Raw genomic sequence first — 56,793 nt, 5'->3', positions numbered from 1 at the left:
GACATCGGTTACACGGGTATCGAGGATCTGCGGGGACTGCGGGTCGGCGTCGTCGAAGGCTTCGAATACACGCCCGAGTTCGACAAGTCCCAGCTCTTCGAAAAGGTCCCCAGCAGCAGCAGCGTCGTCTCGTTCCGGCGCCTGCTTCTCGGCCGTGTCGATGCCATCGCCGGCGATTTGCAGGTGCTCAAATATCTGGCCGACAGCGAAGGCCGAACCGCGTCGGTCAAAATCCTGCCCAAGCCCCTGGCGATGGTGCCGCGCTACATCTCGGTGCCGAAGGCTCGGGCGGATAAGTCCGACCGGCTGCGCGCAGCCTATGAAAAACTCAAGAAGGACGGCACCATCGACGCCATCGTCCGCAACTGGGACCGGTAGTCGAAGACCCGGCGGCAAAGAGCCCACGCTCCTTTGCCGCGTCGGGACAAAGCCTTACTCCTGCGGATCCAGCATGAAGTGGCGAACCTTGTGCCGGTTCTCGATCAGTTCGTCGATGGTGGGTTCGTTGCGCATCGCCCGGCCGATGGCGATCTTGGTCGCCTCGTAGTTGGTGCGATAGAGATCGGCACGGTCGAGATTCGCATCGGTGGCGCAGCGGGGATCGATCCAGACCATCACCAGAATGCACAGGTCGTTGATCCCGTCGCGCGGCAGAAGGCCGTCGATGACACAGTCCAGCACCGCGTCGGCGGTGGCGGCCTGGACGACGCCGCCGAACAGGTCGACATAGGCGCTCGACTTCATCGTCACCTTGGACACCATCATGGTGGCCGGACGAACCATCTGGTTGCAATCCCGCACCGCGAACATGCGGGTATGGCCGGCGGTCTGCCCCATCATGGTGGCGAACGCATGGCCGGCCGGGCCGTCGACCGTGCCGATCACGATTTCCGGCATGGCGTCGGTGAACTGGCCTTCCTTGGCGAAGACGGTGGCCTCGCCGACACGGAACAGCGGATTGCTCATGGGATTTCTGCTCTCCTGAGAAAGGGTGGTGGGGCCGGTCATCCGGTGCGGATGCCGTCCAGCAACTGTTCGATGCTGCCGCGCAGCCGTACGGTCTGACCGGCGAGGTCGGCGGCGGCGGACAGGACGTGCCGTGTCGCGCTTTCGGTGTCGCGGGCGCCGCCGGTGACATCCCGGGCGTTGCGCGCGACCACGCCCGCCCCGGATGCCGCCTGGTCGATGCTGGCATGGATGGTGGCCGACGCGGCGGCCTGCGCCTCCATCGACTTGGCGATGGCAAGCGAGATCGTGCTGATCTCCTCGATCACCGCGGTGATACTCTGCAAGGCCTGGGCGGCATTGCCGGTCGCGTCCTGCATCGCCTGGATGCGGAGCGAGACATCCTGAGTCGCCTTGGCGGTCTGGCTGGCGAGCTGGCGCACCTCCTGCGCCACCACAGCGAAGCCCTTGCCGGCCTCGCCGGCGCGGGCGGCTTCGATGGTCGCATTCAGCGCCAGCAGATTGGTCTGTCCGGTGATCTCGTCGATGATGCGCACGACGTTGCCGATGCCCTCGGCCGACTGCCGCAGGCTGTGCACCGACTGGTCGGCCTTGCGGGCCTCCTCGACCGCCGACAGGGCGATGCGGGTGGAATCGTCGATGCGGAGGCGGATTTCCCCCAACGACCGAAAGGTCTCGTCGGCCAACGCCGCGACCGACTGGACGTTGCTTGCGATCTGTTCCGCCGCCACCACGGTCTCGCCGGCCTGCTCGTTGGTGCGGTCGATGATGCCGGTCAGCTGTCTTGCGGTGCCGTCGAGCGCTCCCGCCGACGAATCCACCGTGTCCAGCCCCTCCATCGCCGTCCGTTCGAAATGGGAAATCAGCGCCTCAAGCTGGACGGAGCGCTGGCGCTCGCGCCGTCGTGCCGCGATGTCCTGGAAGGCGGACCGGACATGGTCGTTCGCCGGAGACCCCAGGATTTCGTCCAGGGTGCCGACCTGCGCGAAGCGGCCGTTCTCCATGAAGGCGATACGGTCCGCGATTCGCATCGCCTCGTCCGGATCCTGCGTGGTGAACAGCACGGCCGCCCGACGCGCCCGCTGCCAGTCGAGGAATTCCGCCTCAAGCTCCAGCCGCAGGACAGGATCGACCCCGGCGAAGGGAGCATCCATCAACAGCAATGGCGGTTCGCCGATCAGGGACCGCGCAAGTCCGATCCGCAGCCGCGCCTCGGACGGTATTTCAGGCGGACGCCGGTCGGCCAGATGGGCCAGCCCCATGCGCGTCAGCACAGCCCGGGCGCGGTCCTGACGCTCACGCCGGCGCAAGCCGGCGACCTCCAGCCCGAACGCCAGATTCTCCAGGACAGTGCGGTTGGGCATCAGCGCCACGGCGCCGAAGGTCATCGCCATGCTATCGCGGCGGGCGGCCACCAGTTCGGCCGGCTTCATCGCCGCCATGTCGCGCCCGTTCAGGCAGACGATGCCCGAGGTCGGTTCGACCAGACGGTTCACCATGCGGATCAGGGTGGATTTGCCCGAATTGGACCGCCCGAGCAGGCCAAGGATTTCGCCGGCCGCAAGACCGAACGAAACATCGGCGACCGCCACCGCCGCACCGGTTTCCCGCTGGATGTCGGCCTGGTCCCTCCCGGCATGCAGCATGGTCAAGGCGCGGGCGGCATTGCCGCCATACAACTTGCACAATCCCGTAACCGACAACATCCCGATGCCGGCCGGCACCACGCCTTGCAGATGAGCTGGGCCTTGCAGGTGAGTTGGGCCTTGCAGGTGAGCTGGCGAGTTCATCGGCGCTCCCGATCGTGAAGGGACTGGAAACGGGAATGGCTGGAGACGGCCGTCCGTCACGCGATTGCGCGTTGAGAACGGACCGCCTCCATCGACAGTGCCGGGAATGGTACGGGAAAGGGTGCCCGGCTGCGGATCAGAGCTTGCCGGTGACCCAGTAATCGATCCGGGCCTTGTTGTTCTTGATATAGTTGTCGACCGCCTTCTCATAGCTGGTCTGGCGGGCTTCCTGCATCATCGCCTCCAGATCGCCGATGGGCAGGACCATCCGGTTCAGGAATTCGTAGATTTCCGGGTGATCCTGGTAGAAGCCCTTCCGGACGACGGCGTTCACGCTCTCCAGACCGCCCAGCGCGCCCTTCGGATCCTCCAGATAGCGCAGCTTCCAGTTGGCGAACATCCAGTGCGGGCTCCAGCTGGTCACGACGATCCACTCGTTGCGCTTCATGGCGCGCTCCAGAGCGGCGAGCATCGCGGCGTCGCTGGCCGACACCAGCTGCATTCCCTTCAGATCGTAGGTCTTCAGCGCCTTTTCCGACGCCTGCATCAACCCCGATCCCGGATCGATGCCCTGAATCTTGCCGCCGAGCTGCTTCTGCACCTCCGGCTTCTTCAAATCCTCGATGGTCTTGACCTGATCGACGGGGATGTAGTCCGGCACCACCCAGCCCAGGCGGGCACGGGTGTAGAGCGGGCCGAGATCGACGATGTCCTTGCCGACCTTGTCGAGATAGGGCTTGTGGGTCAGCGGCTGCCACGACATCAGCATGGCGTCCAGCTTGCCGCTGGCGATGCCCTGATACTGGATGCCGATGTCGGCCATGGTCAGTTCGACCTTGTAGCCGAACCGCTCCTCGATCACCGCTTTGGCGAGTTTCGTCACCGCCTCGGCGTCCGACCAGGCGGTCCAGCCGATGTTGATCGACTTTTCCGCGGCCTGCGCCGGGATGGCGGTCACAGCGGTCCCCAGACCGACCGTCATGGCCGCCGACAACAGCATGCCCAAGGCTTTACCGAAGATTTTCATCAAGAAGCCTCCTCGTGTCGTTTGTTTGTTTGGGTGTCGTTTATTTGTTTGGGTTCTTCCGCTTGGATTGACCGGTCCGCCATGCCGGAACTTGAACCGGATGCGTGCGCGGGGCCCGGCAGGTCATCTCCGACCTGCCGATGAGTGCGATCACGTGACGGGTTGGCATCCATGGGAACGGTTGGCCGACCGCCTTCCGGAATTGAACGGAAAGCTGTTTCCAACCGATGCGAACCTTTGCTGACATCAGTGCTGATTGAGGAAGAATGCCGGCCTTGAAAGCAAAAAACCTTCATCACAGCGGCAGTTCGTATCGCATTTGCGACAACGCCGTACGACACCCGCTCGTCCGGCGAATGCTGCCGGTTTCACCAGCGGATATTTTAAAATCTGCAATGGAAATAGGAAAACGCTGCGGCAGTCCTGTGACGATGAGATGTTGGGAATGATGGGCCGCTCTTATCATATTGCCGGCCGGTCACTCTCCCGGCCGGATCGAACGGCCATCCGTCCCGAATATTCGCATCCTGTCGCAAACCGACCATTGCCTCCGGCCCGGCCTGCGCAAAAAGACAGGATGTCCTGTCGGCCTTTTTAAAGTTGATGTCGCAATCCAGAACGCGACGCGCTGCGGCCGGCGGCAGGCTGTGTGTCGTGGAATCGAGAAAATCACAGCCCGGTCAAGGTTGAAGCGGCTCCACGAACGCATTGCCCAACTCCCGCTGGCCCACTCCCGCAGAAGGTCAACCGCCATGTCGTCCGAGATTTCCATAGAAGCCCTGCTGAAGCGCAGAAAAAAGGGGTACAGCCTGGAAGCCCCGTTCTACACCAGCGATGAAATCTTCAAGCTGGACATGGAAATCATCTTCGGCCGCCACTGGCTGCATGTGGGCGTGGAACCGGACGTGGCGGAGCCGGGCGACGTGATGGTGGTGGATATCGGCAAGACGTCCGTCATCGTCATGCGCGACGACGACATGGAACTGCGCGCCTATCACAATGTCTGCCGCCACCGCGGCGCACGCATCGTCCTGAAGGAGAAGACTTCCGTCGGCAATCTGGTGTGCAGCTATCACCAGTGGACCTACGGCCAGGACGGCGAGCTTCTGTTCGCCGAGCATATGGGCAACGATTTCGACCGCAAGTGCCGGAACCTGAAGAAGGTCCACATCCGCTCGGTCGGCGGCCTGATCTTCATCTGCCTGGCGGAAGAAGCCCCGGACGACATCGACCGCATGGCGGCGGCCATCGAGCCCTACATCCTTCCGCACGATCTGAAGAACTGTAAGATCGCCAAGACCGTCGACCTGATCGAGAAGGGCAACTGGAAGCTCACGATGGAAAACAATCGTGAATGCTACCACTGCGTCGGCAACCATCCCGAACTGACCATCCCGCTGTTCGAATATGGCTTCGGCTTCGCCCCCGACGGTACCAACCCGAAGCGGATGGAACATGCCGCCAAGTACGATGCGCTGGTGCAAAGCTGCCATACCGGCTGGGAGGCCTCGGGCTTCCCCAGCCGCGAGATCGAGCATCTGACCGACACCACCGGCTTCCGCGCCGAGCGGCTGCCGCTGGACGGTGCCGGCGAGGCCCACACCAAGGACACGCGCAGCGCCTCCAAGAAGCTTCTGGGGTCGATCGCCGAGCGCAAGCTGGGTGCCTTGTCCTTCTGGACCCAGCCGAACTCCTGGAACCACTTCATGAGCGACCACATCGTCACCTTCTCGGTGTTCCCGCTCGGTCCCGACCGCAATCTGCTGCGCACCCGCTGGCTGGTCCACAAGGACGCGGTGGAAGGCGTCGATTACGACCTGAACCGCCTGACGGAGGTGTGGGAGGCGACCAACCAGCAGGACGCCGATCTGGTCGAGATCTCGCACAACGGCGCGATCAGCCCCGCCTACGAGCCGGGCCCCTATTCGCCCTACACCGAGCCGCTCGTCGAGAAGTTCACGGAATGGTACGTCGGCCGCATGGCCGAGCATCTGCTGGGCAAGCAGGCCGCGGTGAGCGTCGCCGCCGAATGACGCGGCGCCAGGGCGTCCCGGCCGGCCGAGCGCCGGGACCGCCCACCGTTCGCGACCAAGGCTTCACGGCTCAGGAAGAGAGATGACGATGCAGCAGGATGCGGCTCTGCCTCCGGTCCGGAACTGGGATCCCGAAATCGACGACACGCTGGTGTGCCGGGCGGTGCGGGACGAAACGCACGATGTGAAGACCTTCGTCTTCGCACCGCGGCAACCCTGCCTGTTCCGGTTCAAGCCGGGCCAGTTCATCACGCTGGAACTGCCCATCGGCGGCGAGACCATTCACCGCAGCTACACCGTCTCCTCTTCCGCCGCCCGGCCGCACCGGCTTTCGATCACCGTCAAGCGCGTGCCCGGCGGCCCGGTGTCGAACTGGCTGCACGATACCCTGAAGCCGGGCGACACCATCCGCGCCGTCGGCCCGCTCGGCGAGTTCACGCCGGCCGAGTCCGAGACGCCGCGCAAGTTCCTGTTCCTGTCCGGCGGCAGCGGTGTCACGCCGCTGATGTCGATGACCCGGACCTTCGACGATCTCGGCGAAGACCACGACATCGTCTTCGTCCACGCCGCCCGCACCCCGGCCGACATCGTCTTCCGTCGTGAACTGGACGCGCTGACCGGCCCCGGCCGGCGCCTGCGCGTCGCCCATGTCTGCGAGGGCATCGGCACCGAGGCCCATTGGGCCGGCTTCACCGGCCGGCTGTCGCTGCCGATGCTGGGCCTGATCGCGCCCGACTTCATGGAACGCGAGGTCTATGTCTGCGGCCCCGGTCCCTTCATGAAGGCGGTGCGCGCCTTCCTGGAGGAAGGCGGTTTCGACATGACCCGCTACCATCAGGAGAGCTTCAATTTCGAAGAGCTGGTGGCCGACCTTGCCGCCGGGGACCAGCCACAAGAAGCCCCGTCCCAAGCCGCCCCGATTGAGGACGCGCTGCAAGCGGCCGGCTTCCGCATCGAATTCGCCAAGACTGGCAAGGTCTTCACCTGCCTGCCGGACATGGCCGTGGCGGATGCGGCATCGGCGGCCGACATCCGGGTTCCGACATCCTGCTCGCGCGGGCTGTGCGGGACCTGCAAGACAAAGCTGATTTCCGGCACGGTGGAAATGAACCACACCGGCGGCATCCGCAAACGGGAAATCGACCAGGGGTTGATCCTGCTCTGTTGCAGCCGTCCCACCAGCGATCTGGTGGTGGAGCGTTAGAAGCATCGCCAATGAATTGTCTTCCGGGGGCAGGCCGCTGACGCTAGCATTCCGAAGGATGGAAGATGGCCGTCAAATGGGGGCCGTCGGACTGGGAGGGTGTCCTGGTGGGGAAGACAGTGGAATATCGCCGGTTCGGCGGTAGCGGTCCCGCCCCCCGGCAGGAGGAACGCGCGCTTCTGTCGGTCGGGTTCATCCTGACCAACAATTTCACCCTGACGGCGCTGGCCCCCTTCATCGACGCCCTGCGGCTGGCGGCCGACGAGGGCGACCGGTCGCGGCAGATCCGCTGCCGCTGGACCATCATGGGGTCGCGGGCCGAACCGGTGATGTCCAGCTGCGGCATCGGCGTCGCCCGCTGGGAACCTCTGACCGACCCCCGCCGCTTCGACTATGTGGTCGTGGTGGGCGGGTTGCTGCATGCCGGCCCGCAGCTGGACGACGAAACGCTGGCCTATCTGCGCGCCGCAGCATCCTATGGCGTGACCCTGGTCGGCGTGTGCACCGGCAGTTTCGTGCTGAGCCGCATCGGCCTGATGAAGAACCGGCGCTGCTGTGTCAGCTGGTACCATCACCGCGATTTCGTCGAGGAATTTCCCGATCTGGTGCCGGTGGCCGACCAGCTCTATGTGGTGGACCGCGACCGCATCACCTGTTCGGGCGGCGCCGGCGTGGCCGATCTGGCCGCCTTCCTGATCGAACGCCATCTGGGACGCGCCACCGCCCAGAAGACCATGCACATCCTGCTGATCGACAAGGCCCGTCCCGCCAGCCAGTCGCAACCGCAGCCGCCGACGATGGTGGAGATCACCAACGACCGGGTCCGCCGCGCCCTGCTGCTGATGGAGCAGCACATCAGCGATCCGCTGTCGGTGGAGGAGATCGTCCACCGGCTGAGTGTCAGCACCCGGCAATTCGAACGGCTGTTCCGGCTGGCGGTGGGCACCAGCCCGGCCACCTACTACCGGGCCTTGCGCCTGCGCTATGGTCATTGGCTGCTGCGCAACACCAAGCGGTCGGTCACCGCCATCGCGAACGAGGCCGGCTTCGCCGACTGCGCCCACTTCTCCCGCCAGTTCCGGGAGCTGTTCGGCGTTTCGCCGTCGGACGTGCGCCGCAACGCCGTGCCGGATGCGGAGGCCGATCCGCATGTCTCGCCCCTCGCCGCCTTCCGGCGCACCAACGCCAACTCCCTGCTGCCCGACCGCCGCCTGTTCGAAGACCCGGAGCCGATGGTCCGGGACACCGCGCAGGTGGACTGACGGGACAGGTTACCGCCGATTTTCCAAAAAATTCATATGCTTGTTCGGCCGGCGCCCTCCTGTTTCTCTCCTGTCGCAAAAAGGTAATTCCCGGTCGCGGGGGGCAACGCGACAATCGCGCCGATGGTGAATTCTTGGCAGGCTCAATACTGGGGATCGTTCCTGCCATGTCCTCACCCGCCGAAGCCCTTCTGAAGCCTCTGCAGATCAAGCATTTGACGATCCGTAACCGCGTGATGAGCACGAGCCACGCGCCGGGCTACGGATCCGAAGGCAAGCCGAAGGAACGCTACCAGCTCTATCACGAGGAAAAGGCCAAGGGAGGCATCGGCCTGACGATGTTCGGCGGCTCCTCCTCCGTCGCGGTGGACAGCCCGGCGGCCCCGTGGAACCAGATTTCCGTCGCCGATGACAGCGTCATCCCCTTCTTCCGTGAATTCTCCGACCGGGTGCACCGCCACGGCGCGGCGCTGATGATCCAGCTGACCCACATGGGCCGGCGCACCCGCTGGGACACCGAGAACTGGCTGCCCACCGTCTCCGCCTCGGCCGCCCGCGAACCGGCGCACCGCAACACGCCGAAGGAGATGGAGGATTTCGACTTCACGCGGATCATCGCCGGCTATGCCGCCGCGGCCCGCCGCTGCAAGGAAGGCGGTCTGGACGGCTTCGAGCTGTCGGCCGCCCATGGCCACCTGATCGACCAGTTCTGGAGCCCCTCGGCCAACCGGCGCAGCGACAAGTATGGCGGCAGCCTGGAAAACCGCATGCGCTTCGGCATCGAGGTGTTCGAGGCGATCCGCGCCGAGGTCGGCGACGATTACGTCATCGGCATGCGCATGTCGGGCGACGAGCTGATCGACGACGGCCTCAGCCATGAAGACTGCATCGCTATCGCCCGGACCTATGCCGAGCGCGGGCTGATCGATTTCGTCAACGTGCTGGGCGGACAGGCGCGCGATCATCTGGCGCATGCCATCTCGCTGCCCAACATGTCCTTCCCGGTCGCTCCCTTCCTGCATCTGGCCAGCGGCATCAAGCGCGAGGCCGGCATCCCGGTCTTCCATGCCCAGCGCGTGACCGACCTCGCCACCGCCGCCCGCGCGGTCGAGGAGGGCCATGTCGACATGGTCGCCATGACCCGCGCCCACATCGCCGACCCGCATCTGGTGCGCAAGCTGATGGAAGGGCGGCTGGACGATGTGCGGCAGTGCGTCGGCGCCGGCTATTGCATCGACCGCATCTATGTCGGCGGCGACGCGCTGTGCATCCAGAACGCCGCGACGGGCCGCGAGCGGACCATGCCCCATGTCATCCCGAAGGCGGAGCGCAAGCGCCGCGTGGTGGTGGTGGGCGGCGGCCCCGGCGGGCTGGAAGCCGCCCGCGTCTGTGCCGAGCGCGGCCATTCCGTCGTCCTGCTCGAACGCAACGCCGCCCCCGGCGGCCAGATCAACGTCGCAGCCAAGGCGACCTGGCGCGAGGCGATGAGCGGCATCACCCGCTGGCTGTCCCAACAGGTCACCAAGCTGGGCGTCGATGTCCGGCTGGGGGTGGAGGCCGACCGTGCCGCCGTCGAGGCCGAGAACCCCGACGTGGTGATCCTCGCCACCGGCGGCCGGCCCAATCGCGGCGACTTCAAGGGCGCCGATCTGGCGGTGTCGACCTGGGACATCCTGACCGGGTCGGTCGAGCCAACCGGAACCGTCCTGATGTATGACGGCACCGGCCAGCATCACGGCGCGTCCTGCGCGGAGTTCATGGCCAAGCGCGGTGCACTGGTGGAGATCGCCACCCCCGACCGCATGGTCGCGGAGGAGGTCGGCACCACCAACCAGCCGATCCACCTGCGCGAGCTTTACAAGCTGAACGTGGTGATGACCACCAACCACCAGCTCGTGGAAATCTACCCGGAGGGCAACCGCCGCGTCGCCGTCCTGCGCAACGAATACACCCACGAGGAAGAGGAACGGCTGGTCGACCAGATCGTGGTGGAGCTGGGCACCCTGCCCAACGACGGCCTCTATTTCGATCTGAAGGACCATTCGCTGAACCGCGGCCAAACCGACCTGGACAGCCTGATCGCCGGCCGGCCGCAGCCGGTGCAGGTCAACGGCCATGGCGACTACACGCTGCATCGCATCGGCGATGCGGTGGCCGGCCGCAACATCCACGCCGCCATCTACGACGCGGCGCGTCTCTGCAAGGACATCTGACACCCCGCCCAGCGCCCCCAGCCAAGCGACAGGAGCCGTCCGACGTGATCGCCACCGCTCTCACCACCGTCGTCCTTGCCGTCCTCGCCATCGGCGCGGCATTGGCCGCCTGGCAGTCGCGGCGTTGGCTGGCCGGCCGGCCGGCGACGGTCGGCGTGGTCGCCGGGCTGCGCGCCCTGCCCGGCCGCTATCTGGTCGATGTCCACCATGTCGTGGGGCGGACGCCGTTCAACGCCCGCTTCCATGCGCTGGTCGCCGGCGGTTTCCTCGCGGCTCTGGCGCTACTGGTGGCGATGGGCGTCGCCTTCGGTGGGTCACGCGTTCTCTGGCTGCTGCTGGCGGTGGTGCTGGCGGTCATGCTGGCCGGTGCCCTGATGGTCCGGCATCGCCGCCGGGTTTTGCGCCCGCGCGAGCTGTCGCAGGGGCGCTTCGCTCGCCTTCCCCTGTCGCTTCTGGGGTTTTCCGGCGGTCTGCTGGTGGTGGCACTCGACCAGTCGCTGGGCGGAATCATGCCGGAGGCGCTGGCCCTTGTGCTGGTCGCAGTCGCCGGGGTGGCGATGGCCGATCTGGTGTGGGGCGTGTGGAAGGGGCCGCTGAAGCATGCGGTGCATGGGGCGCTGCATCTGGCCTTCCACCCGCGTCCGGCCCGCTTCCATGACGGCAAGGGGCGTGACACCGGGCTGAAGCCGCTGCCGCTCGCTCCTGCGGAGGAGACTGAGCCGGGCGGTCTGGGTGTGGAGCGTCCCGTCGATTTCGCCTGGAACCGGCTGCTCGGGTTCGATGCCTGCGTCCAGTGCGGGCGCTGCGAGACCGCTTGCCCGGCTTTTGCCGCCGGCCTGCCGTTGAACCCGAAGAAGCTGGTGCAGGATCTGGTCGCCGCCATGGACGGGCAGGCCAGCGACGCTGCATATGCCGGCAACCCCCATCCCGGCCGCGGCGTCGGCAAGGCCCATGGCGGATCGTCACTGCCGCTGATCGGCCCGGATGCGATGATCCATCCCGACACGCTGTGGTCTTGCACCACCTGCCGCGCCTGCGTTCAGGAGTGCCCGATGATGATCGAGCATGTGGACGCCGTCGTCGACCTGCGCCGCTTTCAGACTCTGGAGTTGGGTGCCACCCCGGGCAAAGCCGCCGTCATGCTGGAGGAACTGCGCGCCACCGACAATCCTGGCGGCCGCGCGCTCGCCCGGCGCTGGGACTGGGCCGCCGACCTGTCGCTGCCCCGGCTGCCGGCCGGCGGCTCCTGCGACACGCTGCTGTGGGTCGGCGACGGTGCCTTCGATCTGCGGGTCCAGCGCTCGCTGCGGGCGCTCGTCCTGCTGCTGCGCCGCGCCGGGGTGGATTTCGCCGTGCTGGGCGAGGATGAACTGGATTGCGGCGACGTCGCCCGCCGACTGGGCGACGAGGCGACCTTCCAGTCGCTGGCGACCCGCAACGTGGCGACGCTGAACGCCCGCCGTTTCTCCCGCATCGTCACCGCCGATCCCCATGCCCTGCACACGCTGCGCAACGAATATCCGGCCTTCGGCGGCAGCTGGACCGTCGTCCACCACACCGCCCTGCTGCTGGAGTTGATCACCGCCGGCGCGCTGTCGGTGACCAAGCCGGTGGGGCGCAGCGTCACCTTCCACGACCCCTGCTATCTCGGCCGCTACAATGGCGAGATCGAGGCACCGCGCGCCCTGCTCGACGCCATCGGCGTGGAGCGCCGGGAAATGCTGCGCGCCGGCCTGCGGTCGAGCTGCTGCGGCGGTGGCGGCGGCGCTCCGCTGACCGACGTGTCGGGCGAGCGCCGCATCCCCGACGTCCGCATGGAGCATGCGCGGGAGACCGGCGCCTCGCTGGTCGCCGTCGCCTGCCCCAACTGCGCCCTGATGCTGGAAGGCGTCGTCGGTCCCCGGCCGGAGGTGGCGGAGATCGCCGAACTGGTGCTCGCCGCGACGGAGACCGCCCGATGACCACCACCCAAATCCGCCGCCGCGTCGATCCCCGTGCCGAACGTGCTGCCCGCACCGTCCTGACCGGCCAGCGTCCGCGCCTGCTCCGCCAGCCGGTCGCCGCCGCAGCCAACGAACGCCGCCGCGACCCGCGCGCCCTTCGCGCTGCCGCATTGGTGCAGAGCCAGCCGCGCCCGCGCTATGACTGGACCCGCGACGCGGCTTCGGCCGGTACCGCCGCGGCTGTCGGTATCGCCGTCGCCGCCATGCCCGCGATCCCGCTCCGGGTGATCGCCGAGCCGGCCTACCTGGTCCTCGCCATACTCGACCGCCCCGGTGGCGAGGTCGGCGAGCATGACCGGCAGGTGATCGCCGCCGCCCGGCTGCTGGCCGATGCGGGGGGCGGTGCCGTGGTGACCGTCTGCACCGGTTCGGGCGAGGCGCTGGCCGAGGCCGGGTCCGACCGCCATGTCGCCCTGCCCGACGGCTGGGCCGACGATTACGTACCGGAACGGCGCGCCGCCGCCGCTTCGGCGCTGATGACCGCACTGTCTCCCCGCCACATCCTGTTCCCGGACAGCCCGGACGGCGCCGACGTGGCGCGGCGGGTCGCAGCGGCGGCGGGAGAGCGGCTGTTCACCGGCGTGCAAAGCCTCGGCCCCGACCGCGCAACCCGCCAGTCGGCCGGTGGCTCGCTGGAGACCGGGCACCGCCCCACCCGGCTGATGACGGTGGCGGCCGACGCCTTCGCCCCGCTCGACGGCGTGCGGCACGAGGCCCGGCCGCTCGATCTCGAAACGTCGGTGGCCGTGAACGAGGTTCTGCCCCGGCTGGGTGGCGCCCGCCGGCTGGCCGTCGATCCCGACGCCCTGTCCCTGTCGGAAACCGATTTCATCCTCAGCGCCGGCAATGGCGTGACCGACTGGCCGAGCTTCGCCGATCTGGGCGGGGCGCTGGGCGCCACCCGCGCCGGTAGCCGCGTGGTCTGCGATGCCGGGCACCTGCCGCGCGAACGGCAGGTCGGCGCCTCCGGCACGGTGGTCGGCGCGCGCTGCTACCTTGCCTTCGGCATTGCCGGCGCGCCGCAGCATCTTCAGGGCATCACCGGCGTCCGCCATGTGATCGCCGTCAACACCGACCTCCATGCCGAGATGATCAAGCGCGCCGACCTGTCCATCGTCGCCGATGCGCAGGCCGTCATGCCCGCCCTGATCCGGCTGATCCGGGAGCGCCGCCATGACTGAAGCCGCCACAACCAATGTCGCGGTCCTGCTCTCCATCGGTCGCCACCCGGTCTCCGGCCGCACCCGCCGTGCCGCCACCGACGCGCAGGCGCTGGAGATGGCGCTGGCGCTGAGGCCAAAGCGGCTGACGGCGATCCATGCCGGGCCGGCCGCCGATGCCGACGCTTTGCGCGCCTATCTCGGCATGGGGCTGGAACGGCTGACGATTCTGGTCCTGCCGGAGGGTGCCGATCCGGTCGAACCGCTGATCGGCCATCTGCGCCGTCTCGCCCCGTCGCTGGTCCTGACCGGACGGCAGGCGGAGGACGGCGAGGGCAGCGGCATGCTGCCCTATCTGATCGCCCGCGGCCTCGACGCCGCCATCGTCCCCGATGTGGTGCGGATCGGCCCATCCGACGCGCCGGCCTCCACGGCCAGCATGACCGACCTCGTCCAGGCGCTGCCGCGCGGGCAGCGGCGGGCGCTGGCCGTCACCGGCCGTCTCATAGCGACCGTCCATCCATCCGCCCCGCCCGCCCGCGCATCGGCCTTCGGCCCGGCCCGGCGGGGCGTCATCGAGCCGGTGGCGGCACAGGCGACCGCCGATCTCTTCCTGTCGGAGTGCGAGCATCGGCCTTGGCGCCCGAAGCCCAAGCTGATGCGCGTCAAGCGCGGTGGCTCGGCCCTGGACCGGCTGAAAGCGGCGACCGAGAGCAAGAGCGGAAAAGGCCAACTGCTGGTCAACCCGACAGCTGAAGCGGGGGCGCTGGCCATCTACGACAGCCTTGTCGAACAGGGAATGCTTCCATGAAAACCATGCAAAACGATCCTCCCAGTACCACAGGTCACGCTGTCGCCAACCCGGGGGAGGCACGCCGATGAACACGATGATGCGAAGCGCGGTTTCGGTCGGCGGCCCTGCCAGCCTCGGCTTTCCCCGCGGAGCGGCCAGGACGGGCATCGGCGAGGATGCGGCGGTCCGGCTGGAGGTGCGGAACGTCTACAAGGTCTTCTCCGCCGATCCGAAGCCCGCCCTGTCGATGCTGCGCCAGGGTGCCAGCAAGGCGGAGGTCCTGGAAAAGCTGAACGTCAATGTCGGCGTCCTCGACGCCAGCTTTCAGGTCCGCGCCGGCGAGATCTTCGTCATCATGGGGCTGTCGGGGTCCGGCAAATCCACCATGATCCGCCTGCTGAACCGGCTGATCGAGCCCAGCAGCGGCGAAATCCTGCTGGACGGCAAGGATCTGGTCAGCATGTCGAAGGCCGACCTGATCCAGGCCCGCCGCCGCAACATGGGCATGGTCTTCCAGTCCTTCGCCCTGATGCCCCATCTGACCGCTCTGGACAACGCCGCCTTCGGCCTGGAAATCTCGGGCGCCTCCAAGGCGGAGCGCCACAAGGCCGCCCAGCAGGCGCTGGAGCAGGTGGGGCTTGGCACCTACGCTCACCGCTATCCGCGCGAGATGTCGGGCGGCATGCAGCAACGTGTCGGCCTTGCCCGCGCGCTGGCGAACGATCCGACCATCCTGCTGATGGACGAGGCCTTCTCCGCGCTGGACCCGCTGATCCGCACCGAGATGCAGGACGAGCTTCTGCGCCTGCAACGCGAACAGCAGCGCACCATCGTCTTCATCTCCCACGACCTCGACGAGGCGATGCGCATCGGCGACCGCATCGCCATCATGGAAGGCGGGCGCATCGTGCAGGTCGGCACGCCCTACGAGATCCTCAGCCGGCCGGCCGACGATTACGTCCGCTCCTTCTTCCGCAACGTCGATGCCTCGAAGGTTCTGCGGGCCGGCGACGTCGCACGGTTCGAGGCGACCAACACGGTCATCCGCCTGCCCGGCGAACTGGCTCCCGCCCTGCAGCAGCTGCGCGAGAACCATCACAATTTCGGCTATGTCCGCACCCCGGAGGGCCATTTCGAAGGCATCGTCTCGCGGGCGACGCTGGAACGCGAGCTGAACGGTCCGCAGCCGCGCTTCGTCAATGCCTTCCTGCCCGGCGTCCGCACGGTCAACGCCGCGGCGCCGATCCATTCCCTGCTCGCCCTGGTCGCCGACAGCGAATGGCCGGTGCCGGTGGTCGACGACGACGACAACTTCCTCGGCGCCATCTCGCGCGCCCTCATGCTCCACACCTTGGTTCGGGGGGATTGACCGATGGACTTCGAAATCAGAATCGGCAAATGGGTCGAGGAACTGGTCACCTTCATGCTCGACCATTTCCAGCCGACCTTCGACGCGATCGCGACGGTGGTGAACGGCTTCGGCGCCGCCATCGACTTCGTGCTGGTCGGGGCACCTGCCTGGCTGCTGATCGGGCTGATCGTCGCAACCTCGCTGTGGCGCGTCGGCACCGGCTTCGCCGTCTTCACGGTCGCCGCCCTGACGCTGATCGCCGGCATGGGACTGTGGACGGAAACCGCCTCCACCCTGGGGCTGGTGCTGACCGCCACCCTGCTCAGCCTGCTGATCGGCGTGCCGCTGGGCGTCTGGATGGCGCGCAACCGCGTGGTCGAAAGCATCGTCCGCACCACGCTGGACTTCATGCAGACCATGCCCGCCTTCGTCTATCTGATCCCGGCCGTGATGTTCTTCGGTCTGGGCCGGGTGCCGGGCATCCTCGCCACCGTGATCTTCGCCATGCCGCCGGCCGTGCGCCTGACCTCGCTCGGCATCCAGCAGGTTCCGGCCGAGATCGTGGAGGCCGGCAAGGCCTTCGGCTGCCATGACCGCCAGCTTCTGTTCAAGGTTCAGCTGCCGAACGCCTTGCCGTCGATCATGGCCGGGGTGAACCAGACCATGATGATGGCGCTGTCGATGATCGTCATCGCCTCGATGATCGGCGCCGGCGGGTTGGGCAACGTGGTGCTCCAGGGCATCCAGCGGCTGGACATCGCGCTCGGCTTCGAAAGCGGGCTCAGCGTCGTTCTGCTGGCGATCATCCTCGACCGCATCACCCAGAGCTTCGGCCAGACCGCCGCCGCTCCGCGCCCGGTACGCTTCGCGTTCCTGCGCCGGTTCCTGCCGGTGCCGGCACGGTGAGCGCGGGGGCTCTTCCGGAAGAGGGCTCCGCCGCCGCTCTTCCGGCGCGGCCCCTGCCTCTTCACGGGCTGCGGCCGCATGCCGATGGACAGGCGCGCGGCCTGGGACCGGGGTTGGAGCCGGGCGAGATGCAGGTGGAGCGGCTGGTCGGCGTCGCCCTGGCCGACCGGCTGGAGGAGCTGGCCGCCCTACGGCTGGCGGTGCTCGGCGAATTCCCCTATCTCTATCGCGGGTCGGCCGCGTACGAGGAACGGTATCTCTCCGATCTCGGCAGCCTGCCGGGCGGGCTCATCCTTGCCGCCTTCGACCGCAACCGCATGGTCGCCGCGGTCACCGGTGCGCCGCTCGACCAGGAAATCGACGCCTTGAGCGATCCCTTCACCCATGCCGGCCGCGACACGGGCGCGATCTTCTATTTCGGCGAGGTGGTGGTCCTGCCCTCCCACCGGGGGCGGGGTGTCGGACCGGCCCTGCTGGAGATCGGCGAATCCCATATCCGCGACGACGGCCGCTTCGCATCCGCCGCCTTCGGCGAGATCGTGCGCTCCACCGACCATCCCCGCCGTCCGAAGACCTATCGGACGCCCGATGCCGCGTGGCGGCGGCTGGGCTACCGGCTGGAACCGGACATCGGCGGCGCATTGTCCTGGTGCGACTCCTGCGACCGCGAGGAAACCGCCAAACCCCTTCGCTTCTGGGTCAAATCCTTCCTTCCCGGCACCGGAGCATGACGCATGCCGCATGACGGCCTTGTCTTCGACCTCCCGGCCGGGGAGAGCGCGGGCGACGAATGTCCGCTGCTGAGCCGCGAAATTCCCTACCGCGATCCGGTCGCCGCCTTCGCGCCCTGGTCCGGCCAGCCTTTCGCCGCCCTTCTGCACAGCGCCGCGGAAGCCGGCGGCCGGGGCCGCTGGAGCATCGTCGCCGTCGATCCCTTCCGCACGGTCGAAGCGCGCGGCGGCTCCGTCACCGTGGATGGCAAAGCGGTTTCCGGCGATCCTTTCACCGTGCTCGAACGGGAACTGGACGCCCATCGCCTGCCCCTTCCCGCCGACCTGCCCGTTCCCTTCGCCGGTGGCGCCGTCGGCTTCCTCGGCTATGAATTGGGACAGGTGCTTGAACGGCTGCCGGCACGGCACGGTGACGACGGCGGCCTGCCCGACATGGCCTTCGGGCTCTACGATACGGTCGTCGTTTTCGATGAATGGGAGCGGCGCGGCTGGATCCTGTCCAATGGATGTCCCGAACGCAGCCCGGTGAGCCGCCGCCTCCGTGCCGCCCACCGCCTCCAGTCCTTCGCCGATGCGCTGGCAGCGGCGCCCAGCGATTTGCCGCCGCTCAACGCCGCCACCGCGCCCTGGCGGCCGGAGATCGAGCGCAATGAGTATTGCCGCCGGGTGGAGCAGGTGCTGGAGTACATCCGCGCGGGCGACATCTTCCAGGCCAACTTCACCGGGCGCTTCCTGGCCGACCGCCCGGCAGGCCTGTCGGTGCTCGACCTCTACCGCCGCCTGCTGGCGCGCAGCCCCGCCCCCTTCGCGGCCTGCCTGTCGCTGCCCGGCGGCACCGGTCTGGCCAGCGCCTCGCCGGAACGCTTCATCCGGCTCGGCGCCGACGGCCGCATGGAAACCCGTCCGATCAAGGGAACCCGCCCGCGCGGTGCCACGGCGGAGGAAGACGAGGCGCTCGCCCGCGAGCTTGAACACAGCATCAAGGACCGGGCCGAGAATCTGATGATCACCGATCTGCTGCGCAACGACATCGGCCGCGTCGCGCGCATCGGCAGCGTCAGGGTGCCGCTCCTGTGCGGGGTGGAGCGCTTCGCCTCCGTCCATCATCTGGTATCGGTGATCGAAGGACAACTGAAGCCGGGGCTGGGGCCGGTCGATCTGCTGCGCGCCACCTTCCCCGGCGGCTCGATCACCGGCGCGCCCAAGATCCGCGCCATGGAGATTATCGACGAGCTGGAAGCCTCTCGGCGCGGCGCCTATTGCGGATCGGTGGCCTGGATCGGCTTCGACGGGGCGATGGACAGCAGCATCGTCATCCGCACCCTGACCGTCACGCCCGACCGCGTCGTCGCCCAGGCCGGCGGCGGCATCGTCGCCGATTCCGATCCCGACGGCGAGCATGATGAGATGATGGTGAAAATCCGCCCGTTGCTGCGCGCGCTGGATGGCGGATAAGAGAAGGCGACGACCGGCGCGGGTGCTGGGAAAAAAAAGGCCCCGGCCGGTTCAGCGGTCGGGGCCTTCCTGTTTTGGGCGATGGCGGGCAAGAGCCGCCGATGTCACTGGATATCGTTCGGCTGGACGACGACCCAGTTCCGGTCGGCGAGGACCGGCAGCTTCTGCTCCGCCTGCCCGGCGGCGGCAGTTTCCCACATCTGCTTGATCTGCTTCATGTACTTGTCCTTGCGGTTGACCCACACCCGCAAGCCGCCATTCGCCGCGTCGGTGGAATGCAGCAGCATGTAGCCGTCGCTGGTGGGTGTGTCTCCCGCCACCAGCACCGGCTTCTTCCACTGGTCGATGTAGGTGAGAATCGCCGCGTGCTTGCCGGCGAACCAGGTCAGCGGCGCCCACAGATAGGTGCCGAGTTCCAGGTCCATCGTCTTGGCCCAGTCGTATTTTCCCTCGGCGATCAGCTTGCGGGCCGTGGTCACTTCGCCGGTGGAGCGGTTCTTCAGCAGCATGGTGACGCCGATGACGTTTTGCGGCTTGACGTTGTAGCCGTATTTCGGGTCCGACAGCACCATCCGGACCAGCTCCTCGCTGGCGGCGGTCACCACATAGACGTCGATCCCGTTGGCGGTGAGATGGTTCACCAGCTCCTGCTGGCCGGTGTAGAATTTGGGCGGGCTGACCTCGACCGTCTTGACCGCGTCGCCCTCGTAGTAGGTGGCGGGGATCGGCTTGCCGTCGGCCAGCATCTCGTCGACGAACCCCTTCAACTGGGCCAGGGTGAAGCCGGAAAAGATCTGCGCCACCCACGGATAGCACACCTGATCGTCGATCTCGCACAGCCGGTAATAATAGCTGTTGAGGCTTTCCTTGTGCCCGTTCACGTCCTTGAACGGAATGATCTTCAGGGACGGGTCCATGCTCTCGCGCGACAGCACGCCCTTGCGCTCCAGATAGGGCAGCAGGGATTCCTCAAGGTCGTAGCGGTACAGCGTGTTGTCGGCATCGAACACCGCATAGGCGCCCTTGCCGGCATTGGCGGACACCAGAGCCTTGAGGCTCGCCGCAGCCTCCGCCGGCCAATGCGCAAGCGGTTGGGGGGATCCCGATTGCGCCATGGCGGCCATCGGAGCCATCGCGACCATGCCCGCAAGCAGCGCGGAGCGGAAAAGCGTCTTCATCTGTGCCCTCTCTTCCCTGTTCAAAGACACGATTCTTCGAGATCGGCACCACTCTTTTGGAGTTATGCCGGCTGTTCTGGGGATTATCCCGAACTGTCCAAAATTTTTTCAGTTGAGGGTCACAGTTTATGACAGATTCTTTACATCTGTCCACTAAATCTAATTTCCAGAATCTGTCGCGGATTGACCTGAAGTCGTCGCCTATACAGAGGATTTTCTTGAAACCTCTCTATCCACTCAGTTCGGCGAAACCGAACGGATGGTGAGGGACAGGGCTTTGCCGCGGCGTGGCCAGTCCACCACGTCGCCTGCACGTCCACCGACCAACGCCTCCCCCAACGGGGATTGCCAGCTGATGCGGCCGGCAGCGGGGTCGGCCTCTTCCCCACCCACCAGCGTGAAGGTCCAGCGGCGCCCGGTCTCATCCTCCGCCACAACGACGGAGCCGAAGCCCGCTTCCTCGGCCGGGCCGGACGGGCGCACCACCACGGCGGCGGCCAGCCGGGCGCGCAGCAGATCGGCGCGCCGCTTGGCGCTGCTCATCGCCTGCCGGTCCTCCGGCGCATCGGAACCGCGCAGCTGCGCCACCTCCGCGTCAGCCGCGGCAAGCTCTTCCTGCCAGGCGGCGACGGTTGCGGCGGACACATGCAGCGGCCCGTTGACCTGGGGCAGCGGCCCCTCGGTCTCGGCATCGCTTTCCTTGACGAAGGCGCGGCTCATTTAGATTCCCTCAGCCCAGCAGCGCCATGGCCGCGGCCGGAGCGCAGCTTGCGACCCAACCCTGACCGGGAGCCCCCACCACATCGCAGAAATCAAGGTAGGGGCGGCCGAGCCGGGCAGCCACCTCCCGCACCACGGCACGCCCGACACCGGCCCCGACCACAGGCGCATCGCTTGGCAGCGGCGGCGCGCCGGCCGACAGCACCCGCGAGGCGCCATCGTGGATACGGCGCATCTGGCGCTCAACCAGATCGCCGGCCATCGCCCGCCAGACCGCCGGATCGTAATCGCCGGCATCGTGGCCGACCATGCGGGCAAGACGGCGCAGGCTGGCCTCGACCGTCTTCTGCCCATTGTCGGCAGCGGGATGCTGGTCCGCCGCCTCGTCCAACCGGCCCAGCACGCGGTAGAGGTCGGCACTGGTGGCGAAATACTCGGCCATCATCGGCAACCGCTCGCCTGCCACCAGGGCGGTGCGCTCCATCGCCATCACCGCCGTCCGGGTCAGCCCGGTGTAGAGCAGCTCCTCCACCGCCATCCGGTCATGATCGGTGACGCCACGTGCCGCCACCTCGCCGTCTAGCACCGGCACGATGTCGGTGGTGGTGCTGCCCATGTCGACCAGCAGCGCCGCCGGCAGCCGCTTGGCGACCACGGCGGCGGTCGCCATCCAGTTGGCCGACGCCACGTCCATCACCTGTCCGCGCGCCTCCTGCGGCGACAGCAGCCCGCGCCGGCCGGCATAGACCAGCAGGCGTCCCGGCGGGACGGCCGCAGCGATGCGGTCGATCAGCGTGTGCACGCCCTGGGTGCGGTCGTCGAACAGGTCGACCAGTTCGCCCGTCATCGTCACCACATGGTCGGCGCCAGCCGGCAGGCGGTCCAGAATCGTGGTCAGCGCCGTGTCCAGCTCGCCCAGCCCTTGCCAGAGCCGGCACGGCACCTGCACGGCATCGCGCAGCCGGCCATCCTCCGCCCAGGCGGCCTTCAGATGGGCGCCGCCGATGTCCCAGCCGATGACTGCCGTTCCATTGGGGACCGTTCCACGGGTGTCAGACATGCGCATCCTCCCGGCCGGCATCGGCCGATCTGGTGTGGAACAGAACCAGGATGTCGCCCGCCGGGTTCCAGCCCAAAACCTTCGACAGGCCGGAATAGCCGACGGACAGGCGCGGGTTCACCTCCACCACCACCGGGCCATTCGAATCCACGTCATCGGGCCGGTCGATGAGGTCCACCGCGACATAGCCGCGCAAACCCGGAATCGCGGCGGCGATGGCACGCGCCAGCGGCTCCCAGGCGGCACGGCGGTGTTCCATCGCCCCGACATCGACACCGTGGAAAGAGAAGCTCCCATCCCCACGCTCCACCCTCTGCCGGTTGCAGCCGAGAAGCCTTACCCCGCCGGCACCGTCGACCAGCATGGACAGGCTGCACGCCTCGCCTTCGACCAGCGGCTGGACGATCCAGCGGCCGGCGTGCGGCGGCGTCCATGTGGCGATGTCGTCGACGATGAAGGTATCGAGGCAGCCGGCGCCGTCGTCCGGCTTCACCACATGGCGGGCGGCGGGCGGAGGCTGGGCGCCGAAGGAAACGGTGGGAATCGTTGCGATGCCATGGGCGGCCAGCCGGGCCGCCGTCGCCGTCTTCGACGATGCCAGAGCGATGGCATCGGGCGCGCAGGCGACCACCGGACGGCCGGTGTCGCGGAAGAGGGCGGTCACCTGCCCCAGCAGCCCATCGCTTTCCGGCGCAATCGGCCAGACCATGTCGCACAGGGCGGCCGCGGCGCGCCAGCGCGCCTCCGGTTCCTCGCCCGGCGCCACCGGGAACAGGGCGACCCGGTCCGCCGGGAAGGACGGCGGGGCAAGGCGGTTGTCCCAGCACAGCGTGACGTGTATGCCATCCAGCGCGACCAGATCGCCGACCAGGGCCGCGACCATCGCGTCGGCCTCCGCCATCAGGTCGGTCGGAAGCGGCCCGTTGCACAACGCGCCGCCGGTGACATACTCGCAGACCAGAACCCGACGAAGGCTGTTCTCCATGGACATCGTTCCCGTCATCGACCTGCTGGGCGGGCAGGTGGTTCATGCCAAGCGGGGGGAGCGCGACCGCTACCGCCCCATCGAAAGCGCGTTGACCGCCGGATCGGCTCCGCAGGATATCGTGGCCGCGCTGCTGGCGCTGCAACCCTTCCGCGCCTGCTATGTCGCCGATCTCGACGCGATCCGCGGGAATGGCGACCATCGCCCGACCGTCGCCGCACTCCAGGCACGCTGGCCGGAGGTCGCCTTCTGGGTCGATGCCGGGCTGGCGACGGCGGACGATTGCCGTCGCTGGTTCGACGCGGGACTCCGGCATCTGGTGATCGGCAGCGAAAGCCAGACCGACGGCACGACACTGGAAGCGGCGCTGGCGCTGACCGGCGGGGACCGGGTGGCGCTGTCGCTGGATGTCCGGCGGGGCGAAGCGCTGGGACCGGCAGCGCTGCACGAGGATGCCTGCCGCTGGCCCTCGCGGGTGATCGCCATGACGCTGGACCGGGTCGGTTCGGGCGAGGGTCCTGACCTCGACCGCATCGCCACGCTGGCGGCCCGACGCCCGGGGGTTCGGGTGTGGGGGGCCGGCGGGGTGCGCGATGCGGCGGACCTGGAGGCGCTGGCGCGGCACGGAACCGATGCCGTGCTGGTGGCCAGCGCGCTCCACGACCGGCGCCTCGACGCCGGAACGCTGTCCCGCTTCGTCTCCGGTCAGCCGGTTTCCGGTCAGGAGGCGGCGAAGGGGTGAACCGCGGCGGCCATGCCGTCCAGCATCTCCTTGGCGGTCGGGCTGCCGGCGATGGCGCGCTTCAGCGCCAGCTTGGTGGCCTCGTGGTTGTAGTCCTGGATCTTGCGGTCGTCCTCCGCCTGCCAGTGGATGAAGACGCCGACCGAGATGAACAGGTCGTCGGCCTCGTCCGCCGGGATGGTGCCGTCCTCGACGCATTCGGCGACCGCCAGGGCGACGGCGCGCTGGGCCGGGCCGAACATCTGCACGGCCTGCTTGGCGTTCTTGATCGTCACCTTGTTGAACATGACCGTGGAGGGCTTGACCATCAGGTTCGGCGCCAGCACGGCCAGCAGGCCATTCACCCCTTCCTTCTGGTTGGTCAGGGTCTGGCAGAAGGCGGTCTCGGCGGCGCTGCCGCGCGGACCGACGATGAGATCGATGTGAGCGACCTCGTTGCCGTCGCCCACCAGAGCTTCGCCGACCATAACCTTGTCGATCTTAGGCATTGCGCGTCCCTTGCGATGGTTGGTTCGATCAGATTCCGCCGGTTGTCGTCCGGCGGCCACGGTCCGGCCGGCAGATCGCCGGCCAGCCGAAGCACGAACAGGCAGGCCACCGTCAGATCGGCGGACGTGCCCGGATTGAGGCCGCGGCGCTTCAGCGCGCGGTCGAAAGCGAGGAGCCAGCGACCGGCTCCGGAATGGATGCCGAATGTCGGACCGATGGAAAGCCGCCGTTCGAGCCGGAACGCCTGCGCCCGCACCTGCTCCGCCACCGCCACGCCATGCTTGCGGGCGATGTGGGTGTCGGGGTGCAGGGCCATGAAGCCCAGGTGAATGGCGCTCGCCGCCTCCGCCGGACTGGCGCCGCGATGCAGGGCCGAGCGTCCGCGCGCAACGCCGAAGGCGAAGACGTCGGCGAAGGCGGTGGCGTACTGCCGGGCGATCAGGTCGCGGTCGGCCGCCGCCGCCATGGCGGCCCGCAGGTCGACACACGGGGCCTCGGCGACGTCATGCTGCCGGGCATCCCCCAGCCCGGCCGGCAGAGCCAGGCGGATGGCCGCGAAGGCGTCGGCGGCATCGGCGACGCTCAGCCCGTCGAGCACCCGCGCCAGCCTCAGCCGCAGCGGCTCGCCCTTATCGCGGCACAGCGCCGCGGCGGCGAGCGGCGCCAGCAGCAGGACGATGCCGAGATTGGTGTTGCAGCCGGCTACACCTCTCGTCGCCGCGACCGCGCGCAGGATAGCCTCCCCCACCGGACGGCCGGGCGTGGCGAGGATCGGGGCGATGGCGGCGGCGCTGTCTAGGAACTGCGTCACGCTCATCCCATGGCCTTCGGCATGGATGTGGACGTTGCCGGGCTTCAGCGCCATCAACTCCAGCCGGCAGGCGGTGAACACCGCCTCTTCCACCAGGGACCGGCAATCGTGGAGCGGGGTCGGCAGCAGGGCGCTCATCCGGCCCTCCGCGCGTCCGCAGACACCGGCGAGACCGATGCCAGACGGGCCAGGACCAGATCGGCCAGCGCCTGCGCCACGTCGACCGGCGTCACCGCCTGGAGGCCGCGCCATGCCGGCATGCTGTTGACCTCCAGCACCAGGAACCGGCCGTCGGGCGCACGGATCACGTCCACCCCGGCATAGTCGGCGCCGACGGCGGCGGCGGCGGCCACCGCCAGATCGCCCAGCACGCCGCCCGGACTGGCCGGATGACAGCGCGCCCCCTGCTTGACGTTGGTGATCCAGTGGTCGCCCTGGCGGACCATGGCGGCCAGCGGACGCCCATCCACCACGAAGACCCGCCAGTCGAACCAGCCGCCATCCGCCGCACCGACATACTCCTGCAGATGGTAGACACCGGCGATCTCCTCCGGGCCGGGCAGAGCCATGCCGGGATCGAGCCGGCGCAGCCCCTTGCCCTGCGACCCGAACAGCGGCTTCAGCACCGCGGATCGCCCCTCGGCATGGAGGGCGGCCAGGATGGCGGAGGCCTGGACCGGGTCGGCGACGCTCCAGGTCCGCGGGGTCGGCACCCCCGCGGCGGCCAGCCGGAAGGCGGTGGCGCTCTTGTCGACGCAGCGTTCGATGGCCGCGGGGGTGTTGGCAACCGGCACCCCGCCATGGGCCAGCGCATGCAGAACGCCAAGCCGCAGCGTCACCTGCTCGAAACTGCCGGCGGAGATGGTGCGGACCAGGCAGGCGTCGGGCAGCCCCCCATCGAAACCCGGAATCGCCGGCCCCTCCGGACCGAAGCCGCAGGCGCTGAGCGACACCGGGAGCGCCTCCGCGCCACGGCGGGCGAAGGCGGCGGTCAGACGCCGGGTGTGCCAGTCGGCGCCGTCCACGAAGATGGCGATGCGGGTCCGTCCCATCATCCAGCCCCTACCCGCCGATGCCGAAGGAACGGTCGAGCAGCGCCGGAGCCAGCGCCCCGGCGCTGAAGCTCCGTCCGCTCTCGAAGGCGGTGACGATCACGCGGGCCGGGCTGAACAGCATCGGATCGATCTTGAAAAAGTCGAAGCCGCTCGCCGCGAACAGGTCGGCGAAGGGCCGGCCATAGTCGGCGGAGGCCGAGCTGGGCAGGCGGGCCGCCAGATCGGCCGCGTCGTCGTCAGGACCGTCGACCAGCAGATGGACGGTTCCGCCGAACAGGATGGCGTCGTTGGTCCGGCCCATCGCCTGGACGAAGTCGCGCCCCGGCGGCGGCAGCGGCGCACAGCCGACGCCGTCGCGCACCCGCTCCAGCGGGAAATGCAGGGCGTGCAGCTTGTGCAGCCCGACCTCCAGCACGCGGGCGACGATCTGGACGATGCCGGCCGGGCTGCGGGTCGGCGTCAGGATCAAGGTCACGCGCTCCGACGGCACGCCGCAATCGCGCGCCACCTTCTCCACCACCGATGCCGGGGGCCGCTTGTCGGTCTCCAGCACCAGCACGGCGCGGTCGGCCATGTCCCGGTAGCCGAGTTCGGCGAACAAAGGCTCCTTCACCGCCAGGGCGCGTCCCGGCCCCGATCCCAAGGCCGAGAATTTCTCGCCCGACAGGCTCCAGCCGGCATATTGGCTGCCAAGGCAGGCCAGGACCGGATCGGCGGCCGTCACCGTCACCTGCGCCGGCCAATGGGCGAAGCGAGAGTCCATGCCGATGCGCACGCTGCCGGCACCGCCCAGGCAAATCTCGGCGATGCGGCGCCCGGCTTCCAGGCTGCCGGGCCGGTCGATGCCGGCATCGATCACGGTGCAGCCGGCGGGATGCTGTTCCACCCCGATCCGCAGCAGGGCGGCGTCCGCCACCAGGGCGTGGACCAGGGGTGCGGCAAGCCGGTTAACACTGAAGGGAAGGGACGACATCGGCGGTTCTCTCCACAAAACAGGCCCGCCGCGTGCAGTCCGCGACGATGCGTTCGATCCGGCAGGACAGACGGCGTAGCACCTCCTCCTCGTCCCCACCCCAGGCGGTGACGCTGCACAGCGGCTGTCCGCCCCCCACCGCGCCGCCGGCCCGAGGCAGGTCGGCGCACCAGGGGGGCCAGGGGAAGTCCGCCGGCACCGTCAGGGCGTTGGCGGCATAGGCCACCGCCCCGGCAATCACGCCCGGACGCGCTGCCCCCAGCGTCCAGCCGCGTCCGGCGGCGGCGTCGAGATGCGCGCGCATCACCCCGCCCCGCCGGTGGCGTTCGAGCAGGTCGAGCGTGGCCCCCGGACGCGGGTTGACCTCCAGCACCGTCACCGACATGCCGTCGACCAGCAGGTCCAGGCTGTTCAGCCCGACCAGCCCGAAGGCGGCGGCGATGCGGCGTGCCGCTTCCGCAAGCCGGTCGGCCAGCGGTTGCGGCATCGCCGCCGGAAGCACCGCCCCGCCATAGCGGAAGGGCGCATCAGGCGCTGGATCGGCCCATTGCCGGCTGATCGCCACCGTTTCGCAGCGGCCGGAGCGGTCGGCGATGAAGGCAACGGAGGTTGGCCGTCCCGCCGCCCGCCGTTGCAGGTAGTGACCGTCCGGCAACGGACCGCCGGTCCAGGGAGCGATGTGCCAGCCCCCGGCCGCTCCCGCCCGTTTGACCAGCCAGTCCCCGGAAACCTCATCGCCGGACATCGCCAGCCGCGTTTGCGGATGCCCGATGCTCAGGTCTTCCAGGCCCAGCGTCGCCAACCGCGCGGCGAAACGGGCCGGGTCCTTGACCGCCCGCACGACATCCGGCCCGTTGCCGAGCAGGCGATAGGGACCGGCCTGGATCAGGGCGGCCAGCAGGTCGGGCTCCTGCTCGAATCCCGATCCGACGACCAGACCGCTGCCCGGCGGAGCCAGGGTGCGGGCGGCGGCGATCAGCGCCTCCCGGTCGAAGCCGGCGACGGGATCGCCGGGGACGCAGCGGGCGGGCAGCGGCAGATCGGCGTCGCCGAACTGGTCCAGCGTCGCCACGGCGGCCCCGGTGCGCGCCACCGCCTGGGCGATTGCCCGACCCGACAGGGCGGCGACCAGGATCACGCCGCTTTCCGGCATTGGGCGCGGGCCAGGGTGAACGCGTCGTCGAAGGCCAGATAGACCGGCTTCGCCGCCTCGCGCATCGCCTTGAACAGGCCATGCTGGGTCTTGAACTTCACATTGCCGATGGCGAGCGCACCGATGCCGACGGCGTCCGTCCCCTCGATGGGGGCGCCGTCGCTGAAGGCGTCCACGCCTTCCACGCCGGCCGGCGGGACGGCGTTGACGTCAGCCACCACCCGCACCGACGGGGCGGCGGCGATCTGTGCACGGTTGAGCACTTGAACGCCGGCGCGGGCGACCGCCAGCACCACATCGGTTTCCGCCAGGATGGCGGCCTTGTGTGCGTCGGTCGAGCCATCCACCGCGCCCAGCGTCACGCCGAACCGCTGGCGGTAGGAGGCCGCCCGCTCGGCGACGGACGCCGAGCCGTCATGGCCGACCAGTTGAACCGCCGCGCCGGCACGCGCGGCCAGCACCGCGGCGACACCGCCGACCGGTCCCTTGCCGCCGAACACCGCGACCCGTGAGCCGGCAAGCGCCAGCCCGACTTTTTCAAGCTGGGCCTCGACCTTCGCGATCATCGCCGCGGCGGTGGTGTAGGCACCGGACGGATCGGCGAAGACCGAGATTTCGAAGGGCGGGACCATGGCCCGGCGCGCTGCCTCCAGCATGTCCAGCGCCGTCAGGATGTCGCGGCCGGCGATGAACAGGCCGGTCCGCTTGGCGTCACCCGGAGCACGGGAAAAGATCATGTCCTGGACAAGACCCGGCACCTCGCCAGTCTCGACATTGGTATAGGGCACGATGACGCCATATCCTGCATCGCATGCCATGTTGATGTCGAATGGACTGACCGCCTTTACCGGAGTAATGGCGTGCATGATATAGGGCTTTTCCATGAAACGAAGTCCTCGGTTCGCTTCATGGCACTGTCTTTCACCTTACAATCTCACGCTGTCTTTTTTGCGACTGTTTCATATCCGGCAGCGACTGCGCTTCGATCGGAGAAAGTCTCGACCACCGCACCGTGATTCCGCCCCCGGCAGACGACGAAGCGCAGGTTCGGCCGCGTCCGCCAGCGCGCCTGCGCACCCTCCGCCGCCCACTCCGCCGATGCCGCATCGCCAAAGATGGCGAAGCCGGTCGGCCCCCAGGAACTCTGCCCGACCCCGGCGGCGCCAACCGACGGCAGCCAGCGCAGAACCTCGGCCACGTCCGGGCTGCTGAAGCGTCCGCCCTGGGCCGGGGCGAAATGGTCGCCGACCACGCTCTGGAGTTCGGTTACGGCGGCGCCGAACCGCACCGCATCCCCTTCCGCCAGCGCCGGCAGCCCGACCATCAGCGCCATTCGGCACAGATAGGCCGCCTTGTCCGCAGGAAAGGGCGGCAGATCGCGGAAGGCGACCGTCTCGGCCGTGCCGGACAGGCCGCGGTTGGCGTCGTCGAACACCAGCAGCAGGCGCCACGCCTCCGGCAGGGCCATGCGGCTGATGACCGGCGGCGGCTCGTCCAACGCGCCCTTGCCGCCGTCCAGAATGACGCCGCCCTGTTCGAAGGCGCCGACACCGATGCCCGAGCGCGCGCCGCGGTCGAGCAGGCTGGCGACCCGGCGCGGCGGCAGCGGCCGGCCGGTCATCGCCGACAGGGCAGCCCCGACGGCCAACGCCAGCTGGGTGCCCGACCCCAGGCCGGAATGGGACGGGATGGTCCGGCCCAGCCGCAGGGAAAAGCGGTTTTCCAAGCCCAACGCCCCGCACAGCCGGTCGAGATACCCCGCCGCCCGGCAGTCCGGGCGGACGGGGACATCGCCTCCCGGCTCTTCGCGGATCAGCATCAGTTCCGTTCCCAGCCCGTCGAGCGTCAGGCCCAAACTGCCGAAGCGCCGGCCCAGCCCGCCCTCCATGTCAAGGAACCCAAGATGCAGCCGGGCTGGCACCTCCACCCGGACCCTGTCGACCGTCATGCGCTGTTCGCCGCAAATCATGGCCTACCTGTCGCAAAAGCCAAGGCGACCAGCCGCCTTTCGCACATAATAAAATCGACGGCGATAAAATCAATGAGAACGTAGAAATAAAACAGATTATAATCTGGAAAATTCTGAATATCCGAACCGATTTATTCATTTCCGCAAAAGAGATGAACTGATATCTCACGCCTATTATTATTTAAGACAATTCTCTAAACTCGTCATCATGCGCGGGGTTTGGCATATGGACTACGGACTCGGCGGGATCGACCTCCCACCGCCCATGAGCGATGTCGTTTGCCCATTCTGCGCAATGGCCTGCGACGACCTTGCAATCGCACGCGAACGCACCGGACAGCTCAGGGTGACCGCCAGCGGCTGTGCACGGGCACGCACACTGTTCGCCCTTCCGGCATTGCCGGCCCACTGCTTCATAAGGGGGGGCGCCGTTCCGCTCGACGAAGCGCTGGACGCGGCGGCGGGCTTGCTGAGGGATGCGGCGTCACCCGCCGTCGGGGGGTTGGCCGCCGACACCGAAGGGGTCTCCACGGCCCTGGCGCTGGCGGAACGGCTGGGCGCGGTGGTGGACCACGCCGCATCCGACAGCCTGTTCCACGGCCTGCGCGCTTTCCAGGTGACCGGCGCCATGACCGCCACCTTCGGCGAAATTCGCAACCGTGCCGACCTGTTCGTGCTGTTCGGAACCGAGTTCGAGCGCCATGCCCCCCGCCTGTTCGACCGCATCGTCCGCCCGCCGACGGCCCTGTTCCGCGATGCCGGCACCGCGCGCGGTTTCCTGATCGGTCCCGGCGAAGGGACGGCACCGGACGGGTTCGAACGCCTGAGCGCCGATCTGACCCACACCCCCGCCATCGCCGCCGCCCTGTCGCAACTGCTGGCCGGCGAAACACCCCGTGGTGACCGGGTGGGCGGCATCGCGATGGAGGATCTCGCCCGTGTCGCCACAGCGTTGCACGAGGCACGCTTCGGCGTCGTCGGCTGGATCGCCGCCACGCTGGCCCCGGCGGACGGCGATGTCGCCATCGAGGCCTTCAACCGCTTGGTGGTGACCGCCAACGCCTCGACCCGCTGCGCCGGCTTGCCCCTGGGCGGCAAGGGCAACGCGCTGGGCGCCAACTACGTGTGCGCCTGGCAGTATGGCGTTCCGCTGCGCTCCCGCCTGGGGGCCGGCCCGCCGGAACACGATCCGCTGCGCTACCGGCTGAAAAGCCTGCTGGCCGGGGGCGAGGTCGATGCGCTGGTCTGGCTTTCGGCCCTGAACGGCGCGGAACTGCCGGACACCCGCACACCCATGATCGTGCTGGCCCGCCCCGGACAGCCGTTGCCCCGCGACCCGGAAGTGCTGATCCCGGTCGCCGTCCCCGGCCTCGACCATGCCGGCAGCATCCACCGTGGCGACGGCGTCGCCGCCCTGCCCCTGCGCCGCTTGCGAACGACCGCCATGACGCTTCCGTCGGCCGCATCGGTGCTGAGCGCCCTGCTCGACCGGCTCCCCGCCTCCCCTGTCCCGCTTCGGGAGACAGCGCATGTCTGACGCCTACACCCTGCTGCGCGGCGGTCGCGTCTGCGATCCGACCGGAATCGCGGATGGCGGCGGCTTGCGTGACCTGTACCTGAAGGACGGCCGCATCGCATCCCCCCCTCCGGCGGATGCCCGCATCGGGGAAGTGATCGAGCTGGAAGGCCGCATCGTCATGGCCGGCGCCATCGACATCCACAGCCACATCGGCGGCGGCAAGGTGAACCTCGCCCGCCTGCTTCTTCCGGAAGAGCATCGCGAGCATGCCAGCGGCCCGGACGAGCTTCGCCGCTCCGGCAGCGGCCTGTTCACCCCGTCCAGCTTCGTGACCGGCTACCGCTATGCCGAGATGGGCTACACCGCGGCCTTCGAGCCGGCGATGCTGCCGTCCAACGCGCGTCACACCCACCTGGAACTGGCCGACATCCCGATCATCGACAAGGGTTGCTACGCCGTCCTAGGCAACGACGATTTCCTGCTGGAACGGCTGGCCGCCGGGGCGACGCAGTCGGAGGTCAACGACTATGTCGCCTGGATCCTGCATGCCACCCAGGCGGTTGGCGTCAAGGTGGTGAATCCCGGCGGCATCAGCGCCTTCAAGTTCAACCAGCGCCGCCTGGAACTGGACGAGGCGCATCCCCATTACGGGATCACGCCGCGCCGCATCCTGACCACGCTGGCGACCGCGCTGTCCGACCTGGGGGTGCCGCATCCGCTGCACGTCCACTGCAATAACCTCGGCATCCCCGGCAACGAGGCGGTGACGCGCGACACTATCGCGGCACTCGACGGCTTGCCCGCCCACCTGACCCATCTGCAATTCCACAGCTATGGGACGGAGGGCGACCGCCGCTTCTCCTCGGCCGCCGCCGAGATCGCCGAAGCGGTGAACCGCAGCCCGAACATCTCGGTCGATGTCGGCCAGATCATCTTCGGCCAGACCATCACCGCGTCGGCCGACATCATGTCGCAGTTCCGCAACAGCGGCCTCGCCAGCCCGCGCAAATGGGTGTGCACCGACATCGAATGCGACGGCGGCTGCGGGCTGGTGCCGTTCCGCTACCGCGACAAGGCCTTCGTCAACGCCCTGCAATGGGCCATCGGGCTGGAGCTGTTCCTGCTGATCGAGGATCCGTGGCGGGTCTATCTGACCACGGACCACCCGAACGGCGGCCCCTTCACCAGCTACCCGCACTTGATCCGGCTGCTGATGGACCGCAGCTTCCGCAACGAGCAGTTGGCGCGGATCAATCCCGATGTCGCCGCGCACAGCCGGCTCGGCTCCATCGAGCGCGAATACACGCTCGACGAGATCGCCATCATGACCCGTGCCGGGCCCGCCCGCGTGCTGGGCCTGCGCGACCGCGGCCATCTGCACCCCGGCGCCGTCGCCGACGTGGTGGTGTATGACGACCTGCCCGACCGCGAGGCGATGTTCGCGGCCCCCGCCTGGGTGTTCAAGAACGGCCGGCCGGTGGCGCGGAACGGTCGGCTGACCGCGACCGGCTGGGGCGACACCATCGTCGTCCGGCCGGACTTCGACCCCGCCATCGAACGGCGGCTGAAGCCCTGGTTCGAGGATCACCAGACCGTGCGGCTCGGCAACTTCCGCATCGCGGACGGGGAGATCCTCGACCATGGCCGCGGCGGCCTGTCCATCGTTCCGACCCTGACGGCGTCCGACCCATGCTTCTGAACGGCATCCACATCGAGAACAGCTATGCCGAGGCCTTCGACATGAAGGCGACCCGGCTGATCGTGACCGCCGACACGCCGGCCTGGGCGCGCCATGCCGGCATGGCTGCCACCGGTTTCGCCACTTCGGTCATCGCCTGCGGCTGCGAAGCCGGGATCGAGCGGGAACTGGCGCCGGAGGAAACCCCCGACGGGCGCCCCGGCGTGTCCCTGCTGTTCTTCGCCACCGGGCGCAGCGTGCTGGGAAAGCAGGTTGAGACCCGCGTCGGCCAGTGCATCCTGACCTGTCCTGGCACCGCCTGCTTCTCCGGCGTACCGCGCGGGGTGAAGGAGGATCTGATCCCGCTGGGCCGGAAGCTGCGCTATTTCGGCGACGGCCAGCAGATGTCGAAACTGCTCGGCGGCCGGCGCTACTGGCGCATCCCGGTGATGGACGGCGAGTTCCTGTGCGAGGAATCGAGCTGGAGCGTCCCGGCGGTCGGCGGCGGCAACCTGCTGATCCTCGCCGACGCGCGGATGGCGGCGCTGGAGGCGGCGGAAGCGGCGGCGGACGCCATGCGCTCCGTGCCCAATGTGGTGCTGCCCTTCCCCGGCGGGGTCGTCCGTTCCGGCTCCAAGGTCGGGGCGAAGTACAAGGGGATGCCGGCCTCCACCAACGACGCCTATTGCCCGACGCTGCGCGGCCTGCCCCGCTCCCGCCTGCCGGCGGAGGTCGAATCGGTGCTGGAGATCGTCATCGACGGGCTGACCGCCGCCGATGTCGCGGCGGCCACCACGGCCGGGCTGAAATGCCTGATCGAGCGTGGCCGCGGCTCCGGCATCTGGGGCGTCACCGCCGGCAATTACGGCGGCAAGCTGGGCCGCCACCATTTCCACCTTCACGAGCTGCTGCCATGAGCGTGCTGAGCTTCCGTCTGAAAGGCCCGCTGACCGGCCGCATCGACGCCTCCCCCCTGCTGCCGCACCGGTTGGCGGAGCTGAGCCTGCCGGAGATCGCCGCCTTGCCCCTGCGGCTCGGCCGGGGCCATATCGCGGTGGGCGACCTGTTCGACCTGTCGGGCAGCCCCGGCGACACCATCGAACTGGAGGGCGACGGGCGGCTCGATTTCGTCGGGGCGGGACTGGCCGGAGGCACCATCCGGGTCGCCGGACCGGTCGGCCACCGCGCCGGCACCGGCATGAGCGGCGGATCCCTGCTGGTGGACGGGTCGGCAGGGCAGGCTGCGGGTGCGTCCATGCGCGGCGGCGAGTTGATCGTCCGGGGCGACGCCGGCAGCGAGCTGGGCGGCGCCCTCCCCGGCGAGCGGGCCGGGATGACGGGCGGGCGGATCCTGGTCCATGGCGCATGCGGCGACCGCGCCGGCACACGGATGCGCCGCGGGCTGATCGCCGTCGGCGGCGATGCCGGCGCTTATGGCGCCCTGCACATGACTGCCGGCAGTCTGGTGATCGGCGGCAGGCCGGGTGCCTTCATCGGCCACGGCATGCGCAACGGCACCATCCTGTTCCGCGGCGAGATCGATCCGCTGCCGGGCTTTGCCGATTGCGGCCTCAACCGGCTGCCCTTCCTGTCGCTTCTGGACAATTACCTCTCCGGGCTGCACGGGGTGCCACCCGCCTGCCGGGGCCTGACCGGACGGGCACGGCGCTGGCTGGGCGACCGTGGATTCGGCGGGCGCGGCGAATTGCTGGCCTGCCTGTGAAGGCTCGCTCGCCAACGGTCGGCGAGCGGCGGCTGTTCACACCAAGAGGGGCTACCTCACAGTGAGACCCTGGTTGCTCCAGAGGATGGTGCTATCGTTCGTAAACACGGATGATTTGCACGAAAAACAATCCCGACTCGGTCAACGTCGCACTCCTTCAAGGATTATGTCCGCTTTGTTCAATGTCGCAGGCCCCGACCTGCGTAGGCTGCTTGTCATAAAAACTTGATGGTGCGCAAAGGGATCGATCCCCCGCCCATCCGAACGCGGCCGCCACTGCAACCAAGGCCGCGGGTAAACAGCGTGTTCGCCGACCATTCGCGACCCACGATACGAACAGGAAAGCGGAAGAGGGGCACGGGACAATGAAGTGCAACGAGCAGCAATCCGGCGTTTCCCAGGCCGACACGGTCGGTTTTCTCCTGGTTCCCGATTTCTCCATGATCGCGTTCACCGCGGCGGTTGAGCCTCTCCGCCTCGCCAACCACATCAGCGGAAAGGAGTTGTACCGCTGGGTGCTGCTCTCCCCGGCCGGCGGCGTCCAGCGGGCCAGCAACGGCATCGGCATCTGCGTCGACCACTCCATCGCCGATGCCATCGCCGACTGCCCGCCGCTGTCCACCGTGATGGTGTGCAGCGGCATCGGCGGCCACTGGTACGAGGATCGGGCGATGTTCTCGTGGATGCGGCGTTCGGCCGCCCAGGGAATCGCCTTCGGCGCCCTGTGCACGGCAAGCCACATCCTGGCCCGCGCCGGCCTGCTGAATGGCTACCGCTGCACCATCCATTGGGAGAACATGGCCGGCTTCGCCGAAACCTTCCCGGAAATCGAAGCGACGGGCGAGCTGTTCACCATCGACCGCAACCGCTTCACCTGCGCGGGCGGCACCGCCGCCACCGACATGATGCTGCACCTGATCGCCGCCCGCCATGGCGAGAAGCTGGCGATGGACATCGCCGAGCAGCTTCTGCACACCAAGATCCGCGCCGGCAGCATCCGCCAGCAGGAGGAGCTGCAAGCCAATCCGGTGCTGGACCACGAGGATCTCCACGCCGCGGTTGCGGTGATGCAGGCCAACATCGAAGAACCGCTGGATCTGCTGACGCTCGCCGCGGAACTCGGCCAATCCCGCCGCAATCTGGAACGGCTGTTCCGCAAATACATGAACTGCTCGCCGGCCAAATACTATCTCGGCCTCCGGATGAAGCGGGCACGGCAGCTGCTGTGCCAGACCCGCATGTCGGTGATGGAAGTGTCGATCAGCTGCGGCTTCATCTCCGCCACCCATTTCAGCAAATGCTACCGTGACCATTTCGGCATCGCACCGCGCAGCGACCGCCAGAGCCAGCGGCACAGCCCGCTCGCCGCCGCGCATGAGTTCGCCGGCCTGACCTGACGCCGCGAGCGGGCGGGCGGAAGGTCAAGCGGGACCGGATCGGGGGAAACAGGCATGGGGCGGCGGAAATCGCCAGATTGCTGTCGCTTTCGAACAGATGCCGCCCTCCCGATGTCGGTAAGGTACAAATGCGGCCCGCCCGACACCAGATCCACGCTCGGCCCCGCCGGACAACAGCCAGGAGGACGGCACCGATGCTAGACGCGATTCTTTCCGCCCAATGCGCGCGTGGCCTGACCGCCGCCCCCGGCCCGTCCGCCATCCCCGCCGGCCTTTACGAGCTGTTCCTGGAGAACGTCGTCCTGCCCTGCCGGATCGGCGTCTTCGATTATGAACGCGACGCGCCCCAGCGGGTGCGCATCGACCTGCTGTTGCAGGTGCGCCAGGACGGCGCCCAGTTCTCCGACGACATCGGCGACGTGCTCTCCTACGACGATCTGCTGTCCGGGCTGAAGCGGATCCTGATGGACGAGCACACCAACCTTGTCGAGATGCTGGCGGAGAAGATCGCCCGCATGTGCCTTGCCCACGAACAGGTGCAGTCGGCCCGCGTGTCGGTGGCGAAGCTGGACATCTATGACGGCGTCGCGGTGCCGGGCATCCGGCTGGAGCGGACGCGCGACCAGATGCCGGGCCAATCCCCGCCGGCGTCGCGCCGCCCGCTGGCGATGGCGGACCGGCGGATCTGACCCGATGACGGCCAACGCATCGCCTGGGGACGGATCCCCAGCCCCAGCGGCGCGGCCCTGGGTGATCAAGATCGGCGGAAGCCTGTCCGATTGGCATCGGCTGGGAACCTGGCTGGATCTGATCGCCCGGCCCGGCCATCTCCATCCCGTGGTCATCGTGCCGGGCGGCGGGCCCTTTGCCGATGCCGTGCGCGACGCCCAGGACAACTGGCGCTTCGACGACCGGCTCGCCCACCGCATGGCCCTGCTGGCGATGGAGCAGTTCGGGCTGATGCTGCACGGTATCTGCCCGCCCCTGCAAACCGCGGCGACGCGCGAGCGGCTGCGCTCGCTGATCCGGGCGCGGATGCCGGCGGTGTGGCTGCCGTCCGCGATGGCGCTCGACCAGCCCGAGATCGCCGAAAGCTGGGAGGTCACCTCCGACAGCCTCGCGGCATGGCTGGCGGTGGAACTGGACGCGGCGGCGCTGGTGCTGGTCAAGTCGGGGCCCTGCCCCTGTGCGGCGACCGACGCGGCGTCGCTGGCCCGCGACGGGCTGGTCGATGCGGCCTTCCCGTTCTGGCGCGCCCGCTTCGCCGGCGAGAGCTGGTGCATCCACCGCGACAACCACCTCCTCATGGAGGAGGCGCTGGCGGGCCGCGCCGCTCCCGGATGCGCCCTGCTGAGCTGCCCGGAGGTCGAGCCTGTCCCCAGCGTGCGGGCATGAACAGCATCGCTCCCCCACCGGCACCGCAACGGCTGGCCTGGGCCTTGACCGGGTCGGGCCATTACATCAAGGAGACGCTCGACCTGATGGCGCGGCTGGCGCCGCTCGACGTCTTCCTCAGCAAGGCGGCCGAGGAGGTGATGCGGATGTACCGCCGCCGCGATGGCAATTTTCCTCCCGGCACCCGGCTGTTCCGTGACCGGGCCGCCAGCGCGCCGCAGATCGGGCGGTTCTATTTCGGCGAATACCACACGCTGGTGGTGGGTCCGGCGACCTCCAACACGGTCGCCAAATGCGTGCAGGGGATTTCCGACACGCTGCCGACCAACGCCTTCGCCCAGGCCGGCAAATGCCGGGTGCCCTGCATCGTCTTCGCCTGCGACACCGCGCCGGAAATGATGACGGAGGCGCCGCACGGCATGGTACCGGTCTATCCCCGGCGCATCGACCTGGAGAATGTCGAACGGCTGCGCGGGTTCGAGGCGACCACCGTCGTCGAAACCGTTCCCGAACTCGAAGCGGCGCTGAAGGCGCGCCTGCAATGTCTGACCACTTCGTCTTCGTGACCGGAAAGCTGGCGGAGCCGCGCCTGCGGGCGATGCTCGACGGGATGGCGCCCGCCCCCTTCCGCTTCGACGTGGTGCAGATCGGCGTCAGCGTCGCCGCCCTGATGACCGAGGAGCTGATCAGGCGCCGCCTGCCGCCCCCGCCCGCCGGCGCACGGGTGCTCCTGCCCGGCCGGACCCGCTGCGATCTGGCGGCCTTGTCCGCACATTTCGGCGTCGCCTTCGAACGCGGGCCGGAGGAACTGCGCGACATCCCCGCCTATCTCGGCGGACGGGCGGCGCAGGCCGACCTGAGCGCCCATGCGGTGACGATCTTCGCCGAGATCGTCGACGCTCCCCGCCGTTCCGTCGACAATCTGCTGGAGACCGCCGCAAGGCTGCGCCGCGACGGCGCCGACGTCATCGACCTCGGCTGCCAGCCCGGCGAACGGTTCGAGGGGCTGGAGGCCGCCGTTTCCGCCCTGGTCGCCGCCGGCCATGGCGTCAGCGTCGACAGCGCCGACCCCGACGAGCTGCTGCGCGGGGCGGCGGCCGGCGCCTCCTACCTGCTCAGCCTCAGCGAGGACACGCTGTGGGTGCTGGATCGGACGGACGCCACGCCGATCATGGTTCCAGCCAAGCCGCGCGACCTGGAGTCGCTGTGCCGCGCCATCGACCGGCTGCGGGCCGACGGCCGGCGTTTCCTGGCCGACCCGGTGCTCGACCCCATCCATTACGGCTTCACGGACTCGGTGGTGCGCTATCACGAGCTGCGCCGCCGCTATCCCGACATCGGGATGCTGATGGGCATCGGCAACCTGACCGAACTGACCGACGCCGACACCACCGGCACGACGGCGCTGCTGATGGGCATGGTGTCGGAACTGTCGATCGGCGCCGTCCTCACCCTTCAGGTCAGCCCGCATGCCCGCACCGCGGTGCGCGAGGCCGACCGGGCGCGACGGATCATGCATGCCGCCGCGGAAAGCGGCAGCCTGCCGAAGGGCATCGACGACGGGCTGATGGCGCTGCGCGACCGCCGCCCCTTCGCCGTCACGCCGGAGGAGATCGCGGAAACCGCCCGTAACATCCGCGACCCTTCCTTCCGGGTCGAGGTGGCGGAGGACGGGGTCCATGTCTACAACCGCGACGGCCACCATGTGGCGACCGACCCTTACCAGCTCTATCCCCTGCTCGGGCTGGCGCAGGATGGCGGACACGCCTTCTACATGGGGGTTGAGTTACAGAAGGCCTTCCTCGCCTGGCAGCTCGGCAAGCGTTACGTGCAGGACGAGGATCTCGCCTGGGGCTGCACGGTGGAGGAAGCGCCGGAAGCGGAGGCAGGCAGCGACCCCCACGGCTTCAAGGCGGCGGGCACGACCTTGCAGGAGCGGCGGCGGGCCTGCGGAAAGGCATCATGATCCTCGAAACCATCGTCACCACGCTGGGCGCCGACGGAACCCCGCACATCGCCCCCTTCGGGGTGACGCGGACGGCGGACGATCTTGCGATCGCCCCATTCCGCCCCTCCGTCACGCTCAACGCGCTGGAGGCCACCGGCCGGGCCGTGATCAATTTCACCGACGATGCGCGCCTGTTCGCCGGCTGCCTGACCGGGCGGCGCAACTGGCCGCTGGTGCCGGCGACCGCTATCGCCGGGGTGCGCCTGGCCGAAAGCCTCGCCCACTGGGAGGTGGAGGTGGTCCGGATCGAGCCTGACCCGGTGCGCCCGCGCTTCCACTGCCGAGCCGTCCATCGGGAGACGCATCGCCCCTTCGAGGGCCACAACCGTGCCGCCGCCGCCGTGATCGAGGCGGCGATCCTGTGCAGCCGGCTGCACATGCTGCCGTGGGAGAAGGTGGAACGGGAAATGGCCTACCTTGCCATCGCCGTCGAGAAGACCGCCGGAGACCGCGAGCGCGAGGCCTGGGGCTGGCTGTGCGACCGCGTGGCCGCCTTCCGGTCCGAAAGTCTTGCGGCGGAACCGCCCGCCGCCGATGCCGCTGCTGACGATATGGCCAAACCACAGGTGTCCTCATGATCCGCATGCTCGCCAGCGTGACCAATCCCGATGAGGCCGGGATTGCCGTGACGGCCGGGGCCGACCTGATCGATCTGAAGAATCCGGACGACGGCGCCCTGGGTGCGCTGCCGGCCAACATCATCGACGCCTGCCTGCGAACGGTCGATGGCCGCAGACCGGTCAGCGCCACCATCGGCGATCTGCCGATGGACCCGGCAATCATCGCGGCGGCGGTTTCCCGGACGGCGGCCACCGGTGTCGACATCGTGAAGATCGGGATCACCGCCGGGGGCGATCCGCTTGCCTGCATCGCCGCAGCCGCCGAGGCGCGCGGCGCCGCCGCCCTGGTCGGCGTCATCCTGGCCGACCTGACCGCCCCCACCCCCGAACTGGTCCGCGCCATGGCCGATGCCGGCTTTATCGGTGCGATGCTGGACACCGGACTGAAGGACGGCCGCACCCTGCGCGATCACCTGTCGGCTGACGCGCTGGCCACCTTCATCGGGCAGGCGCGCGAAGCCGGAGTGCTGGCCGGGCTGGCGGGGTCGCTGAGGCTTGCCGACATCGGCCCGCTGGCAGCGCTCCGCCCGTCGATCCTCGGCTTCCGCGGCGCGCTTTGCCAGGGCGGCGCGCGGCGCGACGCCATCGACCCCGACAGGGTTTCCGAGGTCGTCCGAAGCGTGCGCAATGCGGTTGCGCTGAGCGAGTGCCTCTGACCCCCGAACGCCTGCGCCGGATTTTCTGCTTTCTTCCGTTTCGCCACGGATCCCCGCGGTCGCTGGGGTGGGTTGCAGCGTGGGCGGGTTGACCCTGCGGGCAACCAATGGTCGATTGCTTGGCCCCGCCAACAAAACCGCCCAGGTTGTTCATGACCATCGAAAGCGCCGCCGGCCGATCCGCCGATACCCCCAGCGGCGGCCCGGCGGCCACCCGGCCCGAACCTCATCGGACGGACAAAATCCGGACAGAGAATCCGGCGCTGCATCGTCCGCTGCTGGTCGCCGTCACCCTCGTGCTGGTGGCGCTGAACCTGCGGCCGGCGCTGTCGAGCCTTGCGCCGGTGATGGGCGATGTGGTGCGCGATGCCGGCCTGAGTTCCGGGCAGGCCGGGCTGCTGACGACCTCGCCCGTGCTTTGCCTCGGCCTGTTCGGGGTGATCGCCCCGCGTCTGGCCCAGCGCTTCGGCACGGAGCGGACGATCTTCTTCACGCTGCTGGTCCTGGGCTTCGGCGTCGCGCTGCGCGGGGTCGGCAACTTCGCCGCGCTGTTCGCCGGGGCGACGCTGGCGGGTGCGGGGATCGGCATCATCGGCGTGCTGCTGCCCGCCGTCGTGAAGCGCGATTTCCCCCGCAGGATCAGCCTGATGATGGGGGTCTACACCATGGCGCTCTGCGCCGGGGCGGCGATTGCCGCAGGCGCGACGGTGCCGCTGGAGCGGGCGCTCGGGCAATGGACCGGCGCCCTGGCCTTCTGGGCGGTGCCGGCGGTTGTGGCGGCACTGGCCTGGCTGCCGCTGACCCGCGGACGCCAAAGCGAGGCCGGCCCCGCCGGCGCTTCCGTGCGCGGCTTGTGGCGCAACCGCCTGGCCTGGCAGATCACCCTGTTCATGGGGCTGCAATCGGCATTGGCCTATATCGTGCTGGGCTGGATGGCGCCGATGCTGCGCGACCGCGGCTTCGACCCGACGACGGCCGGACTGATCGTGTCCGGATCGGTGATGGTCCAGGTGGTGGCGGCGCTGGTCGCCCCCATGCTGGCGACCCGCACCCCGAGCCAGAGCCTCGCCGCCGTCTCGATGCTCGGTTGCAGCCTCGTCGGCATGGTCGGCTGCCTCTACGCTCCGCTCTGGACCATCGCGTTGTGGGCGGCGATCCTCGGCATCGGCCAGGGCGGAGCCTTCGCCGTGGCGCTGACCCTGATCGTCCTGCGCTCGCCCGACAGCCGCATCGCGTCGCACCTGTCGGGCATGTCGCAGAGCGTTGGCTATACGCTGGCGTCGAGCGGCCCGTTTCTGGTCGGTCTGCTGCATGGCTGGAGCGGCGACTGGCACGCCTCCGCCCTGCTCTTCGTCGTGATCGCGGTGGCGGCGGGGGTCTTCGGCTATCTCGCCGGCCGCCCCCGCCAACTCCGCCTCTGATCGCGCGCTCCGCTCAGTCGTACTGAGTCGGGCGGCGGCCGCGCGGTGACGCGAAGGGCGAGATCGACCGATGCAGGAATCGGCCATCGCCCGCCTTGCCCGTCTGGACGCCCTTGTCGATGATGACGGTGCCGCGCAGCAGGACGGTTTCGGGCCAGCCCGTCACCTCCATCCCCTCATAGGGCGTGTAGTCGGCCCCGTGGTGCATCAGATCCTGGGTAATCGTCACCTTGCGGTCGGGATCCCACAGCACGAGGTCGGCGTCCGCCCCGATGGCGATGCTGCCCTTGCGCGGGGCAAGGCCGTACATGCGGGCATGGTTGGTGGATGTCAGGGCGACGAACTCCTGCAAGGATAGCCGCCCCTTCCCCACCCCTTCGGAGAACAGGATCGGCAGCCGGACCTCGACACCGGGGATGCCGTTGGGGACCCATTTGAAGGCCGTCCGCTCCCCCTGCTTCTTCTTGCCGGCAGGGCTGTCGAAGCGGAAGGGGCAATGGTCGGAGGAGAAGACCGAGAACAGCCCCGATTGCAGGCCGGTCCAGCAGGCGTCCTGGCTTTCCTTGTCGCGCGGCGGCGGGCTGCAAACGTATTTCGCGCCCTCCATGTTCAGCCCCTTCAGGTCGTCGGCCGTCAGGGTCAGATACTGGGTGCAGGTTTCGGCATAGACCTTTAGGCCGCGGCTCTGCGCCCAGCGAATCTGCTCGATGGCATCGGCGGACGAGACGTGGACGATCATGATCGGCACGTCGACGATCTCGGCGAAGGAGATGGCGCGGTGGGTCGCCTCCCGCTCCACCGGGATCGGGCGGGATTCGGCGTGGTAGTAGGGATCGGTGCGGCCGGCGCGCTCCAGCCGCTCGGTCAGGAACTTGATGGCGTCGTAGCCTTCAGCATGGACCATCACCAGCGCCTTCTCGCGCCGGGCGACGTCGAATACCTCCAGAAGCTCGCGGTCGTTCAGCTTCAAGTCGTCATAGGTCATGAAGACCTTGAACGAGGTGTAGCCGTCCTGCACCAGGGCGGGCAACTCCTGCCCCAGCACCTGCTCGGTGGGGTCGGCGATGATGAGGTGGAAGGAGTAGTCGGTCAGGCACTGGCCTTCCGCCCGCTCGTGATAGGTCTGCACGGCGGCGCGCAGCGAATGGCCCTTTGGCTGCAATGCAAAGGGGATGACCGTCGTATTGCCGCCGAAGGCCGCGGACAGCGTGCCGCTGCGGAAATCGTCGGCCATGATCGTGCCGTCGTCGCCGTCCTGCGCGATGTGGACGTGACTGTCGATGCCGCCCGGCATCACCAGCCTGCCGGAGGCGTCGAGGACCTGCCCGGACGTGTCGAGCCGTTCGGCCAGCGCCACGATGCGGCCGTCCTTGATGCCAATGTCGCAGCGGCTGACATCGGCGGCCGTGACCACCGTGCCGTTGCGCACCACCAGATCGAACTCAGCCATGTGCCTGATCCTGTTCCAGATGTGATCGGTCGGTCATCCTCGGGTCGCCCCTTGGCTCACCGCCGCTGCGGCATGGCACTGCCGAGGGCGTCGATGAGACGGTCGACCTCCTCCAGCGTGTTGTAATGGACCAGTGACACGCGGATCACGCCGTTGACCGCGGCCAGCCCCAGCGTCTCGACCAGACGCTTGGCATAGAAATCGCCGAAGCGGATGCCGATCATCGACTGATCGACCGCGCTCACCACCTCGTCGGACCGGTATCCATCCACCACGAAGCTGATGGTCGGCACCCGCAGGGAGCGGTCGGCCGCAGCGTGGCCGATGACCCTCACGTCGTTGCGTCCACGCAGATAGGCGAGCAGCCGTTCGGCAAGCGCCTCCTCATGGGCGGCGATGGCGTCGAAGGCGGCCTCGATCCTGGCCCGGCGCGGCCCGGTGGCGCCGCAGCGCTCGCCCAGCTCGGCAAGGTAATCGACGATGCCGGTGCAGCCGACGGCGAGTTCGTAATTCACGTTGCCGGGCTGGAGCTTGTAGGGGATCACCGAGCGGTCGATGAAGTAATGGTTGAGGCTGGGCAGCGCCGCCAGATGCTCGTGCTTGCCGTAGAGAACGGCGAAATGGGGGCCATAGACCTTGTAGAAGCTGAAGACATAGTAATCGACGTCCCAGCCGGCGACGTCCACCGCGCGGTGCGGGGCATAGGCGACGGCATCGACCAGCAGCTTGGCGCCATGCCGGTGCACCAGCCGGGCGATGTCGGCCACCGGGTTGATGGTGCCGAGGATGTTCGAGGCATGGGTGACGCAGACGAGCCGCGTGCGCCCGTTCAGCAGCGGTTCCAGATCGTCCAGCGCAAGTTCCAGGCTGTCGGGGCGGACCGCCCAGGTCCGGATCACGGCGCCCTTCTCCTCCAGCTTGCGCCAGGGACCGATGTTGGCCTCGTGGTCGCAGTTGGTGACGACGATCTCGTCGCCGGGCCTGATCTGTTCGGCCATCGCCGCCGACAGGGTGTAGAGCAGGGCCGTGGTGCTCCCGCCCATGACCACCTCGTCCGGCCGGGCGGCGCCGATCAGTTCGGCGATGTCGGCATGGGCGTCGGCGACCCGTGCGCCGGACTTCCGCGACACCGCATAACTGGCCCCCAGCTGCACGTTGCTGGTCAGCAGATAATCCCGGATGCGGTCGGCGACACGCGTCAGGGTCTGGGAACCCCCGGCATTGTCCATGAAGATCCAGTCGCCGGCGAGCGCCGGGAACTGCGCGCGGACAAAGGACAGATCGAGCGGGGAGGTCGTCACGTTCGACACGGGTTCAGTTCCTTCGGTCAGATCGCGGCGGCATGGTCGGCGACCAGCAGCGGCACGGACAGGGAGACGACGCGGCAGTCGGCGTCGGGATCGGGGGCGCGCCACATCATCATGGCGAAGTCGGCGGTCTCGTCGAGAGCCACAAGCGGACAGTGCCAGACCCCTCCCGCATAGGTGATCGCCTGGTCGGGACCGGCGACAAAGGCGCGGGCGGTTTCGGGATCCGGCTCGCCCGCGTCGTCGGCGAGGGCGGCCACCACCAGGAAGCGCCCGCCGGTCATGGGGACGAAGGTCTGGCTGCTGAGGGGATGCTGCTCCATCGCCGTCACGGCGAAGGGCAGTTGCGACGGGGTGATGCGGTAGAGCGCCAGCACCGGCGGCAGCGGCTCGCCGGCGAAGCCCAGCCCATGCTCGGCGTCGTAGCGGATACCGCGCCCGTCATTGACCAGGGACGATCTGCCCATACCGGCGGAAAGCACCGTGCCGAACGGGGCGAAGGCGTCACCGGTCAGCGGCACCGCCGGGATGATCCGGGCGGCGCTCAATGGTTCAGGACCGCTTGCAGGAAGGCGCGGGCGCGCTCCTCCCTGGGTGCGGAGAAGAAGGCGTCCGGTTTCGCCTCCTCGACGATCTGGCCGCGCTCCATGAAGATGACGCGGTCGGCCACGCGGCGGGCGAAGCCCATCTCGTGGGTGACGACAACCATCGTGACGCCGGTGCGGGCCAGCGACTGCATGACGTCCAGCACCTCGCCGACCATCTCGGGGTCGAGTGCCGAGGTCGGCTCGTCGAACAGCAGGATTTTCGGTTCCATCGCCAGCGCGCGGGCGATGGCGACGCGCTGCTGCTGGCCGCCCGACAGCTGGCCGGGGAACTTGCCGGCCTGTTCGGCGATGCCGACGCGGGTCAGCAGCTCCATGGCGCGCTCCTCGGCGGCCTTCGGCGCCAGCTTGCGCACCCGGATCGGCGCCAGCGCGACGTTGCGCAGCACGGTCATGTGGGGGAACAGGTTGAAGCTCTGGAACACCATCCCGACCTCGCTGCGGACGGCCGCCAGATTGGGGCCGGGCCGGACGGCGACGTCGTCCACCGTCACGGTTCCGGAATCGTAGGTCTCCAGCAGGTTGATGCAGCGGATCAGGGTCGACTTCCCCGACCCCGACGGGCCGAGCAGAACGACCACCTCACCCTCCGCGACATCGAGATTGATGCCGGACAGGGCGCAGAAGCTGCCATACATCTTGCGCAGGTCGCGGATGGCGATGATCGGCCGTCCGGCCGGGGCCGCGGATGCCGCCCTGCCCGTTTCCCCCGCCTGGATATCCCCTGCCTGCATATTCTTGGTCTGCATGTCAGCGGCGCTCCTTGGCGAAGTGTCGTTCCAGCGTGCCCACGGCGCGCACCATCGGCAGGAGCAGCAGCACATACAGCGCGGCGGCGCCGATCAGCGGCGTCGGGTTCGCCGCCAGCGCCTGGGCCTGGGTCGCCTGCTTCAGCAGGTCCGGCATCGCGACGACGGAGGCGAGTGCCGTGTCCTTCATCACGTTGATGCAGTTGCTGGTCATCGGCGGAATGACGATGCGGACGGCCTGCGGCAGGACGATGTCCCCCATCATGCTCCAGTAGGACAGGCCGAGCGCCTGGCTGGCCTCGAACTGGCCGCGGGGGATCGCCTGGATGCCGGCCCGCAGGATTTCCGCGCTGTAGGCGGCGCTGACCAGCGACAGGGCGGTGGTGGCGGATGCGAAGGGGGAAAGCCGGATGCCGACGAACGGCAGGGCGTAATAGACGATGACCAGAAGCACCAGGATGGGAATGGCGCGGAACAGGTCGATGTAGAGCACCCACAGTCCGCTCAGGGCCGGCGGGCCGTAAAGACGCAGAAGAGCGAGGGCCAGGCCGCCGATCAGGCCGAGCACGATGCTGAGGATCCCCAGCGACAGCGTGGTGCCCAGCCCCATCAGCAGGAGCGGCAGCGCATCCCACAGCACCCTTCCGTTGAAGAAGGTGTCGATCAAGTCCATGAGGGAATGTCCAGGCATGGGCCGGGCACGCGCAACTCAGGCGCCGTGTGCCCGGCCATGGGATCCGATGACGGGGTGTCCAATGGCGGGAAGACGGTCCGCGCTCAGGACTTCTTCGGGATGTCGAGAACCTTGACGGTGCTGCCGTCGGCATCCGGCTTCACGCCGAACCATTTCTCATGCAGGGCGGCCAGGGTGCCGTCCTTCTTCATCGCGGTGATCTGGTCGTTGACGGCGGGCAGCAGCGGGCTGTCCTTGGCGAGCATCACGGAATAGCGCTCGCCGGTCGGGATGCGCTGGACCACTTTGAACTGCGGCTTGTCCTTGGTGTAGTAGAGCAAGGCCGGGATGTCGCTGATGTAGCCGTCCAGCCGCCCGGCCCCGAGGTCGAGCATCGCCGGCTGGAGCCCCTCGTAGCGGCGGATATCGCCGAAGCTGTATTTGGCCTGGTTCTGGTTGGCCCACATGTCGCCGGTGGAGCCGGTGTCGACGCCGAGCGACTTGCCCTTCAGGTCATCGACGCTCTTCAGCGGGGTGTTCGCCCGCACGGTCAGCGACTGGTCGCTGTCATAGTAGGGCTGGGCGAAGGACACCGAGTCCAGCCGCTTGTCGGTGATGGTGATCGACGAGATCGCCATGGCGATCCGGCCCGACTGCACGGCGGAGAACAGGCCGTTGAAGGGGATGTTGACGATCTCCACCGTCTTGCCCAGGCGCTTGGCCGCCTCGTTGACCACATCGATCTCGAAGCCGACGAACTTGCCGGTCGCGTCCTGGAACTCCCACGGGACGTTGCCGATGTTGGCGCCGACGGCGAGGTCGGCGGCGTGGGCCGGTGCGACGCCGCCCCAGACGGTGGCGGAGGCCGCGGCGAAGAGAGCGAGTTTGAGAATCTGTCTGCGCATGGCTGTACCTGCGTCTCCCTGCATGGGTGGGTGAATGCCTGACGCGAATCCCTGAAAGCCGGTTTTGTCGTTTTCTTTGGTCTGAGAGGCCATACCGGTCTGACCAGTTGGATTGCACGCCCTTTCTGGGCTATTGTCAAGGCGTCGCGTGGGGCACCCCGGCAAGAGCAACGACAGACAGGGATCGGCAGGATGCGTGGACGGCTGTTGGTGCCACAGGCGGCGGTCGAGAAGATCCGCCGGATCATCGACGAACAGGGGCTGCGGCCGGGCGACCAGTTGCCGCCCCAGCGCGAGCTTGCCGAGAGGTTGAGCATCAGCCGGGCATCGCTGCGCGAGGCACTGTCGGCGCTGGAAACCCTCGGCATGATCCGGATCGAGGTGGGGCGCGGCGTCTTCCTCACCGACGGCAAGCCGCCGGACCCGGTCGCCGCCTGGCGGTTCGCCGACCTCTATTCGCCCCGCGAGGTCTATGAGGCGCGTCTGGCGTTGGAACCTCACGCCGCCCAGCTCGCCGCCATCGCCCTGCCCGACGCAGCGCTCGACACGCTGTCCGGCACGCTGGTGAGGATGCGCGCCGCTTTCGAGGTGCACGATTTCGCCCAGGCCGGGGTGGAGGACAGCAAATTCCACCACCTGATTGTCGAAGGCTGCGGCAACCGCATGGTCCTGGACCTGTTCCGCACGGTCGATGCGGTGGTCACCGAGCTCCAGACGCTTCCCTTCGCCCAGGAGGATCGCATCTGGGAAACGCTGGAGGAGCACGAACGGATTTTAAAGGCGTTGCAGACGCGCGACGGCGCCCGCGCGGCGCAGGCGATGTCCGATCACATCACCGGTGCCGCGGGGCGCCTGGGCATTCTGCTGGGTGCCGGGAGAGCTGCCGAACCCGTTGCCGGCAGCTCCCTGTAGGGGATTGGGGTCAGCCCGCGAACCAGCGGGCCGGGACCATCACCAGCGACGGGAACAGCACCAGCAGGGCCAGCACCAGCAGCTGCGCAAGCAGGAAGGGCCAGACGCCGCGCATCAGGCTGCCCATGTTCAGCTTCGCCACGCCGGCCACCACGTTCAGCACGGTGCCGACGGGCGGGGTGATCAGGCCGATGGCGTTGTTGATGATGAACAGCACGCCGAAATAGACGGGGTCGATGCCGGCCTGCTTGATCACCGGCATCAGCACCGGGGTCAGGATCAGGATGGTCGGCGTCATGTCCATCGCCGTCCCGACGATCACCACCAGCACCATGATGGCGGCCATCAGCAGGGTCGGGCTGCCCATGAAGGGCTCCAGCATGTCGGCGACCTGGGCCGGCAGGTTGGCGATGGTGATCATCCAGGCCGACACCATCGCGGCGGCGACCAGGAACATCACCACCGCGGTGGTGGTGGCCGCCGAGGCGAACAGCTCGAACAGCTGCGACGGCTTCAGTTCGCGATAGACCACCACGGCGACGAACAGCGCATAGACCGCCGCGACCACCGCCGCCTCGGTGGGCGTGAAGATGCCGAACTTCAGGCCGAAGATGATGATGCCCGGCAGCATCAGCGCCCAGAAGCCGTCCTTCACCGCCACCGCGACCTCGCCCTTCGTCGCGCGCGGCGGCGGGGCCAGATCCTCGGTGCGGACCACCAGCCACCAGGCGGCGACCAGCCCCAGCCCCAGCATCAGGCCCGGGAAGATGCCGGCCAAAAACAGCTTGGTGATCGACACGTTGGCGGCGACGCCGAACAGGATGAAGCCGATGCTGGGCGGGATGATCGGGGCGATGATGCCGCCGGCGGCGATCAGCCCGCAGGAGCGCGCCTTGTCATGGCCGGCCCGCACCATCATCGGCACCAGCAGGGCCGACAGGGCGGCGGCATCGGCCACCGCCGACCCTGACAGGCTGGCGAGGATGCAGGAGGCGAGAATTGCGACATAGCCAAGCCCGCCGCGGATATGGCCGACCAGCGCCATCGCCACGGCGACGATGCGCCGCGACAGGCCGCCGGCATTCATCACCTCGCCCGCCAGCATGAAGAAGGGCACGGCGACCAGCGGGAAGCTATCGGCGCCGTTGACGACGTTCTGGGCGACGATCTGGGCGTCGAACAGGTCCATATGGAACATCAGCGCCACGCCGCACAGCAGCAGCGCGAAGGCGATCGGCGTGCCGATGGCCATGGCCCCCAGCAGCGAGCCGAGGAAAACGGTGACGGTCATGGAAGGAACTCCTTGCCGCTCGGGCTATCTGGGAATCAGGCCGGGGATCAGGCGTGCCGGCCGGTGGGCGCATGCGTGGCGTCGACCGTTTCCTCGGACTCCGTCACCGTGATCAGCTCGCCGTCCTTGAGGCGGCCGGTCAGCGCGCGGACGAGGTTGTAGGCCAGGATCACCAGCGCCAGGACGCCGAACACCACGCCGGAGCCATAGAAGAACCCCATCGACAGGCCGGTTGCCGGCGCCGTCACCGACAGGTTGATCAGGGTCTGGTCCCAGCTGCCGCCGAGCAGCAGGCCGGTCGCGTAGATCATCAGCAGATGGCTGAGGCAGAAGCAGACCAGCCGCCCCGTCCTGGGCAGGAGGGCGACCATGGTGTCCATGCCGAGATGGCCGTGCTTGTGCAGCGCCACCACCGCGCCCATGAAAGTCATCCAGACGAAGAGAAGCCGCGACAGCTCCTCCGACACCGTGATGCCGCTGTTGAAGCCGTAGCGCAGCACCACGTTGCCGAAGACCAGCACCAGCATGCCGGCCAGACAGGCCACGATCGCGACCTTCAGAACGAAGACATACCCGTCGATGAAGCGGCCCATCCGTTCCTCCCCTAAAGCTCTTTTCGTTCAGGACCCCGTCAGGTCATTCGGCCGGCAGGGCCGCGATTTTGGCGCGGAAGGCGTCGGTCCCGGCGACGACCTTGTCGAGCACCGCGTCGAGCGCCCAGAAGCGTTCGCGCACGTCGTACTGGATCACCCGGCAGCGGATCGACCCGAAGGTGCCGAGGTGCTGGTGGTACATCTTGGCGAAGGCCGGATAGCCCAGGCTTTCCGACACCGCGGCCACCACCAGGAAGGTCGCCAGATCGTCGGCCAGTTCGGGGTGGCGGTCGCCATGCAGCCGCATCCAGCGGTAGAGGTCGGGGTGGATGTTGGTGAAGACACCGGTGAAGCCCGGCGACCCGGCCCGCATGGCGTCGCGCGCGATGGCGGCGTTGGCGTTGACGATGGCGAGGCCGGAGCCCTCGGCGATCTTCAGCCGGCGCTCGACCGTCGGCAAATCGCAGCTGACGTCCTTCAGCAGGACGAAGCGGCCGCTGTCGATGCACAGCCGCAGTTCCTCGTCGGTCAGCAGCCGGCGGTAGGGCGCCGGGCATTCGTAGAGGCCGAGCGGCATGTCGCTCGGCAGATGCTCCAGCAGATGGGACAGGTGGCGGCGGAACGCCCCGGTTCCCTCGTTCTTCGGGTCGAGGTGGTTGGTCACCAGCACCAGCGCGTCGCCGCCGGTGGCGGCCATCGCCGTCAGTTCCTCGACCTGGGCGTCGAGGTCGTCGCTGATGTGGCCCGACACCACCACCGGCACCCGGCCGGCGACGGCGGCGACGACGAATTTCGCCAACTCCACCCGCTCGGCCAGCGACAGGAACTGCATCTCGCTGGACTGGCAGACGGCGAACAGGGCGTCGGCGCCGTTGGCCAGATACCACTCGATCAGGCGGGTCAGCCCCGGATAATCGATCTCGCCGGCATCGGTGAAGGGGGTCAGCATCACCGGGATGATGCCGTCAATGCGCTGCGCCATGGGAAGACTTCCAATCGGGAGGGAATGCGAAAGCGAGGAAATGGAGCGCGGAACCGAAGCTTGGGGCCGGGCGGTCGATCAGGCGACCGCCAGCCCGCCGAGCGCTCCGTCGGTTTCCGGCGCCACCGGCAGGCTGGCCTGACCGCCTGCCCGCGTGCAGGACAGCGAGGCGGCACAGGCGGCGCGGCGGATGGCGGCGGCGAGCGGCCGGCCGCGGTCCAGTTCGGCCGCCAGCACCCCGACGAAGCAATCGCCGGCCCCGGTGGTGTCGCGCACGGCGACGGCGGGAGCCGGCTGCCGGCCGCTGCCGTCCACCGCGCCGCCGTCCACTGCCGACCATTCGACGCCATCGCCGCCCAGCGTGCGGATCACCGTGCCGCCCAGCAGGGAACAGAGCGACGGCGCATCGCCGGCGCAACCGAGATGGTTGCCGAGCCATTCCGCCTCATCCTCGTTCACCACCAGGATGTCGACGGACTTCAGCACGGGCAGCGGCAGCGGGGCAGCCGGCGCAAGGTTCAGGATCACCCGCGCGCCGAGCCGGCGGGCGCGCAGGATCAGCGCCGCGGTCTCGCCGGGATCGGACTCCATCTGCACGATCAGAGTGGTGCCGGGCGAGAGAAGCGCGTCCTCCACCTGATCGGCACGCGCCTGGAGGTTGGCCCCGCCGGCGACGACGATCTGGTTTCGGCCCGCCGCGTCGGTGCAGACGGCGGCGGTGCCGGTCGCCCGGTCTGTCACCGCGACACGGGACAGATCGACACCAGCGCCGCTGAGACCGCTCAACGCGGTTTCCTTCAGACCGTCGCCGCCGACGGCCCCGACCATGGTCACCGCGGCGCCATCGCGGGCGGCGGCGACGGCCTGGTTGGCCCCCTTGCCGCCGGGATGCAAGTCCAGCGACCGCGCCAGCAGGGTCTGCCCGGCAAGGGGCAGCTCCTCCATGGCGAAGATCATGTCGAGGTTGATGGATCCGAAGACGACGATCATGGCTCTGCTCCGCTGCCTTACCGCACCGTCACTGGGCGGCGCGCGCCTTGGCGATTTCGGCCTGCGCCTGCGCCATCAGGGCGGGATCGACCTTCTGCGAGAACTTCTCGACCACCGGGCGGATCTTGGCGCGGAACTTCTCGACTTCCGCCGGGGCCAGCTCGGTGACGGTCATGCCCTTCGCCTTCAGCTCGTCCACGGCCTTGCTCGCCTGCTCGCGCGAGACGCGGCGCTCGTAATCGCGGGCCTCCAGCGTGGCGTCCTGGATCAGCTTGCGCTCGTCCTCGTTCAGCTTGGCCCAGAACTTGGCGCCGACCAGCACAGCCTGCGGGTTGTACATGTGGTTGCTGAGCGTCAGGTACTTCTGCACCTCGTTCAGCTTGGCGGTCAGGATGCTGGGGGCCGGGTTCTCCTGGCCGTCGACCGTCTTGCTCTCAAGCGCGGTGTAGACTTCCGGGAAGGGCAGCGGCACGGCGTTGGCGCCCAGCGTGTTGAACAGGTCGATGTAGATCGGCGACTGCACGACGCGGATCTTCAGGCCGGCGATGTCTTCCACCGTGGCGATCGGGCGGCGGCTGTTGGTCAGCTGACGGAATCCCAACTCCCAATAGCCGAGACCGACCAGCCCCTTGGCCGACAGCTTGTCCAGCAGGGTTTTGCCGACCGGGCCGTCCATCACCGCGTCGGCGACCTTCGGCGAGTCAAACTGGAACGGCAGGTCGACCATGACGAAATTGTCGTCCAGGCTGGACAGCAGCCCGGCATTCAGCACCGTCATCTCGACGATGCCGCCCTGCAGCGCCGAAATCATCTGCACGTCGCCGCCCAGCACGCCGTTGGTGAAGAGCTGGACCTTGATCTTGCCGCCGCTCTTCTCCTTCACGATCTCGGCGAACTTCGCCATGCCCAGCGCCAGCGGCGACCCGTCGGCACCGGCGCTCGCCAGCTTCATGGTGTGCGCGCCGATCTCCGCCGCATTGCCCATGCCGCTGAACAGCAGCATGCCTGCCGTGACGGCGCTCGCCAGAACTGCCTGAAGACCGTTGCGCATACCATTCCTCCTGATGCGGCCCGTTCGTCGGCGGGCCTTCGCGGGTTGCCATGGGAAAAAACGGGCCGGGAGAGTGAGACCTTCACAGGGCCGGCGCCATCGATGTAAGCGCTTACATAGATCGCGTCACGGACTGATGCAACAACAAACTTGACGTGGATGTGAGGATATGTAACCGCTTTCAATGGAACGGTTCCGCACAACCTTATGGAGATGCCGGCGATGTCAGAGCGCGATCCGAAGCCCGGACCTGCGCCCCGTGCGTCCGATGCGCGCCCTGTGTCCGGCAAACCGCGTGCGCCCCGTGCCGTGGATGTCGCCGCAGCGGCGGAGGTGTCGATTGCCACCGTTTCGCGCGTCTTCAACAATCCGGAAAAGGTCGCCCCGGCGATCCGCGAACGCGTGCTGGCGACCGCCAAGGCGATGGGCTGGATGCCGCATGCCGCCGGAAGTGCGCTGGCCCGCCGCCGCACCTCCATCGTCGGGGCGGTGATCCCCACCCTCGACAACGAGGTGTTCGCCGCCCAGGTCGGGGCGATGCAGGCCGCCTTCGCCGACCGCGGCATCACGCTGCTGCTGAGCTGCTTCAATTACGACCAGGATCAGGCGGCGCACGACGTCCAGGCGATGCTGGCCCGCGGGGTGGAGGCGCTTGCCATCGTCGGCGAGGCGCACCGGCCCGATCTGTTCGCCAGCATCCAGGCCCGGCACATTCCCTATGTCGTCACCTACAGCCACCGGCCAGACAGCCCGCATCCCTGCATCGGCTTCGACAACCGGCAGGCCTTCCACACCATCGCCCGCCACCTGCTCGACCTCGGCCACGAAACCATCGGGGTGATCATCCAGCCGACCGCCGGCAACGACCGTGTTTCCGCGCGCCTGGACGGGGTGCGCGCGGCGCTGGCCGAACGCGGCCTCGGCATCCGCCCACAGCATCTGTGCGAAGGGGAATGGAGCATCGATTTCGGCCGGCAGAGCGTGCGCGCCATGCTGGCGACCGATCCGCCACCGACCGCGGTGATCTGCGGCAACGACTATCTCGCCCTCGGTGCCCTGCTGGAGGCGCGGGCGATGGGACTGTCGGTGCCGCATGACCTCAGCATCACCGGCTTCGACGACATCGCCATCAGCCGCCAGCTCGACCCGCCGCTGACCACCATGCACGTCGACAATCACGAGATCGGCCGGCGCGCCGCCGCCTATCTGCTCGCCTGCCTGGAGGGGAGCCGGCCGGCCAAACTGCCTCCGCTGGTGCCGACCCTGATCCGCCGGGGAACGACGGCGGTTCCGCACACTTAACGCGGCGCCGCCGCCCCTTGCAGGGACGCGAGGCAGCGCTCCTCCCACTGGCGGCAGGAGTCCAACTCGTCGAACAGCCAGTCGCGGAAGAGCCGGACCTTCGGCAGGTCGAAGGACGACTTCAAGGTCACGAAGCCGTGCCCCTGCGCCTTGAGCGGCCGGGGCGGGAACGGGATCACCAGCCTGCCCGACTCCAGTTCCCGCCGGGCGAGCAGCAGGCTGTCCAGGCAAACCCCCATCCCGTTCACCGCGGCGTTGATCGCCATGAAGGACCGGTCGAAGCGCAGGCCGCGCTCCATGTCCAGTTGTACGCCGCGATGCCGGCGGGCCCAGTCGCGCCAGCCGACGATGTTGATTTCCGAATGGATCAGGATATGGCGGCTCAGATCCTGCGGCCGGCGGATCGGGTTCAGGCCATTGGCCAATTCCGGGGCGCACATCGGCACGATGGTGTCCTCGGGGAACTGGGCCATCACGCAGCCGGACGGCGGCGGACCGGGTTTGTAGCGGATGTCGATATCCACCGCCCCCGTCGTCAGATCGATGGGTGAAACCGAGGCCTGCAACCGGATGTCGATGGCCGGGTGAAGCTCCTTCACGCGGTTCAGTCGCGGCATCAGCCATTGCGTGGCGAAGCTCGGCATCGAACGCACGGTCAGGATGGTGGTGCCGGCCCCGGCGGTGGTGGCGTTGCGCGTGGCGGTGTCGATGCGGGCGAAGGCGGCGATGATTTCGGCGGCATAGGCCCGCCCCGCGTCGGTCAGCGTCACCGACCGGTGAACCCGATGGAACAGCGGAAAGCCCAGCTGCTCCTCCAGAAGCTTCACCTGATGACTGATCGCCGACGGCGTCAGCCCGAGATCCTGCGCTGCGGTTGCAAAGGATTGCAACCTCGCGGCAGCCTCGAACGCTTGCAACGCCTTGATTGAGACCCGCTTCCGCATCGCAGCATTTCAGTGAATTCAATTCATCCAATTGCGATCTTATTCGTTTGTCAGGCTCACCTCAAGAACATAGTATTTCCTCAACGGTCGGCCGAACGAACCATCAGCGGACCACACCGAACACCCCGATAGCCCGACAAAACTCCCAACAAATCCGATGCTCCGTCGCGGCACCCGCATGGCCGCCACGGCGGAGCCTGCTTCGAGAAGAGGAAGCGACCATGCTGCTGTCCAACAAGGTCTGTGTGATCACCGGGGCGGCGTCGCGCCGCGGCATCGGCCGGGCGACCGCCAAGCTCTTCGCGCTGCATGGCGGGCGCGCGATCATCCTGGATCTCGACGCCGCCCAGGCTGCCGAAGCCGCCGCCGAACTGGGCGAGGCGCATCGCGGCTTGGCCTGCGACGTGACCGACCGCGACGCCTGCTTCGCCGCCGCCAACCGCGTGGTGGAGGAGTTCGGCCGCATCGACGTGCTGGTCAACAACGCCGGCATCACCCAGCCGCTGAAGTTCATGGACATCGGCCCGAAGAATTACGAGGCGGTGACCGACGTCAGCCTGCGCGGCACGCTCTACATGAGCCAGGCGGTCGTC

General features: G+C 68.3%; 54 protein-coding genes (2 of these 54 cut by a window edge). 28 read left to right on the top strand and 26 right to left on the bottom strand.

Annotated elements, in window-relative coordinates; translation table 11 throughout:
• Positions 1-378, top strand: the 3' portion of a protein-coding gene (locus CRT60_RS21145) for a substrate-binding periplasmic protein (RefSeq protein ID WP_098738483.1). It extends 369 nt beyond the left edge of the window; the window shows 378 of its 747 coding nt (coding positions 370-747); the start codon falls outside the window, past its left edge; it ends in the stop codon at positions 376-378.
• 54 nt (positions 379-432) lie between these two features.
• Here the strand turns inward: CRT60_RS21145 and fae (CRT60_RS21140) are convergent, their stop codons facing one another.
• The 3 genes from fae (CRT60_RS21140) to CRT60_RS21130 form a co-directional block, all read right to left on the bottom strand.
• Positions 433-966 (bottom strand): formaldehyde-activating enzyme, encoded by a 534-nt coding sequence (fae, locus tag CRT60_RS21140; RefSeq protein WP_098738482.1) that lies wholly within the window; start codon positions 964-966, stop codon positions 433-435.
• A gap of 38 nt (positions 967-1,004) precedes the next feature.
• Positions 1,005-2,645, bottom strand: coding sequence for a methyl-accepting chemotaxis protein (locus CRT60_RS21135; RefSeq protein ID WP_244592672.1), 1,641 nt, complete (start codon positions 2,643-2,645; stop codon positions 1,005-1,007).
• Positions 2,646-2,892: 247 nt separating this feature from the next.
• Positions 2,893-3,783, bottom strand: coding sequence for a glycine betaine ABC transporter substrate-binding protein (locus CRT60_RS21130; protein ID WP_098738481.1), 891 nt, complete (start codon positions 3,781-3,783; stop codon positions 2,893-2,895).
• A 752-nt stretch (positions 3,784-4,535) separates the two neighbouring features.
• Between CRT60_RS21130 and CRT60_RS21125 the strand changes: the two genes are divergently transcribed.
• The 11 genes from CRT60_RS21125 to pabB all read left to right on the top strand — a co-directional run bounded on the left by CRT60_RS21125 (position 4,536) and on the right by pabB (position 18,894).
• Positions 4,536-5,816: an aromatic ring-hydroxylating oxygenase subunit alpha gene (locus tag CRT60_RS21125; RefSeq protein ID WP_098738480.1), complete on the top strand. Its 1,281-nt coding sequence runs from the start codon at positions 4,536-4,538 to the stop codon at positions 5,814-5,816.
• Between the two features lie 82 nt (positions 5,817-5,898).
• Positions 5,899-7,020 carry an FAD-binding oxidoreductase gene (locus tag CRT60_RS21120; RefSeq protein ID WP_244592671.1) on the top strand — a complete coding sequence of 374 codons (1,122 nt, stop codon included), beginning with the start codon at positions 5,899-5,901 and terminating at the stop codon, positions 7,018-7,020.
• Between the two features lie 65 nt (positions 7,021-7,085).
• Positions 7,086-8,282, top strand: coding sequence for a GlxA family transcriptional regulator (locus CRT60_RS21115; protein WP_244592670.1), 1,197 nt, complete (start codon positions 7,086-7,088; stop codon positions 8,280-8,282).
• Positions 8,283-8,449: 167 nt separating this feature from the next.
• The gene (locus CRT60_RS21110) at positions 8,450-10,495 is read left to right on the top strand and encodes an NADH:flavin oxidoreductase (RefSeq protein ID WP_098738479.1); all 2,046 of its coding nucleotides are present in this window, start codon (positions 8,450-8,452) and stop codon (positions 10,493-10,495) included.
• A 44-nt stretch (positions 10,496-10,539) separates the two neighbouring features.
• Positions 10,540-12,456 (top strand): DUF3483 domain-containing protein, encoded by a 1,917-nt coding sequence (locus CRT60_RS21105; RefSeq protein ID WP_098738478.1) that lies wholly within the window; start codon positions 10,540-10,542, stop codon positions 12,454-12,456.
• Positions 12,453-13,679 (top strand): electron transfer flavoprotein subunit alpha/FixB family protein, encoded by a 1,227-nt coding sequence (locus CRT60_RS21100; protein ID WP_098738477.1) that lies wholly within the window; start codon positions 12,453-12,455, stop codon positions 13,677-13,679. Before CRT60_RS21105 ends, CRT60_RS21100 begins: the two co-directional genes overlap by 4 nt.
• Positions 13,672-14,469 carry an adenine nucleotide alpha hydrolase family protein gene (locus CRT60_RS21095; RefSeq protein WP_098738476.1) on the top strand — a complete coding sequence of 266 codons (798 nt, stop codon included), beginning with the start codon at positions 13,672-13,674 and terminating at the stop codon, positions 14,467-14,469. The genes CRT60_RS21100 and CRT60_RS21095 overlap by 8 nt, the downstream gene beginning before the upstream one ends.
• Positions 14,470-14,536: 67 nt before the next feature.
• A complete protein-coding gene (proV, locus tag CRT60_RS21090; RefSeq protein WP_098738475.1) occupies positions 14,537-15,820 on the top strand; it encodes a glycine betaine/L-proline ABC transporter ATP-binding protein ProV in 1,284 nt (427 codons plus the stop codon).
• Between the two features lie 3 nt (positions 15,821-15,823).
• The gene (locus tag CRT60_RS21085) at positions 15,824-16,708 is read left to right on the top strand and encodes an ABC transporter permease (protein ID WP_098738474.1); all 885 of its coding nucleotides are present in this window, start codon (positions 15,824-15,826) and stop codon (positions 16,706-16,708) included.
• Positions 16,705-17,439: a GNAT family N-acetyltransferase gene (locus CRT60_RS21080; protein ID WP_098738473.1), complete on the top strand. Its 735-nt coding sequence runs from the start codon at positions 16,705-16,707 to the stop codon at positions 17,437-17,439. Before CRT60_RS21085 ends, CRT60_RS21080 begins: the two co-directional genes overlap by 4 nt.
• Positions 17,440-17,442: 3 nt before the next feature.
• Positions 17,443-18,894, top strand: a complete 1,452-nt coding sequence (gene pabB / locus CRT60_RS21075; RefSeq protein WP_098738472.1) for an aminodeoxychorismate synthase component I — start codon at positions 17,443-17,445, stop codon at positions 18,892-18,894.
• A 104-nt stretch (positions 18,895-18,998) separates the two neighbouring features.
• Here the strand turns inward: pabB and CRT60_RS21070 are convergent, their stop codons facing one another.
• The 4 genes from CRT60_RS21070 to CRT60_RS21055 all read right to left on the bottom strand — a co-directional run bounded on the left by CRT60_RS21070 (position 18,999) and on the right by CRT60_RS21055 (position 22,837).
• Entirely contained in the window at positions 18,999-20,072 is a 1,074-nt protein-coding gene (locus CRT60_RS21070; RefSeq protein WP_098738471.1) for an HAD family hydrolase, read from the bottom strand.
• Positions 20,073-20,309: 237 nt separating this feature from the next.
• Positions 20,310-20,792, bottom strand: a complete 483-nt coding sequence (locus CRT60_RS21065) for a GreA/GreB family elongation factor (RefSeq protein WP_098738470.1) — start codon at positions 20,790-20,792, stop codon at positions 20,310-20,312.
• Positions 20,793-20,802: 10 nt separating this feature from the next.
• The gene (locus CRT60_RS21060; RefSeq protein ID WP_098738469.1) at positions 20,803-21,852 is read right to left on the bottom strand and encodes a hydantoinase/oxoprolinase family protein; all 1,050 of its coding nucleotides are present in this window, start codon (positions 21,850-21,852) and stop codon (positions 20,803-20,805) included.
• A complete protein-coding gene (locus CRT60_RS21055) occupies positions 21,845-22,837 on the bottom strand; it encodes an ATP-grasp domain-containing protein (RefSeq protein WP_098738468.1) in 993 nt (330 codons plus the stop codon). The genes CRT60_RS21060 and CRT60_RS21055 overlap by 8 nt, the downstream gene beginning before the upstream one ends.
• Here CRT60_RS21055 and CRT60_RS21050 point away from each other — a divergent pair.
• Positions 22,836-23,579, top strand: coding sequence for a HisA/HisF-related TIM barrel protein (locus CRT60_RS21050; protein ID WP_098738467.1), 744 nt, complete (start codon positions 22,836-22,838; stop codon positions 23,577-23,579). The two genes, CRT60_RS21055 and CRT60_RS21050, sit on opposite strands and share 2 nt — an antisense overlap.
• Here CRT60_RS21050 and fae (CRT60_RS21045) read toward each other — a convergent pair.
• The 7 genes from fae (CRT60_RS21045) to CRT60_RS21015 are packed head-to-tail and all read right to left on the bottom strand — an operon-like array spanning position 23,558 to position 30,008.
• The gene (gene fae / locus CRT60_RS21045) at positions 23,558-24,046 is read right to left on the bottom strand and encodes a formaldehyde-activating enzyme (protein WP_244592669.1); all 489 of its coding nucleotides are present in this window, start codon (positions 24,044-24,046) and stop codon (positions 23,558-23,560) included. The genes CRT60_RS21050 and fae (CRT60_RS21045) overlap by 22 nt on opposite strands.
• Positions 23,941-25,017, bottom strand: a complete 1,077-nt coding sequence (locus tag CRT60_RS37175) for a triphosphoribosyl-dephospho-CoA synthase (protein WP_244592668.1) — start codon at positions 25,015-25,017, stop codon at positions 23,941-23,943. The genes fae (CRT60_RS21045) and CRT60_RS37175 overlap by 106 nt, the downstream gene beginning before the upstream one ends.
• Positions 25,014-25,934, bottom strand: a complete 921-nt coding sequence (locus CRT60_RS21035; RefSeq protein WP_244592667.1) for an ATP-grasp domain-containing protein — start codon at positions 25,932-25,934, stop codon at positions 25,014-25,016. The genes CRT60_RS37175 and CRT60_RS21035 overlap by 4 nt, the downstream gene beginning before the upstream one ends.
• A 7-nt stretch (positions 25,935-25,941) precedes the next feature.
• Positions 25,942-26,907, bottom strand: coding sequence for a methenyltetrahydromethanopterin cyclohydrolase (gene mch / locus CRT60_RS21030; protein ID WP_098738465.1), 966 nt, complete (start codon positions 26,905-26,907; stop codon positions 25,942-25,944).
• Complete coding sequence (locus tag CRT60_RS21025; protein WP_244592666.1) at positions 26,882-28,045, bottom strand: ATP-grasp domain-containing protein; 1,164 nt, start codon at positions 28,043-28,045, stop codon at positions 26,882-26,884. The genes mch and CRT60_RS21025 overlap by 26 nt, the downstream gene beginning before the upstream one ends.
• Positions 28,042-28,944, bottom strand: coding sequence for an NAD(P)-dependent methylenetetrahydromethanopterin dehydrogenase (locus tag CRT60_RS21020; RefSeq protein ID WP_098738463.1), 903 nt, complete (start codon positions 28,942-28,944; stop codon positions 28,042-28,044). The genes CRT60_RS21025 and CRT60_RS21020 overlap by 4 nt, the downstream gene beginning before the upstream one ends.
• A gap of 50 nt (positions 28,945-28,994) precedes the next feature.
• A complete protein-coding gene (locus CRT60_RS21015; RefSeq protein ID WP_244592665.1) occupies positions 28,995-30,008 on the bottom strand; it encodes a beta-ribofuranosylaminobenzene 5'-phosphate synthase family protein in 1,014 nt (337 codons plus the stop codon).
• Positions 30,009-30,375: 367 nt separating this feature from the next.
• Here CRT60_RS21015 and CRT60_RS21010 point away from each other — a divergent pair, with 367 nt between their 5' ends.
• From CRT60_RS21010 to CRT60_RS20955, 12 genes are all read left to right on the top strand, one after another.
• On the top strand, positions 30,376-31,566 hold the full coding sequence (locus CRT60_RS21010; RefSeq protein ID WP_244592664.1) for a molybdopterin-binding domain-containing protein: 1,191 nt from the start codon (positions 30,376-30,378) through the stop codon (positions 31,564-31,566).
• Positions 31,559-33,247, top strand: coding sequence for a formylmethanofuran dehydrogenase subunit A (locus CRT60_RS21005; RefSeq protein ID WP_098738460.1), 1,689 nt, complete (start codon positions 31,559-31,561; stop codon positions 33,245-33,247). Before CRT60_RS21010 ends, CRT60_RS21005 begins: the two co-directional genes overlap by 8 nt.
• Complete coding sequence (gene fhcD, locus CRT60_RS21000) at positions 33,238-34,143, top strand: formylmethanofuran--tetrahydromethanopterin N-formyltransferase (RefSeq protein WP_098738459.1); 906 nt, start codon at positions 33,238-33,240, stop codon at positions 34,141-34,143. Before CRT60_RS21005 ends, fhcD begins: the two co-directional genes overlap by 10 nt.
• Complete coding sequence (locus CRT60_RS20995; protein WP_098738458.1) at positions 34,140-34,949, top strand: formylmethanofuran dehydrogenase subunit C; 810 nt, start codon at positions 34,140-34,142, stop codon at positions 34,947-34,949. The genes fhcD and CRT60_RS20995 overlap by 4 nt, the downstream gene beginning before the upstream one ends.
• A gap of 365 nt (positions 34,950-35,314) precedes the next feature.
• Entirely contained in the window at positions 35,315-36,346 is a 1,032-nt protein-coding gene (locus CRT60_RS20990; RefSeq protein ID WP_098738457.1) for a GlxA family transcriptional regulator, read from the top strand.
• A gap of 194 nt (positions 36,347-36,540) precedes the next feature.
• Positions 36,541-37,035, top strand: a complete 495-nt coding sequence (locus CRT60_RS20985) for a dihydroneopterin aldolase (protein WP_098738456.1) — start codon at positions 36,541-36,543, stop codon at positions 37,033-37,035.
• A 61-nt stretch (positions 37,036-37,096) separates the two neighbouring features.
• Positions 37,097-37,741, top strand: a complete 645-nt coding sequence (locus CRT60_RS20980; RefSeq protein WP_098738455.1) for an amino acid kinase family protein — start codon at positions 37,097-37,099, stop codon at positions 37,739-37,741.
• On the top strand, positions 37,738-38,307 hold the full coding sequence (locus tag CRT60_RS20975) for a flavoprotein (RefSeq protein WP_098738454.1): 570 nt from the start codon (positions 37,738-37,740) through the stop codon (positions 38,305-38,307). The genes CRT60_RS20980 and CRT60_RS20975 overlap by 4 nt, the downstream gene beginning before the upstream one ends.
• Positions 38,283-39,707, top strand: coding sequence for a DUF6513 domain-containing protein (locus tag CRT60_RS20970; protein WP_098738453.1), 1,425 nt, complete (start codon positions 38,283-38,285; stop codon positions 39,705-39,707). The genes CRT60_RS20975 and CRT60_RS20970 overlap by 25 nt, the downstream gene beginning before the upstream one ends.
• Positions 39,704-40,327: a DUF447 domain-containing protein gene (locus CRT60_RS20965; protein WP_098738452.1), complete on the top strand. Its 624-nt coding sequence runs from the start codon at positions 39,704-39,706 to the stop codon at positions 40,325-40,327. Before CRT60_RS20970 ends, CRT60_RS20965 begins: the two co-directional genes overlap by 4 nt.
• On the top strand, positions 40,324-41,025 hold the full coding sequence (locus tag CRT60_RS20960) for a (5-formylfuran-3-yl)methyl phosphate synthase (RefSeq protein ID WP_098738451.1): 702 nt from the start codon (positions 40,324-40,326) through the stop codon (positions 41,023-41,025). The genes CRT60_RS20965 and CRT60_RS20960 overlap by 4 nt, the downstream gene beginning before the upstream one ends.
• Before the next feature lie 152 nt (positions 41,026-41,177).
• Positions 41,178-42,446, top strand: a complete 1,269-nt coding sequence (locus tag CRT60_RS20955) for a CynX/NimT family MFS transporter (RefSeq protein ID WP_098738772.1) — start codon at positions 41,178-41,180, stop codon at positions 42,444-42,446.
• A gap of 13 nt (positions 42,447-42,459) precedes the next feature.
• Here CRT60_RS20955 and hydA read toward each other — a convergent pair whose 3' ends face one another.
• From hydA to CRT60_RS20925, 6 genes are all read right to left on the bottom strand, one after another.
• Positions 42,460-43,896: a dihydropyrimidinase gene (hydA, locus tag CRT60_RS20950; RefSeq protein ID WP_098738450.1), complete on the bottom strand. Its 1,437-nt coding sequence runs from the start codon at positions 43,894-43,896 to the stop codon at positions 42,460-42,462.
• A gap of 56 nt (positions 43,897-43,952) precedes the next feature.
• A complete protein-coding gene (locus CRT60_RS20945; protein ID WP_204562047.1) occupies positions 43,953-45,206 on the bottom strand; it encodes a cysteine desulfurase-like protein in 1,254 nt (417 codons plus the stop codon).
• A 17-nt stretch (positions 45,207-45,223) separates the two neighbouring features.
• Positions 45,224-45,751: an ureidoglycolate lyase gene (locus CRT60_RS20940; RefSeq protein WP_098738449.1), complete on the bottom strand. Its 528-nt coding sequence runs from the start codon at positions 45,749-45,751 to the stop codon at positions 45,224-45,226.
• Positions 45,748-46,557 carry an amino acid ABC transporter ATP-binding protein gene (locus CRT60_RS20935; RefSeq protein ID WP_425290414.1) on the bottom strand — a complete coding sequence of 270 codons (810 nt, stop codon included), beginning with the start codon at positions 46,555-46,557 and terminating at the stop codon, positions 45,748-45,750. Before CRT60_RS20935 ends, CRT60_RS20940 begins: the two co-directional genes overlap by 4 nt.
• A 1-nt stretch (position 46,558) precedes the next feature.
• A complete protein-coding gene (locus CRT60_RS20930) occupies positions 46,559-47,230 on the bottom strand; it encodes an amino acid ABC transporter permease (protein WP_098738448.1) in 672 nt (223 codons plus the stop codon).
• Positions 47,231-47,334: 104 nt separating this feature from the next.
• Positions 47,335-48,135 (bottom strand): transporter substrate-binding domain-containing protein, encoded by an 801-nt coding sequence (locus CRT60_RS20925; protein WP_098738447.1) that lies wholly within the window; start codon positions 48,133-48,135, stop codon positions 47,335-47,337.
• A gap of 192 nt (positions 48,136-48,327) precedes the next feature.
• Between CRT60_RS20925 and CRT60_RS20920 the strand changes: the two genes are divergently transcribed.
• Complete coding sequence (locus CRT60_RS20920; protein WP_098738446.1) at positions 48,328-49,047, top strand: FadR/GntR family transcriptional regulator; 720 nt, start codon at positions 48,328-48,330, stop codon at positions 49,045-49,047.
• Positions 49,048-49,057: 10 nt separating this feature from the next.
• On the opposite strand, the gene CRT60_RS20915 is transcribed toward CRT60_RS20920, so the two are convergent.
• From CRT60_RS20915 to CRT60_RS20895, 5 genes are all read right to left on the bottom strand, one after another.
• Complete coding sequence (locus CRT60_RS20915) at positions 49,058-50,338, bottom strand: TRAP transporter large permease subunit (RefSeq protein ID WP_098738445.1); 1,281 nt, start codon at positions 50,336-50,338, stop codon at positions 49,058-49,060.
• Between the two features lie 47 nt (positions 50,339-50,385).
• Positions 50,386-50,931, bottom strand: coding sequence for a TRAP transporter small permease (locus tag CRT60_RS20910; RefSeq protein ID WP_098738444.1), 546 nt, complete (start codon positions 50,929-50,931; stop codon positions 50,386-50,388).
• Between the two features lie 43 nt (positions 50,932-50,974).
• Entirely contained in the window at positions 50,975-51,913 is a 939-nt protein-coding gene (locus tag CRT60_RS20905) for a dihydrodipicolinate synthase family protein (RefSeq protein ID WP_098738443.1), read from the bottom strand.
• 78 nt (positions 51,914-51,991) lie between these two features.
• A complete protein-coding gene (locus tag CRT60_RS20900) occupies positions 51,992-52,903 on the bottom strand; it encodes a PfkB family carbohydrate kinase (protein ID WP_098738442.1) in 912 nt (303 codons plus the stop codon).
• 28 nt (positions 52,904-52,931) lie between these two features.
• Positions 52,932-53,954 carry a TRAP transporter substrate-binding protein gene (locus CRT60_RS20895; RefSeq protein ID WP_098738441.1) on the bottom strand — a complete coding sequence of 341 codons (1,023 nt, stop codon included), beginning with the start codon at positions 53,952-53,954 and terminating at the stop codon, positions 52,932-52,934.
• 309 nt (positions 53,955-54,263) lie between these two features.
• Between CRT60_RS20895 and CRT60_RS20890 the strand changes: the two genes are divergently transcribed.
• Positions 54,264-55,256 carry a LacI family DNA-binding transcriptional regulator gene (locus tag CRT60_RS20890; protein ID WP_244592663.1) on the top strand — a complete coding sequence of 331 codons (993 nt, stop codon included), beginning with the start codon at positions 54,264-54,266 and terminating at the stop codon, positions 55,254-55,256.
• On the opposite strand, the gene CRT60_RS20885 is transcribed toward CRT60_RS20890, so the two are convergent.
• Positions 55,253-56,200 (bottom strand): LysR substrate-binding domain-containing protein, encoded by a 948-nt coding sequence (locus CRT60_RS20885; protein ID WP_098738440.1) that lies wholly within the window; start codon positions 56,198-56,200, stop codon positions 55,253-55,255. The two genes, CRT60_RS20890 and CRT60_RS20885, sit on opposite strands and share 4 nt — an antisense overlap.
• A gap of 221 nt (positions 56,201-56,421) precedes the next feature.
• On the opposite strand from CRT60_RS20885, the gene CRT60_RS20880 reads away from it, so the two are divergent.
• Positions 56,422-56,793: the 5' end (the start) of an SDR family NAD(P)-dependent oxidoreductase gene (locus tag CRT60_RS20880; RefSeq protein WP_098738439.1), read on the top strand. Its footprint extends 378 nt past the window's final position; only the first 372 of its 750 coding nucleotides appear in the window; the start codon lies at positions 56,422-56,424; the stop codon falls past the right edge of the window.

The sequence above is a fragment of the Azospirillum palustre genome (assembly GCF_002573965.1).
Taxonomy (GTDB): Bacteria; Pseudomonadota; Alphaproteobacteria; order Azospirillales; family Azospirillaceae; genus Azospirillum; species Azospirillum palustre.
This window is presented reverse-complemented; position numbering and strand designations above follow the sequence as displayed.

Coding starts and splice junctions, on each gene's coding strand:
- CRT60_RS21065 (WP_098738470.1), bottom strand. CDS start 20,792: ATGAGCCGCGCCTTCGTCAAGGAAAGCGATGCCGAGACCGAGGGGCCG.
- fae (WP_244592669.1), bottom strand. CDS start 24,046: ATGGTCGGCGAAGCTCTGGTGGGCGACGGCAACGAGGTCGCTCACATC.
- pabB (WP_098738472.1), top strand. CDS start 17,443: ATGCCGCATGACGGCCTTGTCTTCGACCTCCCGGCCGGGGAGAGCGCG.
- mch (WP_098738465.1), bottom strand. CDS start 26,907: ATGTCGTCCCTTCCCTTCAGTGTTAACCGGCTTGCCGCACCCCTGGTC.
- CRT60_RS20885 (WP_098738440.1), bottom strand. CDS start 56,200: ATGCGGAAGCGGGTCTCAATCAAGGCGTTGCAAGCGTTCGAGGCTGCC.
- CRT60_RS20925 (WP_098738447.1), bottom strand. CDS start 48,135: ATGCGCAGACAGATTCTCAAACTCGCTCTCTTCGCCGCGGCCTCCGCC.
- CRT60_RS20955 (WP_098738772.1), top strand. CDS start 41,178: ATGACCATCGAAAGCGCCGCCGGCCGATCCGCCGATACCCCCAGCGGC.
- CRT60_RS21060 (WP_098738469.1), bottom strand. CDS start 21,852: ATGTCTGACACCCGTGGAACGGTCCCCAATGGAACGGCAGTCATCGGC.
- CRT60_RS20960 (WP_098738451.1), top strand. CDS start 40,324: ATGATCCGCATGCTCGCCAGCGTGACCAATCCCGATGAGGCCGGGATT.
- CRT60_RS21085 (WP_098738474.1), top strand. CDS start 15,824: ATGGACTTCGAAATCAGAATCGGCAAATGGGTCGAGGAACTGGTCACC.
- CRT60_RS21015 (WP_244592665.1), bottom strand. CDS start 30,008: ATGACGGTCGACAGGGTCCGGGTGGAGGTGCCAGCCCGGCTGCATCTT.
- CRT60_RS21095 (WP_098738476.1), top strand. CDS start 13,672: ATGACTGAAGCCGCCACAACCAATGTCGCGGTCCTGCTCTCCATCGGT.
- CRT60_RS21035 (WP_244592667.1), bottom strand. CDS start 25,934: ATGATGGGACGGACCCGCATCGCCATCTTCGTGGACGGCGCCGACTGG.
- CRT60_RS21125 (WP_098738480.1), top strand. CDS start 4,536: ATGTCGTCCGAGATTTCCATAGAAGCCCTGCTGAAGCGCAGAAAAAAG.
- CRT60_RS21115 (WP_244592670.1), top strand. CDS start 7,086: ATGGCCGTCAAATGGGGGCCGTCGGACTGGGAGGGTGTCCTGGTGGGG.
- CRT60_RS37175 (WP_244592668.1), bottom strand. CDS start 25,017: ATGAGCGCCCTGCTGCCGACCCCGCTCCACGATTGCCGGTCCCTGGTG.
- CRT60_RS20930 (WP_098738448.1), bottom strand. CDS start 47,230: ATGGACTTGATCGACACCTTCTTCAACGGAAGGGTGCTGTGGGATGCG.
- CRT60_RS21050 (WP_098738467.1), top strand. CDS start 22,836: ATGGACATCGTTCCCGTCATCGACCTGCTGGGCGGGCAGGTGGTTCAT.
- CRT60_RS21005 (WP_098738460.1), top strand. CDS start 31,559: ATGTCTGACGCCTACACCCTGCTGCGCGGCGGTCGCGTCTGCGATCCG.
- CRT60_RS20920 (WP_098738446.1), top strand. CDS start 48,328: ATGCGTGGACGGCTGTTGGTGCCACAGGCGGCGGTCGAGAAGATCCGC.
- hydA (WP_098738450.1), bottom strand. CDS start 43,896: ATGGCTGAGTTCGATCTGGTGGTGCGCAACGGCACGGTGGTCACGGCC.
- CRT60_RS20985 (WP_098738456.1), top strand. CDS start 36,541: ATGCTAGACGCGATTCTTTCCGCCCAATGCGCGCGTGGCCTGACCGCC.
- CRT60_RS20895 (WP_098738441.1), bottom strand. CDS start 53,954: ATGCGCAACGGTCTTCAGGCAGTTCTGGCGAGCGCCGTCACGGCAGGC.
- CRT60_RS21110 (WP_098738479.1), top strand. CDS start 8,450: ATGTCCTCACCCGCCGAAGCCCTTCTGAAGCCTCTGCAGATCAAGCAT.
- CRT60_RS21100 (WP_098738477.1), top strand. CDS start 12,453: ATGACCACCACCCAAATCCGCCGCCGCGTCGATCCCCGTGCCGAACGT.
- fae (WP_098738482.1), bottom strand. CDS start 966: ATGAGCAATCCGCTGTTCCGTGTCGGCGAGGCCACCGTCTTCGCCAAG.
- CRT60_RS20965 (WP_098738452.1), top strand. CDS start 39,704: ATGATCCTCGAAACCATCGTCACCACGCTGGGCGCCGACGGAACCCCG.
- CRT60_RS21055 (WP_098738468.1), bottom strand. CDS start 22,837: ATGGAGAACAGCCTTCGTCGGGTTCTGGTCTGCGAGTATGTCACCGGC.
- proV (WP_098738475.1), top strand. CDS start 14,537: ATGAACACGATGATGCGAAGCGCGGTTTCGGTCGGCGGCCCTGCCAGC.
- CRT60_RS20910 (WP_098738444.1), bottom strand. CDS start 50,931: ATGGGCCGCTTCATCGACGGGTATGTCTTCGTTCTGAAGGTCGCGATC.
- CRT60_RS21020 (WP_098738463.1), bottom strand. CDS start 28,944: ATGGAAAAGCCCTATATCATGCACGCCATTACTCCGGTAAAGGCGGTC.
- CRT60_RS20915 (WP_098738445.1), bottom strand. CDS start 50,338: ATGACCGTCACCGTTTTCCTCGGCTCGCTGCTGGGGGCCATGGCCATC.
- CRT60_RS20975 (WP_098738454.1), top strand. CDS start 37,738: ATGAACAGCATCGCTCCCCCACCGGCACCGCAACGGCTGGCCTGGGCC.
- CRT60_RS20935 (WP_425290414.1), bottom strand. CDS start 46,557: ATGCAGACCAAGAATATGCAGGCAGGGGATATCCAGGCGGGGGAAACG.
- CRT60_RS20990 (WP_098738457.1), top strand. CDS start 35,315: ATGAAGTGCAACGAGCAGCAATCCGGCGTTTCCCAGGCCGACACGGTC.
- CRT60_RS21120 (WP_244592671.1), top strand. CDS start 5,899: ATGACGATGCAGCAGGATGCGGCTCTGCCTCCGGTCCGGAACTGGGAT.
- fhcD (WP_098738459.1), top strand. CDS start 33,238: ATGCTTCTGAACGGCATCCACATCGAGAACAGCTATGCCGAGGCCTTC.
- CRT60_RS21070 (WP_098738471.1), bottom strand. CDS start 20,072: ATGAAGACGCTTTTCCGCTCCGCGCTGCTTGCGGGCATGGTCGCGATG.
- CRT60_RS20905 (WP_098738443.1), bottom strand. CDS start 51,913: ATGGCGCAGCGCATTGACGGCATCATCCCGGTGATGCTGACCCCCTTC.
- CRT60_RS20900 (WP_098738442.1), bottom strand. CDS start 52,903: ATGATCGTCGTCTTCGGATCCATCAACCTCGACATGATCTTCGCCATG.
- CRT60_RS21130 (WP_098738481.1), bottom strand. CDS start 3,783: ATGAAAATCTTCGGTAAAGCCTTGGGCATGCTGTTGTCGGCGGCCATG.
- CRT60_RS20995 (WP_098738458.1), top strand. CDS start 34,140: ATGAGCGTGCTGAGCTTCCGTCTGAAAGGCCCGCTGACCGGCCGCATC.
- CRT60_RS20970 (WP_098738453.1), top strand. CDS start 38,283: ATGTCTGACCACTTCGTCTTCGTGACCGGAAAGCTGGCGGAGCCGCGC.